Source organism: Herminiimonas sp. KBW02, assembly GCF_003852535.1.
Classification (GTDB): domain Bacteria; phylum Pseudomonadota; class Gammaproteobacteria; order Burkholderiales; family Burkholderiaceae_D; genus Oxalicibacterium.
Window position 1 is genome coordinate 121,355 of record NZ_QAJP01000008.1, and the last position, 57,671, is coordinate 179,025.

45 protein-coding genes, 4 tRNA genes and 1 pseudogene (2 of these 50 running past the window's edge) are annotated in these 57,671 nt (G+C 54.4%); 21 read left to right on the forward strand and 29 right to left on the reverse strand.

All coding sequences use genetic code 11. From position 1 onward, the window contains the following. The 3 genes from rimO to DBR37_RS13865 form a co-directional block, all read right to left on the reverse strand. Nucleotides 1–699, reverse strand: the 5' portion of a protein-coding gene (rimO, locus tag DBR37_RS13855) for a 30S ribosomal protein S12 methylthiotransferase RimO (RefSeq protein WP_124575077.1). 663 nt of this gene lie to the left of the window's left edge; only the first 699 of its 1,362 coding nucleotides appear in the window; its start codon is at nt 697–699; the stop codon falls past the left edge of the window. Between the two features lie 101 nt (nt 700–800). Then, nucleotides 801–1,373, reverse strand: a complete 573-nt coding sequence (phaR, locus tag DBR37_RS13860; protein ID WP_124575078.1) for a polyhydroxyalkanoate synthesis repressor PhaR — start codon at nt 1,371–1,373, stop codon at nt 801–803. Between the two features lie 178 nt (nt 1,374–1,551). Continuing rightward, nucleotides 1,552–3,180 carry an alpha/beta hydrolase gene (locus DBR37_RS13865; RefSeq protein ID WP_199739124.1) on the reverse strand — a complete coding sequence of 543 codons (1,629 nt, stop codon included), beginning with the start codon at nt 3,178–3,180 and terminating at the stop codon, nt 1,552–1,554. Between the two features lie 70 nt (nt 3,181–3,250). On the opposite strand from DBR37_RS13865, the gene DBR37_RS13870 reads away from it, so the two are divergent. Beyond that, a complete protein-coding gene (locus DBR37_RS13870) occupies nt 3,251–3,493 on the forward strand; it encodes a hypothetical protein (RefSeq protein ID WP_124575079.1) in 243 nt (80 codons plus the stop codon). Nucleotides 3,494–3,504: 11 nt separating this feature from the next. Here the strand turns inward: DBR37_RS13870 and pgeF are convergent, their stop codons facing one another. Further along, nucleotides 3,505–4,257: a peptidoglycan editing factor PgeF gene (gene pgeF / locus DBR37_RS13875; protein ID WP_124575080.1), complete on the reverse strand. Its 753-nt coding sequence runs from the start codon at nt 4,255–4,257 to the stop codon at nt 3,505–3,507. 243 nt (nt 4,258–4,500) lie between these two features. Between pgeF and DBR37_RS13880 the strand changes: the two genes are divergently transcribed. From DBR37_RS13880 to DBR37_RS13895, 3 genes are all read left to right on the forward strand, one after another. Then, a complete protein-coding gene (locus DBR37_RS13880; RefSeq protein ID WP_158610252.1) occupies nt 4,501–6,096 on the forward strand; it encodes a WG repeat-containing protein in 1,596 nt (531 codons plus the stop codon). A 70-nt stretch (nt 6,097–6,166) separates the two neighbouring features. Further along, nucleotides 6,167–6,688 carry a hypothetical protein gene (locus DBR37_RS13885; RefSeq protein WP_124575082.1) on the forward strand — a complete coding sequence of 174 codons (522 nt, stop codon included), beginning with the start codon at nt 6,167–6,169 and terminating at the stop codon, nt 6,686–6,688. 380 nt (nt 6,689–7,068) lie between these two features. After that, on the forward strand, nt 7,069–8,664 hold the full coding sequence (locus tag DBR37_RS13895; protein ID WP_124575083.1) for a WG repeat-containing protein: 1,596 nt from the start codon (nt 7,069–7,071) through the stop codon (nt 8,662–8,664). Between the two features lie 231 nt (nt 8,665–8,895). Here DBR37_RS13895 and DBR37_RS13900 read toward each other — a convergent pair whose 3' ends face one another. Then, entirely contained in the window at nt 8,896–9,876 is a 981-nt protein-coding gene (locus DBR37_RS13900) for an RluA family pseudouridine synthase (protein ID WP_233588387.1), read from the reverse strand. A gap of 92 nt (nt 9,877–9,968) precedes the next feature. Between DBR37_RS13900 and DBR37_RS13905 the strand changes: the two genes are divergently transcribed. After that, nucleotides 9,969–10,766: an outer membrane protein assembly factor BamD gene (locus tag DBR37_RS13905; protein WP_124575085.1), complete on the forward strand. Its 798-nt coding sequence runs from the start codon at nt 9,969–9,971 to the stop codon at nt 10,764–10,766. A gap of 70 nt (nt 10,767–10,836) precedes the next feature. Here the strand turns inward: DBR37_RS13905 and DBR37_RS13910 are convergent, their stop codons facing one another. The 8 genes and pseudogenes from DBR37_RS13910 to yaaA all read right to left on the reverse strand — a co-directional run bounded on the left by DBR37_RS13910 (nt 10,837) and on the right by yaaA (nt 28,652). Beyond that, on the reverse strand, nt 10,837–20,022 hold the full coding sequence (locus tag DBR37_RS13910) for an S-layer family protein (RefSeq protein ID WP_124575086.1): 9,186 nt from the start codon (nt 20,020–20,022) through the stop codon (nt 10,837–10,839). A 54-nt stretch (nt 20,023–20,076) separates the two neighbouring features. Then, the gene (locus DBR37_RS17420) at nt 20,077–20,700 is read right to left on the reverse strand and encodes an ATP-binding cassette domain-containing protein (protein ID WP_370454265.1); all 624 of its coding nucleotides are present in this window, start codon (nt 20,698–20,700) and stop codon (nt 20,077–20,079) included. A gap of 213 nt (nt 20,701–20,913) precedes the next feature. Further along, nucleotides 20,914–21,831, reverse strand: a pseudogene (locus tag DBR37_RS17425) (ABC transporter transmembrane domain-containing protein); the annotation flags it as partial. 17 nt (nt 21,832–21,848) lie between these two features. Beyond that, on the reverse strand, nt 21,849–23,510 hold the full coding sequence (locus DBR37_RS13920; protein WP_124575088.1) for a biopolymer transporter ExbB: 1,662 nt from the start codon (nt 23,508–23,510) through the stop codon (nt 21,849–21,851). 52 nt (nt 23,511–23,562) lie between these two features. Next, complete coding sequence (locus DBR37_RS13925) at nt 23,563–24,930, reverse strand: HlyD family type I secretion periplasmic adaptor subunit (RefSeq protein ID WP_124575089.1); 1,368 nt, start codon at nt 24,928–24,930, stop codon at nt 23,563–23,565. After that, nucleotides 24,927–25,706, reverse strand: a complete 780-nt coding sequence (locus DBR37_RS13930) for a hypothetical protein (RefSeq protein WP_124575090.1) — start codon at nt 25,704–25,706, stop codon at nt 24,927–24,929. Before DBR37_RS13930 ends, DBR37_RS13925 begins: the two co-directional genes overlap by 4 nt. 21 nt (nt 25,707–25,727) lie before the next feature. Further along, the gene (locus DBR37_RS13935) at nt 25,728–27,197 is read right to left on the reverse strand and encodes a TolC family protein (RefSeq protein ID WP_370454262.1); all 1,470 of its coding nucleotides are present in this window, start codon (nt 27,195–27,197) and stop codon (nt 25,728–25,730) included. Nucleotides 27,198–27,875: 678 nt separating this feature from the next. Further along, nucleotides 27,876–28,652, reverse strand: coding sequence for a peroxide stress protein YaaA (gene yaaA, locus DBR37_RS13940; protein WP_124575092.1), 777 nt, complete (start codon nt 28,650–28,652; stop codon nt 27,876–27,878). Between the two features lie 30 nt (nt 28,653–28,682). On the opposite strand from yaaA, the gene DBR37_RS13945 reads away from it, so the two are divergent. The 5 genes from DBR37_RS13945 to DBR37_RS13965 all read left to right on the forward strand — a co-directional run bounded on the left by DBR37_RS13945 (nt 28,683) and on the right by DBR37_RS13965 (nt 32,776). Continuing rightward, on the forward strand, nt 28,683–29,156 hold the full coding sequence (locus DBR37_RS13945) for a putative toxin-antitoxin system toxin component, PIN family (RefSeq protein WP_199739136.1): 474 nt from the start codon (nt 28,683–28,685) through the stop codon (nt 29,154–29,156). Between the two features lie 36 nt (nt 29,157–29,192). Further along, nucleotides 29,193–30,374, forward strand: a complete 1,182-nt coding sequence (locus DBR37_RS13950; RefSeq protein WP_124575094.1) for a pyridoxal phosphate-dependent aminotransferase — start codon at nt 29,193–29,195, stop codon at nt 30,372–30,374. Nucleotides 30,375–30,481: 107 nt separating this feature from the next. Further along, the gene (locus DBR37_RS13955) at nt 30,482–31,261 is read left to right on the forward strand and encodes an oxepin-CoA hydrolase, alternative type (RefSeq protein WP_124575095.1); all 780 of its coding nucleotides are present in this window, start codon (nt 30,482–30,484) and stop codon (nt 31,259–31,261) included. Then, nucleotides 31,258–31,962, forward strand: coding sequence for a histidine phosphatase family protein (locus DBR37_RS13960; protein ID WP_124575096.1), 705 nt, complete (start codon nt 31,258–31,260; stop codon nt 31,960–31,962). Before DBR37_RS13955 ends, DBR37_RS13960 begins: the two co-directional genes overlap by 4 nt. 121 nt (nt 31,963–32,083) lie before the next feature. Further along, entirely contained in the window at nt 32,084–32,776 is a 693-nt protein-coding gene (locus DBR37_RS13965; RefSeq protein WP_124575097.1) for a glutathione binding-like protein, read from the forward strand. A gap of 71 nt (nt 32,777–32,847) precedes the next feature. Here the strand turns inward: DBR37_RS13965 and DBR37_RS13970 are convergent, their stop codons facing one another. The 4 genes from DBR37_RS13970 to DBR37_RS13985 form a co-directional block, all read right to left on the reverse strand. Continuing rightward, nucleotides 32,848–33,303 (reverse strand): MaoC family dehydratase, encoded by a 456-nt coding sequence (locus DBR37_RS13970; protein WP_124575098.1) that lies wholly within the window; start codon nt 33,301–33,303, stop codon nt 32,848–32,850. 15 nt (nt 33,304–33,318) lie between these two features. Beyond that, a complete protein-coding gene (locus DBR37_RS13975) occupies nt 33,319–33,747 on the reverse strand; it encodes a DUF1178 family protein (protein ID WP_124575099.1) in 429 nt (142 codons plus the stop codon). Nucleotides 33,748–33,752: 5 nt separating this feature from the next. Beyond that, nucleotides 33,753–33,839, reverse strand: a tRNA-Leu gene (locus tag DBR37_RS13980). Between the two features lie 60 nt (nt 33,840–33,899). Then, nucleotides 33,900–33,973, reverse strand: a tRNA-Cys gene (locus DBR37_RS13985). Nucleotides 33,974–34,326: 353 nt separating this feature from the next. On the opposite strand from DBR37_RS13985, the gene DBR37_RS13990 reads away from it, so the two are divergent. The 11 genes from DBR37_RS13990 to DBR37_RS14040 all read left to right on the forward strand — a co-directional run bounded on the left by DBR37_RS13990 (nt 34,327) and on the right by DBR37_RS14040 (nt 44,130). Next, entirely contained in the window at nt 34,327–35,049 is a 723-nt protein-coding gene (locus tag DBR37_RS13990; RefSeq protein WP_124575100.1) for a response regulator, read from the forward strand. Continuing rightward, on the forward strand, nt 35,034–36,185 hold the full coding sequence (locus DBR37_RS13995; protein WP_124575101.1) for an ATP-binding protein: 1,152 nt from the start codon (nt 35,034–35,036) through the stop codon (nt 36,183–36,185). The genes DBR37_RS13990 and DBR37_RS13995 overlap by 16 nt, the downstream gene beginning before the upstream one ends. A gap of 142 nt (nt 36,186–36,327) precedes the next feature. Beyond that, nucleotides 36,328–37,731: an efflux transporter outer membrane subunit gene (locus DBR37_RS14000; protein ID WP_158610253.1), complete on the forward strand. Its 1,404-nt coding sequence runs from the start codon at nt 36,328–36,330 to the stop codon at nt 37,729–37,731. Further along, nucleotides 37,728–38,852: an ABC transporter permease gene (locus DBR37_RS14005; RefSeq protein ID WP_124575103.1), complete on the forward strand. Its 1,125-nt coding sequence runs from the start codon at nt 37,728–37,730 to the stop codon at nt 38,850–38,852. The genes DBR37_RS14000 and DBR37_RS14005 overlap by 4 nt, the downstream gene beginning before the upstream one ends. Before the next feature lie 3 nt (nt 38,853–38,855). Continuing rightward, entirely contained in the window at nt 38,856–39,617 is a 762-nt protein-coding gene (locus DBR37_RS14010; RefSeq protein WP_124575104.1) for an ABC transporter ATP-binding protein, read from the forward strand. Beyond that, nucleotides 39,614–40,534 carry an HlyD family secretion protein gene (locus DBR37_RS14015; RefSeq protein WP_124575105.1) on the forward strand — a complete coding sequence of 307 codons (921 nt, stop codon included), beginning with the start codon at nt 39,614–39,616 and terminating at the stop codon, nt 40,532–40,534. The genes DBR37_RS14010 and DBR37_RS14015 overlap by 4 nt, the downstream gene beginning before the upstream one ends. Next, nucleotides 40,527–41,267: an MtnX-like HAD-IB family phosphatase gene (locus DBR37_RS14020; RefSeq protein WP_124575106.1), complete on the forward strand. Its 741-nt coding sequence runs from the start codon at nt 40,527–40,529 to the stop codon at nt 41,265–41,267. Before DBR37_RS14015 ends, DBR37_RS14020 begins: the two co-directional genes overlap by 8 nt. Continuing rightward, nucleotides 41,264–42,118: a carboxylesterase gene (locus DBR37_RS14025; protein WP_124575107.1), complete on the forward strand. Its 855-nt coding sequence runs from the start codon at nt 41,264–41,266 to the stop codon at nt 42,116–42,118. The genes DBR37_RS14020 and DBR37_RS14025 overlap by 4 nt, the downstream gene beginning before the upstream one ends. After that, nucleotides 42,115–42,489, forward strand: coding sequence for an EamA family transporter (locus tag DBR37_RS14030; RefSeq protein ID WP_124575108.1), 375 nt, complete (start codon nt 42,115–42,117; stop codon nt 42,487–42,489). Before DBR37_RS14025 ends, DBR37_RS14030 begins: the two co-directional genes overlap by 4 nt. Further along, the gene (locus tag DBR37_RS14035; protein WP_124575109.1) at nt 42,486–42,899 is read left to right on the forward strand and encodes a multidrug efflux SMR transporter; all 414 of its coding nucleotides are present in this window, start codon (nt 42,486–42,488) and stop codon (nt 42,897–42,899) included. The genes DBR37_RS14030 and DBR37_RS14035 overlap by 4 nt, the downstream gene beginning before the upstream one ends. Beyond that, nucleotides 42,886–44,130, forward strand: a complete 1,245-nt coding sequence (locus tag DBR37_RS14040) for a DegT/DnrJ/EryC1/StrS family aminotransferase (protein ID WP_124575110.1) — start codon at nt 42,886–42,888, stop codon at nt 44,128–44,130. The genes DBR37_RS14035 and DBR37_RS14040 overlap by 14 nt, the downstream gene beginning before the upstream one ends. Nucleotides 44,131–44,144: 14 nt before the next feature. On the opposite strand, the gene DBR37_RS14045 is transcribed toward DBR37_RS14040, so the two are convergent. From DBR37_RS14045 to nagZ, 12 genes are all read right to left on the reverse strand, one after another. Then, entirely contained in the window at nt 44,145–45,038 is an 894-nt protein-coding gene (locus DBR37_RS14045) for an arginase family protein (RefSeq protein WP_124575111.1), read from the reverse strand. Continuing rightward, nucleotides 45,031–46,107 carry a GNAT family N-acetyltransferase gene (locus DBR37_RS14050; protein WP_233588405.1) on the reverse strand — a complete coding sequence of 359 codons (1,077 nt, stop codon included), beginning with the start codon at nt 46,105–46,107 and terminating at the stop codon, nt 45,031–45,033. Before DBR37_RS14050 ends, DBR37_RS14045 begins: the two co-directional genes overlap by 8 nt. 1 nt (nt 46,108) lies before the next feature. After that, entirely contained in the window at nt 46,109–47,476 is a 1,368-nt protein-coding gene (locus tag DBR37_RS14055) for an aspartate aminotransferase family protein (protein ID WP_124575112.1), read from the reverse strand. Between the two features lie 149 nt (nt 47,477–47,625). Continuing rightward, nucleotides 47,626–48,666, reverse strand: a complete 1,041-nt coding sequence (locus DBR37_RS14060; RefSeq protein WP_158610254.1) for a fimbrial protein — start codon at nt 48,664–48,666, stop codon at nt 47,626–47,628. 47 nt (nt 48,667–48,713) lie between these two features. Beyond that, complete coding sequence (locus DBR37_RS14065) at nt 48,714–51,248, reverse strand: fimbria/pilus outer membrane usher protein (RefSeq protein ID WP_233588388.1); 2,535 nt, start codon at nt 51,246–51,248, stop codon at nt 48,714–48,716. A 220-nt stretch (nt 51,249–51,468) separates the two neighbouring features. Next, nucleotides 51,469–52,209, reverse strand: a complete 741-nt coding sequence (locus DBR37_RS14070) for a molecular chaperone (RefSeq protein ID WP_124575115.1) — start codon at nt 52,207–52,209, stop codon at nt 51,469–51,471. A gap of 88 nt (nt 52,210–52,297) precedes the next feature. Further along, entirely contained in the window at nt 52,298–52,840 is a 543-nt protein-coding gene (locus DBR37_RS14075) for a fimbrial protein (protein WP_233588389.1), read from the reverse strand. 1,107 nt (nt 52,841–53,947) lie between these two features. Continuing rightward, nucleotides 53,948–54,023 (reverse strand) — tRNA-Gly (locus tag DBR37_RS14080). 87 nt (nt 54,024–54,110) lie between these two features. Beyond that, nucleotides 54,111–54,186 (reverse strand) — tRNA-Gly (locus DBR37_RS14085). 63 nt (nt 54,187–54,249) lie between these two features. Then, nucleotides 54,250–54,837, reverse strand: coding sequence for a CDP-diacylglycerol--glycerol-3-phosphate 3-phosphatidyltransferase (pgsA, locus tag DBR37_RS14090; protein ID WP_124575117.1), 588 nt, complete (start codon nt 54,835–54,837; stop codon nt 54,250–54,252). A gap of 55 nt (nt 54,838–54,892) precedes the next feature. Beyond that, nucleotides 54,893–56,749, reverse strand: a complete 1,857-nt coding sequence (gene uvrC, locus DBR37_RS14095) for an excinuclease ABC subunit UvrC (RefSeq protein ID WP_124575118.1) — start codon at nt 56,747–56,749, stop codon at nt 54,893–54,895. A 41-nt stretch (nt 56,750–56,790) separates the two neighbouring features. Continuing rightward, nucleotides 56,791–57,671: the 3' portion of a beta-N-acetylhexosaminidase gene (gene nagZ / locus DBR37_RS14100; RefSeq protein WP_124575119.1), read on the reverse strand. It continues 193 nt past the right edge of the window; 881 of the gene's 1,074 nt are visible here — the last part of the coding sequence; its start codon lies off the right edge, out of view; it ends in the stop codon at nt 56,791–56,793.

The following is a 57,671-nucleotide window of genomic DNA, read 5'->3' on the forward strand; positions in this document are numbered from 1 at the left end:
TTCGCCCAGCGCTTCGACCAATTGCGTCATATGGGTTTTGACCGGCTTGCCGTTCCAGAAACCCATGCGAAATTTCACATCCACGCCATAGGCGCTGGTGTCTTGTGAAATCACCAGCAATTCCTTGACGCCAGCCTTGAACAGGTTTTCCGATTCCAGCATGACATCGGCGATAGGACGCGATACCAGATCGCCACGCATAGACGGGATGATGCAAAAACTGCAACGATGGTTACAGCCTTCGGAAATTTTCAGATAAGCAAAATGCTTGGGTGTCAGCTTGATACCCTGTGCCGGCACCAGATCGATGAACGGCGCGTGCGGCTTGGGCATGTGTTTATGCACCGCATCCATGACTTCACCCAGTGCATGCGGGCCGGTAACGGCCAATACTTTAGGATGGACTTTCTGGATGATGTCGTCGCCGTCGGCGTCTTTTTTTGCACCAAGGCAACCTGTGACGATAACTTTACCGTTTTCATTCAGCGCTTCGCCGATGGCGTCCAGCGATTCCTGCACGGCGGCATCGATAAAACCGCAAGTATTGACGATGACCAGATCTGCACCGTCGTAAGACTTGGCAGTGTCATAACCTTCAGCGCGCAGCTGGGTAAGGATTTGTTCTGAGTCGACCAGGGCTTTCGGACATCCGAGGGAAACGAAGCCGATTTTTGGGGTTACTTGTGTAGCATTGGTCATGGCTGAGGCGGGCAAAAAGCTGGCGTTAGAAGCGAAGCCGCTATTGTACCCTTTTGCCTGCCACGCCCGCCACTCGGCATGGTGCGAGCGGCAGTAAGGTCTTACTTGTTGTTTTTATCGCCAGGCGGTGGCGCTGGCGGTGCAAACGGGAAAGCGCCGAACATGTTTTTCGACTGAGTCTGCATTTGTTCCTGCATTTGTACGAACAGGCTTTTGCTTTGCTCAATGTAGTTGCTCATCATGCCTTGCATGATAGGACCCTGCACGTTCATGAACTGGGTCCACATCTCCGGACTGAAAGGCTTGCCTTCGTACAGGTCCTTGGAGTTTTCAGTGAGCTTGTTCTGGATATCGATGAAAGCCTGGATGTTTTTTTCCAGGTAGGAGCCCATCATGCCCTGCATTGCGTGACCGTAGTAACGAATGATTTGCGACAAGGCTGCGCTGGAGAACATAGGCGAGCCATTGGCTTCCTCTTCCAGGATGATCTGCAACAGGATGCTACGCGTCAAATCTTCATCAGTCTTAGCATCGAGCACGGAGAACTGCTCGCTATCCAGCACCAACTGTTTGACATCGGCGAGCGTGATGTAAGAACTCGTTTGCGTGTCATACAGACGACGGTTTGGATATTTCTTAATCAAGCGATCGGAGATTTTTTTTGTACTCGTCATCAGTCATCCCAACTTATTGCGTCACGACGCGTTTATATCAATCGGCCCAAAAAGCCAACGGAGTCTACCTCGACAATTCATTATAGTGCGAAAAAACAAAGGTTTACGCAACATTACGCGACACCTTGACCTACCTCAAGAAGTACGATTTTCAGGGCCACCTTCCCGCCCCGGCTATTTATGCCGCTTTTGCCTTTACATAACGGCCTGGTGCGGCCTCTATCGGTTTGTATTTGGCATTTCCCAGTTTGCTCCTGGCTTTGACCCGTTCACCGGAATGGCTGACCAGAAATTCGGTCCACGCCGGCCACCAACTGCCCGCCACTTCTTGCGCCCCGGCCAGCCACGACAGCGCATCCAGCCCGTCCTGCCCATCATTGACCCAGTATTGGCGGCGGCTTTTGTCCGGCGGATTGATGACGCCCGCGATATGACCGGCCGCACCGAGTACGAAACGATTCTGTTGCGGCTTTTTGCGATTCAGGATGTTGACTGATTCATATGCACTGGTCCACGGCACGATGTGGTCTTCACGCGAACCATAAATAAAACTCGGCGCATCGATTTGCCGCAAATCGATGGGCTTGCCACCCAACATGAATTTGCCGAATTGCTTGAGGTTGTTTTCCAGATAGGTGTTGCGTACGTACCAGCAATACATGGGGCCCGGCAAATTGGTGCTGTCGGCATTCCAGTACAGCATGTCGAATGGCGCAGGATTCTCGCCTTTCAGGTAATTCGATGCGACGTAGTTCCAGATCAGTTCGTTTGAACGCAGGCTGGCAAAAGCCGCATTGAAGTCCAGCCCTTTCATCAGGCCACCACTGCCTATCTCTTGCTCGATTTCCTTGATCTTGCCCTCATCGATGTACACATCGAGGATGCCGGTATCCGAAAAATCCAGGAAGGTGGTCAGCAAAGTCAGGCTGGCTGCCGGTTCTTCACCGCGTGCGCAAGCCAGCGCCAAAGCATTGGTCAGCATGGTGCCGCCGACGCAAAAACCGAGCACATTGACTTTTTTCTGGCGCGTGATGGCTTGCGCAACATGCATGGCCTGCAATACGCCTTCCTCTATGTAGTCGTTCCAGGTCGCATGCGCAATCGACGCGTCGGCATTGCGCCAGGAAATCAGAAATACGGTATGGCCTTGCCCGACCGCATAACGGACGAAGGAGTTATGCGCCTGCAGATCAAGGATGTAGAACTTGTTAATGCACGGCGGCACCAGCAGCAAAGGTCGCTCGTACACGGTATCGGTCAGCGGCTTGTACTGCAGCAACTGGAACAAGTCATTTTCAAAGACCACCGCACCTTCAGTGATCGCCACATTGCGCCCGACTTCGAAGGCCGTTTCATCACTCTGCGAAATGCGGCCTTTTTGCATATCCTCAAACAAGTGCTTGAGGCCATTGGTCAGACTTGCGCCTTTGGTTTCGATCAGCTTTTGCTGTGCTTCCGGATTGGAAAAGAGGAAATTGGCAGGCGACATCGCGTTCACCATTTGCTCCACGGCGAAGCGTATCTTTTGTTTGGCTTTAGGTGGCAGTTGCACGGCATCAGCCATTGCAGCCAGGAATTTCGCATTCAGCAGGTAGGCTGCGGCATTAAAGGCATGCATGCTGCTTGCCTGCCAGGCCGGAGCGGCAAAGCGCTTATCCGTCAGCGGCGGCAGCTGTGAGTTCAGCATCTGCTGCCACAAGGTCATGAACTGCTGTGCATAGTCACTCTGCAGTTGCGACGCAACCGCCGGATCTATCCCCATGCCAGAGCCAAACATTGGATGCGGGGAAGATTGCTGCTGATTCATGCTCGCTCCTCACTTTTTCGCCATGTTTTCAAGTATCTTTGCGGTTTGCATACAAAGGCCGCAGATATCTATGTACATCGTCGCCATCGCCTGGATCTATGTCGTCTTTATGATGGCGATTACAGAAACCTCAGTCATTGCTGGAATTATGACTTTTTTACTGTACGGTGTCTTGCCCGTTGCAATTATTTTATACGTGATGGGCAGCGGAAGGCGCAAGCGCAAACGTTATGCGCAGGAAATGCAGCGACGCGAGGAACTCCTGAGACGACAGGAAGAAGCGGCGAGCGCGGAACGCCCGCCGGAAGGTTAAGGAAGACAGGCCTAGCGTAGCCAGATCAGGGCCGCCATCCGCCCCGTCACACCATCGCGCCGATAAGAATAAAAACGCTGCGCATCGCTCACGGTGCAGGCATTGCCGCCACTCACCTTGTTTACACCCAGCCGCGCCAGCCGCATGCGCGCCAATTGATAGATATCGGCCAGGTATTTACCGGGCTTATCCGCAATAGCCTTGAACGCCTGCTCCGCTGCGGCATCTTGCGCCACAAAGGCCTGCAATACATCGGCACCGACTTCAAACTGCTGCGGCCCGATTGCCGGCCCCAGCCAGGCATATAAAGTCTCCGCGCCGGCGGCACGCATCTGCGCCACCGTGTTATCCAGCACGCCTGCTGCCAGACCGCGCCAGCCTGCATGCGCAGCCCCGACTGCGCGACCACCGGCATCGGCAAACAGCACCGGCAGGCAGTCCGCCGTCATGATCGCGCACACTACACCGGCTTGCGTGGTGTAACTGGCGTCGGCCTCCGGTGCACCGCTTACCTGCGCCGCATCCACCACCGTGGTGCCATGAACCTGCGTCAGCCACGCCGGCTCAGCCGGTAACTGGCGCCGGATCTGTGCACGGTTATGTTCTACATTGGTCAGTGCATCACCGACATGCACGCCGAGGTTCAGGCCGCCGCCGCCCTGTCCGTCGTCATAAGGTGCAGTGCTGATACCGCAAGGCCGCGTGGTCGCCAGCGCGCCTGTGTGCGGCAGCGAGGTGCCCCATTGCGGGAGTATCAATTCCATAGTCTGCTTGCTTTCCTGTGGGTGTGTAGTCGCGAGGCCTGTATTTTATTACTCATTCCATCTTGCGCCCATCACGAGCGGTGTCTTGCATGACAACAAGCGTATACAAACAAGATTCAAGAGCTTTCCGCTAGGTTTAGCGCCGCCCGAATCAGACAATCCTCAATCAGTTTTCTGCAAGCGGCGACATCGTTCAGATGAACACGCTTAACACTCGCACCATGAATGACGGATACCTATTTTATGTTTAAACATCCAAACAAACACTACCGCCACATATTGCTGAGCAGCCTGTTCACGCTAGCCGGCAACGTACATGCTTTGGACGCTCAAAAAGATGCGCTGGCGCTGCCTGTATGCGCCAATGACCGTTGCGCGGTCGTCAACCAGGAGGGCGTGTTGCTCATGCCTTTCGACAACCATTACGGCAACATCATCGCTGCCGATTATAGGGGCACGGTGTTTGTCGGCGACCAGGACATGTGGCATTTGGTCAGCGCAGACGGGAAAAAGGTCATCAAAGCCAATATCAGCGACCAGCTTGCTCCCCTGACACCCAACTATTTTCGCTTCGGGGCCGATGGCAAAGTGGGCATCATACGCGGTGATGGGAAACGCATTGCAGGACCCGGGTTCGAGTACGTGTATGTCAATAGCAACAACCCCTACATGGTGTATGGGCATAAGGGAAAACAGGGCCTGCTGAATGCGCAGGGAGTAAAAATTACTGACGCGCGTTTCGACAATATTACGTCGCACAATCCGGCCGCCACACGCGCCTCACTGGTCACCGCCAGCAACGACGATGGACAGCTGTGGTTAATCGATCTCAAAACCAATAAGGTATTGCCGACCAAAGCCGCCTCACTGGACCAGGTGCAGGATGGACACCTGGTCGCCCGCTCACAAAACAGAACACAGACAGGACTGGTCAATGAAAAAGGTCAGTTAGTGATAGATCTCAAGTACTACAGCCTGGGCACCCCAGGCGGCGGCCTGGTTTCGTTTCAGGAGCAGAACAACGGTCCTTGCGGTTACCTCAATTATCAGGGCAAGGTCGTCATCACTGCGCAATTCAGCACATGCCTGCCCTTTGGTCAAAAAGAAGCACTGGTACGTGAGAGACTTGCAAACGGAAACGCTGGCAAATTCGGCCCTATCAATCATGAAGGCGCCTGGGTACACCCGCCTTCCTATGACAGGGCGGATCTCGCCGGCCTGAGCGCGCTCGGCTTGCCGACCCAGGTAAAAGGCCTGCTATCCATCGTCGAAATGGAAAGATTTACAGCAAAGTTTGGACTCTACGATACAGACACAGGCAAGGAAATCATGCCGATGCAGTATCAATCGATAGCCGCCATCAGCCCGGACTGGTTTTCCTTCAGCAGCAAGGACTCTCCGCAAGTAAAAGTGCGCTTCATGGGAAGTGAAACCATGATGCCTGCATTAGGCATCATGGATCGCAAGGGCAAACAGCTGGTCGCACCATCCGGCTTCATACACATCAGCCTGGATACCTCTGGTCGCTTTTTCCAGGCACTGACTGGCATAGACAAATACAGCAAAACCGGTCTGTACGACCTCAACGGAAATCTGATCGTGCCGCCCAATTGGGAAATGCTGGATATCGATCAAGGCCACGGCGTGATCAAGGCTTATAACCGCATAGATGACGGCTCTGAAAGCGGGCTGCTGGTACTGCACGCCTTATACAGCCTCCATGGCAAACCCTTGCTAACCGTCAACACGCTGGCCTGCGGTGCGCAGCAGGCACTCAACAGCGCTGGTGCAGTGATATGGCCAGAAGATCCGGAACCATACTGCAGGCAAAAACCATAACGCTGGCCCGCCATGAGGATGCCTCGCATCCTCCCGTTAAACCGCTTTTAAGCCTATACGATTACAGATAATGGAAACACTTGAAGAACTGCGTCTACGCATACAAGCTTGCCGCCGCGACTCCAGAAGGAAACGTACCGAGCTCTCTGACATCGCCTTCTCCCTGGACAACCTGACTTTATCTATCCCCGTCATTCCAAACGAAGTATTTCTTATCTATACCGACATACTGAGTGATGCCGTGCTGTGCGAAAAACCGCATACAGCCAGCTTCATCCCCGCGCTGTTCAGTGACTTTGACAAACTGTCTGCCGCCCAGCAACAGAGCTTGCTGGATATTTTCATACAGCATGCACCGCTGTATCGCAGCCGGATCCTGCAGTTTTCCGTAGGCGATATCATCGCCAGGAAATACTCATGCGATACCGCTATCCGGACATTCAAAAAGATGTGGGAAACGAAAAATCTGCACGCGAGGGATATCGCAATTTTTGGAGCTAATGTACTCTCGCTGACCCTGCCCAGGGAAGGCCGCGAACGCAACGCGTTGCGCCGTTTCGATCAAATAATGAAAATGGGCTCGCCATCGTAAATAGTGAGCCCATCTGCAACCACAAAAAATCAGTCCATCAATAGGTTTTAATACCAGCCCTAGCCACCAGCTCAGCGAAGTCTTCCGGCAATTCAGTTGGCCACGCCGCTGACCGGATGCATCAGGCCCAGACGCCGCGCATGCAAGGCGTTAGTAATGCGTGTGATGGCGTGAGGCTCATATTTCATTACTCATACCCTCTGGCACCAGCCAAGAACAGCCCCCTATACAGCGCCCCCTTGCACAAGCACATTCAAGAGCATTCCTCTAGGTTTAGCGCCACTCGAACCAGACAATCCTCAATCACTTATCTGCTCGTGACAATCTCGTTCAAATAAGCTTGCTCACCACTATCACCGTCGCTACCGGACAACTATTTTATGTTTAAACCTCCAAGCAAGCACTATGTGCTGCTATTACTGGCAAGTCTGTTTACGTTAAGCAGCAACGTGCTTGCCGAGAGCCCGGAAGAAAATGCGCTGGCGCTACCCGTATGCGTCAATGGCCGCTGTACGGCAGTCGATCAGAATGGCAATTTGCTCATGCCTTTCGACAATCGCTACAGCAATGTGATTGCGGCAAATTATAAAAACACGATTTTTGCCGGCAAGCAGGGGATGTGGCATCTGGTCAGTGCCGATGGAAAAACAGTACTCAAAGCCAATATAAGCAAGCAGCTTACACCTCTCACCCCAAACTACTTCCGCATCGACGAAGACGGCAAAGCGGGCATCATACGCAGTGATGGAAAACGCATCGCAGCGCCCAGGTATGACTACATACATGTCGAACACAACAATCCATACATGGTTTACGGACTCAAGGGAAAACAGGGCCTGCTGAATGCGCATGGAGAAAAAATTACCGAGGCGCGCTTCGACAGTATCCTGTCACGCAATTCAGCTACAGAACACGCTTCACTGGCCATCGCCAGAAACGACGACGGGCGACTATGGCTGATTAATCTCAAGACCAGGCAGGTAATACCGACCACAGCCACCTCTCTGGAAGATATGGAGGATGGACATCTAGTAGCCAAATCGCGGAATGGACTGCGCACGGGACTGGTCAATCAACAAGGCCAGGTGGTTATAGATATCGAGTACGTCAAGCTGGGCCTACCGAGCGGCGGTCTTGTTTCATTTCAGAGGGAGTACAACGAACCTTGTGGCTATCTTGATTATCAGGGCAAGGTAGTGATCGCCGCACAATTCAGCGAGTGCCTGCCCTTCGGTCAAAAAGAAGCGCTGGTGCGTGAGCGACACGCAAATCCACTCGCCGGAAAATTCGGCCCTATCAATCGTCAAGGCGCATGGGTACGACCGCCCTCCTATGACAAGGCGGATCTATCTGGCCAGTCCATCTTCGGCATCCCAACACCGGTACCGGGTCTGCTGTCTATTGCCAAGGTAGATGAATTCGCAACAAAGTTTGGACTCTACGATACAAACGAGGGTAAGGAAATCATACCCATGCAATATCAATGGGTAGCTGCTATCAGCCCCGACTGGTTTGCTTACAGCGACGACGATTCACCGCAAGTAAAAGTGCACTTCTTAAGGAGCGAAGCCCTGGCACCAGCACAAGGCATCATGGACCGCATGGGCAAAGCGCTGGTTGCCCCTTCGGGCTTCGTCTATATTAGCCTTGATCCCTCGGGGCATTTTTTCCGGGCATGGACCGGCATAGACAAAAAAAGGAAAATTGGACTGTATGACCTCAACGGAAATCTGATCATCCCACCCAATTGGGAAATGCTAAATATCGATCATCGCCACGGCGTCATCCAGGCTTATGCCCGTATAGATGACACTGCGGAGAACAACTTGCAAGCGCTTTACGCCTTGCACAACATGCAGGGCAAGCTCTTGCTAAGCATCCGTACGCTGGTATGTGGTGCGCAGCAGGCCATCGACAGCGCTGGTGCCGTGATATGGCCCGAGGATCCGGAACAATACTGCACGCAGCGACCTTAGCACTTGCCACCCGTCGCGAGCATGCCCCGCTTTACCGTAACCAGATTTTGTAATTCTCCGCAGGCGACATCGTCGCCAGAAATATTGCACACTATGGCGCTAATGTACTCTCACTGACCTTACCCAAGGCCGGCAAGGAACGCAATGCACTGCGGAATTTGATCCTGTAAATGAAAACGGGCTCACCATCGTAAATAGTGAACCCATCTGCAACCACAAAAAATCAGTCCATCAATAGGTTTTAATACCAGCCCTAGCCACCAGCTCAGCGAAGTCTTCCGGCAACTCGGTTGACCATTCCAGCGGCTCACCGCTGACTGGATGCATCAGGCCGAGGCGCCGTGCATGCAAGGCCTGACGCGGGAATGCCGTAGTCAGATGCTGCTTGCCATACAAACCGTCGCCCACCAGCGCAAAACCTATCGATTGCATGTGTACGCGGATCTGATGCGTCCGGCCGGTTTCCAGCCGGCATTGCATCAGGCTGACCGGACGGCCATCCAGCATGCCGGTTGCCAGGCGCTGGTAATGCGTGATCGCTGGCTTGGCAGTCAGATTTTCCGATACCGCCATCTTGATGCGGTCACGTGCATGGCGACCGATGGAAGCATCGATCTTGCCGGTAATGTTGGGCGTGCCCCATACCAGCGCCAGGTATTCACGCTTGACAGTACGTGCCTGCAACTGGCGTACCAGGTCGGTATGTGCGATCAGGGTCTTGGCCACCACCATCAGACCACTGGTGTCTTTATCCAGACGATGCACGATGCCGGCACGTGGCACACCGGAAATTGATGGCCAATAATGCAACAAACCATTCAGCAAGGTGCCCGACCAGTTCCCTGCGGCCGGATGCACCACCAGACCGGAAGGTTTGTTAATCACCAGCACTTCGCTGTCTTCGTGCACGATGACCAGATCCATGGCTTCCGGCTTGAAAGCCTGCTCTTCAGGCGCAGGCTGCGGGTGAATGACGACCTTTTCATCGCCATATACCGTCATTTTCGCGCGGGCAACTTCGCCATCCACGCTGACGTGACCACCATCTATCCATTGCTGCATGCGGCTGCGCGAATATTGCGGAACCAGGGTGGAAAGTACTTTGTCCAAACGGACGCCGCAGACTTCCGGGCCTAACTCAAGAGCGATCGGCGGCAGTTCCAGCGCCAGATCGTCGCCATCATCCACGCCGTCCAGATCACTTTCGGGCATGGTTTTATTCAAAATCGGTGTTTCGGTTGGTATCACTACAAGTCCCATCGGCTATAATCATTCATTGTCTAGCGGCATTCTCGCGAAATCTCATGCAAAAACCAATGCTAAAAATTACCATCGTCGCTCTCGCCTTCCTACTGTCCGCATGTAGCCTCACACCTGACAAATTCGACGAGACCAAAAACTGGTCTCCGTCCAAATTATACTCGGAGGCTCGTGAAGAGATGAATGTAGGTGATTACACCAAGGCCATCTCTCACTTCGAAAAGCTGGAATCCCGTTATCCGTTTGGCACCTACGCCCAGCAAGCGCAGATGGAAATCGCCTACGCCTACTATCGCCAGGGTGACCAGCCACAGGCTCTGGCTGCGGTCGAGCGCTTCATCAAGCTGCACCCGGATCATCCTAACGTCGACTATATGTACTACCTGCGTGGTCTGATCAATTTCAACGATAAAGTCAGTATTTTCGACTTCGTATCACGCCAGGATCCGACCGAACGTGATCCGAAAGCGGCCCGCGAAGCGTTTGACTCTTTCAAATTGCTGACTGAACGCTTCCCTGACAGCAAGTACACACCGGATGCAACGGCACGCCTGGCCTACCTGATCAATACCATGGCGCAATACGATGTCCACGTGGCGAACTACTACTATCGCCGTGGCGCCTACCTGGCGGCGGCTAATCGTGCACAAGCCGCGGTGAAGAACTATCCGGGCGCACCAGCCGTGGAAGGCGCGCTGTACGTGATGATCCAGTCTTACGACGCACTCAACCTGCCGCAATTGCGCGATGATGCCGAGCGCGTGATGAAGACCAACTTCCCTGATAGTGTTTACTTCAAGGGCGGCCCGAAAAAAGAAACTCCTTGGTGGAAAGTCTGGTAATTGTCTTAAGTTAAGCACCTGTAAAAAAGCCTCGCATTGCGAGGCTTTTTTGTTGCACAAAGAAATAATCTTACGCGTACAGGAAATTAATACGCGCCACTTCCGAGGTATTGCTCGCGTCGTAAAAAGCAAAATAACCATTCCCTGCTACGGCATTACCGGACACTCTCAGCGTATCGCCTCCATCCATGCGAACGGTAAGCTGGTTATTCACTCCCATATTAATGACATCCTGCGCAGTAAACGTCAGGGTCGTAGATACACTATCCCTCACGTCCAGCGTGGTAATGCCACTTGCCTTGTAGGTATTTTGTGTGGGGCCTGCCAGGAAAGTCGTCATATTCAGACTTGCCTGCAAGCCATCTATCCTCAACGTATCCGCGCCATCGCCGCCGGTAATATGATCCACATTGGCAATCGAGGAACCGTCTGCACCAACCTTGACCCAGAAAATATCATCACCGGCACCACCGATCAGCGTATTGTGCCCACCCAAACGTCCATCCAGGATGTCGTTGCCGGCACCACCATTCAGAATATTAGTAGTGTTGATACCAAGCGCCGTCAAAATATTGGCCAGGCCATCACCGGTCAAAGTGCTGTCAACATTTGCACTACCAGTTAAATTCTCGATGGATGTATATCGATCGCCATTCGCATCGCCGCCGGTACCCTGGCCGGTTGCCAGGCTCGCCACGATAGGTTGACCGGTCGAATACTGATAACTGACCGTATCGTTACCGCCAGTACCGCCATTAAAATTATTGGCAGCCGCACTTGCATAAAACAGATCGTTGCCAGCGCTGCCGATGACGTTTTCTATACTCACATAGCTATCACCCTGAGCATAGCCACCGGTACCAGTGCCATTAAACAAATTGACCGTCACCGCCGTTCCGGAGGCAGAATAATCGACGGTATCACTGCCAGCACTGCCGCCGTCAAAAACACTGGCAATATTGTTGGCGACGAAGGTGTCGTTAAACGCACTGCCCACCACATTCTGGATACCGATATAAGTATCACCAGCAGCGAAACCCAATGTGCCTGCGCCCGTATTCAGATTGACCGTCACGCCCAGATCTGAATATTGATAATTAACGGTATCAACACCACCATTGCCGGTAAATTTATTCGCTTCACTACTTGCGTAAAATATATCGTTGGAAGTGCTGCCGATGACATTCTGGACACCAGAGAATGTATCGCCATAGGCTTCGCTACCGACCGCCGAACCAATCGCATTACCGTTGAATAAATCGATAGTCACGCCGAGACTGGAACCAGCATAGTTAATCGTGTTCGCCGTCGCGGCTGTACCGTTGTAGCCCAGGCCGATCAGTTGATCAGCACCTGCACCACCGGTCAGGATGGAGCCACCAGCAGCCAAACCAGTCAGTTTGTCGGCAAAAGCTGTACCGGTCAGATTTTGAATAAGAGTAAAGGTATCGCCGGTAGCATCGCCAGTCGAACCAGTCGTCGTATTCAGATTGGCGACCACTGCAGCCGTTGAACCCGCATAGCTGACCGTGTTATTGCCCGTGCCGCCATTGAAAGCATTGACATCCGCGCTCGCGATAAACAAATCATTACCCGTACCGCCGATCGCGTTCTGAATGTTGGTGTAAGTATCGCCTTCCGCATCGCCGCCTTTACCACTACGCGCCGCGACACCTCCGACAACCGCATTCGACAGATTGATGGTCAGTGCCGCAGTATTGCCTGCGTAGTTGGTCGTATTGTTGGTGCCATAACCGATCAAGACGTCCGCGCCTGCGCCACCCGTCAGCGTCGAATTACCACCTGCGGCACCACCCAGCGTATCGTTGCTAGCAGTACCGATCAGATTCTGGATATTCCAGAAAAGGTAACCAGTCTGGAACGCGCTGGTACCAGTCATGTTTTTGATATCAATATTGACCGGGCCGGCCAGTGATTGATAGCTGACCGTATTCACGCCGCTACCGCCGTCAAATCTGTTGCTCACCGCAGCGGCGTTGAAGGTATCGTTACCGGAACCGCCTGCCACGTCCTGAATATTGACGTAGGTATCACCTGCGGCACCACCCGCACCGCTGAGGGTCGCGACACTCGTGCCGTTCAGCGTTGCTGCAACACCGGCCAGATTGATCAATACGTCTGCAGTCGCCGCTTCGTAGCTGACCCGGTTATGCGAGTTCGCATCGCTGACGCCGCCGTCAAATTTATTGGCCGCAGCACCTGTTGCCGCGCTGGCGTAGAAAATATCATCGAAGCTGCTGCCGACGACGTTCTGTATATTGATGTAGGTATCACCAATCGCGTAGCTGCCGGCCGCACCGCCGCCTGTCATCGTCGTCAGCCCGCCGCGTGTATCTGTCGCCAGATTGACGATCACACCGACATCCGATGCGGCGTAATTCACAGTATTACTACCTGTGCCGCCATTGAAGGCATTCGCAGCGCTACCCGCAATGAAGACGTCGTTGCCACTGCCACCAGTCGCATCATGGATACCGATGTAAGTATCCTGACCGGCAACCTTACCGACATTGCCTTTGCCCGCAGCCACGCCAGCCACTGCCTTATCGGACAAGTTGATGGTCAGTGCAGCTGAGAACCCGCTGTAATTGACACGGTCATGCAAACCGCCATTACCGTCGAAGGTGCCAGCCAGCGTGTTGTGCGCAAAGAATTCATCACCACCCAAAGTACTGCCGGTCACATTGCTGATGCCGGAATAGGTATCACCTTCAGCATCGCCACCGCGTCCGGCACCTGCGACCAACGCAGCACCACCCGCCGTCGGATTAACCGATCCGGTTGAAAGATTGACTGTGACCGCCGTCGCTGACGAGGTATAGCTGACCGTATCGCTACCACCATTACCGGTGAATACGTTAGCTGCAATACCGCCGATGAAAATATCGTTGGATGCACTACCCGTGACATTCTGGATCGCGTTGTAAGTATCACCAGCGGCGTGGCTGGCGCTTACAGTCGCATTTGCGCCCGTCATGCTGGCCACCGTAGTGCCGCCTATCGTGACGCTGGCACCCGACAAGTTGACGATCACACCTGCAGCGGAGCCGCCGTAATGCACCGTGTTATTCGTACCGCCACCACCATTGATATTATTTGCCGCCGCATTGGCAACGATGATATCCGCGCCGCTGCCACCAGTGATGTCCTGGATATTCACATAGGTATCACCCAGCGCGCCGCCAGCGCCGCTGTTGGCAGCGATGGAAGTGCCGTTGACTGTTACTGCAGCACCTGCGAGGTTGACGACAATCCCGGTACTCGTCGCTTCATAGCTGACCCGGTTATGCGAATTGGCATCGCTGACGCCACCGTCAAATTTATTGGCGGCTGCCCCGGTTGCAGCACTCGCATAGAACAAATCATCGAAGCTGCTGCCGACCACGTTTTGTATATTGGTATAGGTATCGCCAATGGCATAACTGCCAGCCGCACCACCACCTGTCATGCTGTTAAGGCCGCCACGCGTATCTGCTGCGAAATTGACGATCACGCCTGCATCCGATGCTGCGTAATTCACAGTATTGCTGCCAGTGCCGCCGTCAAAGGCATTCGCAGCACTACCTGCGATAAAGGTATCGTTGCCCGCGCCACCAGTCGCATCATGGATGCCGATGTACGTATCCTGACCAGTCTTGCCGACGTCACCTTTACCGGCAGTTACGCCTGCCACCGTCTTGTCGGACAGATTAATAGTCAGATTCGATGTGAAGCCGGTGTAATTGACGCGATCATGCAAACCACCATTACCATCGAAAGTCCCTACCAGGGTTCCGTTTGCAAAGAATTCATCACCGCCTAATGCGCTACCGATCACATTGCTGATGCCGCTATATGTATCATTCAGTGCGTCACCACCACGACCTGTGCCTGCGGCCAGCGAACCGCCACCCGCAGTCGGCGTCACTGCGGTACCCGAAAGGTTAACGGTGACGGCTGCGGTGGACGACGTGTAGCTCACCGTATCGCTGCCACCACCGCCGACAAAGGCATTCGCGGCAGCGCCACCGATGAAAGTATCGTTGTATATGCTGCCGATGACATTCTGGATGGAGGTATAGGTATCGCCTTCAGCATAGCTGCCGACACCACCACCGGTATTACTGGCCAGACCATTGACACTCAGTGCTGACAAATTGACGATCACGCCGCTGTTCGAGGACGCATAGCTGACGGTATTCGTACCACCGCCACCATTGAAATTATTGACTCCCAGGCTGGCGATGAAAATATCGTTGCCATTACCGCCGGTCGCATCCTGGATATTGGTATAGGTATCACCTTGCGCATTACCGCCGGCACCAGTCCCCGCCGCGACACCGGAAGCTGCCTTGTCAGACAGATTGACGATCAGGTTGGCCGTATCGCTCGCATAGCTGACACGGTTATGCAAACCACCGCCGCCATCGAAATTATTCGCAGCAGCACTGGCGATGAAAGTGTCATTACCTGCACCGCCGCTAATATCCTGAATATTGGTATAGGTATCTCCCTGAGCGTTACCACCCAGGCCGATCGCACCAACTGTCAGCAAATCAATCGTCAGGTCCGCAGTATCGCTCGCATAGCTGACGCGATTATGCGAAGTTGCCGTACTGGTGCCACCATCGAAACGATTGGCCTGACCGTTGGCGATGAACAGATCGTCGCCGGAACCACCTGTAATGTCCTGGATGTTGGTGTAGGTATCGCCTTGCGCATTGCCGCCCAGCCCCGTACCGGCGATCAAATCGATCGTCAGGTTGGCTGTATCGCTCGCATAGCTGACACGGTTATGCAAACCACCGCCGCCATCGAAATTATTCGCTGCCGCACTGGCGACAAAGGTGTCGTTACCGCTACCGCCGGTCACATCCTGGATGTTAACGTAGGTATCGCCTTGCGCATTGCCGCCCAGCCCGGTACCGGCGATCAAATCAATCGTCAGGTCTGCTGTATCGCTCGCATAGCTGACACGATTATGCGAAGTTGCCGTACTGGTGCCGCCATCAAAACGATTGGCCTGGCCGTTGGCGATGAAGAGATCGTCGCCCGAGCCGCCGGTAATGTCTTGAATATTGGTATAAGTGTCGCCCTGCGCATTACCACCCAGACCGATTGCACCAACTGTCAGCAAATCGATAGTCAGGTTGGCGGTATCACTGGCGTAACTGACACGGTTATGCAAACCACCACCACCGTCAAACGCATTCGCTGCAGCACTGGCAACGAAGGTGTCGTTACCGCTACCGCCGGTCACATCCTGGATGTTGACGTAGGTATCGCCTTCCGCATTGCCGCCCAGCCCGGTACCTGCGATCAAATCAATCGTCAGGTCTGCTGTATCGCTCGCATAGCTGACGCGGTTATGTGAAGTCGCCGTGCTGGCGCCGCCATCAAAACGATTGGCCTGGCCATTGGCGATGAAGAGATCGTCGCCCGAGCCGCCGGTAATGTCTTGAATATTGGTATAAGTGTCGCCCTGCGCATTGCCGCCCAGACCTGTACCGGCGATCAAATCGATCGTCAGGTTAGCGGTATCACTCGCATAGCTGACGCGGTTATGCGTGCCGCCGCCACCGTCGAAGTTATTCGCTGCCGCGCTGGCGATGAAAGTATCGTTGCCGCTACCACCGGTAAGGTCCTGGATATTGACGTAGGTATCGCCCTCGGCATTGCCGCCTATCCCTGCTGCACCTGGCGTCAGCAAATCGATAGTCAGATCCGCAGTATCGCTGGCATAGCTGACACGGTTATGTGAAGCAGCGGTGCTTACACCACCGTCAAACCGATTAACCGAACCATTCGCAATGAACAGATCATCGCTGGCACTACCGATGACATTCTGTATCGAGGTGTAGCGATCATCTTGCGCGTACCCCCCCGTCCCGATACCGGTTATAAGGTTAACCGTTACGCCGGCATTGGACGCAGCATAACTGACCGTGTTCGAACCCAGCCCGCCATCAAAGCTATTGACCAGGTTGCTGGCGACAAAGGTATCGTCGTAGCTGGTACCGATTGCATTGCGTATGCCATCGTAGCGATCACCGTCGGCGTAACCACCGGTACCAACGCCAGCGTTCAAGTCTACCGTGACGCCGTTGCCATCAGTTGCCTTGATATAGCTGACCGTATCGTTACCGCCATTACCGACGAAAGAGTTGGCAGCACTATTCGCGATAAACAAATCATCGCTGGTGCTGCCTTTGACGTTCTGGATGCTGATGTAGCTGTCACCATCCGCAAAACCGCCGCTACCGGTACCCGCTACCAGATCTATGGTTACCCCTGTGGTGGAATGTTCATAGCTCACCGTATTCGAACCGGCGCCACCATTGAATGCGTTGGCGACATTACTCGCGATGAAAGTATCGTTGCCGCTGCCGCCGGTTGCATCCTGGATATTGATCAGCGTGTCGCCGGCGGCCAGGCTACCAGCGCCCGAACCTGTACCGTTGAACAGATCAACCGTTACGCCTACCGTATCGTTGGCATAGCTGACGCGGTTATGGTTGCCGCCGCCGCCATCAAAGGTGTTGGCAGCAGCACTGGCGACAAAGGTATCGTCAAAGGCACTACCGATGACGTTCTGTATATTGATAAATTTATCGCCCTGCGCGAAACCGCCACTGGTACCGACGCCGTTGGCGTGGAACAGATCGACCGTCACAGCACCGGTAGTGGACCCACTATAATCCACCGTATTGGAACCTGCACCGCCATCGAATACATTCGCAGAGTCATTGGCGACAAAGGTATCGTTACCGCTGCCACCGGTCACGTTTTCGATATTCGCCAGGCGATCACCTTCGGCCAGGCCACCAGTACCCAGACCGGTGACCAGGTTGACGGTGACGCCCGCGGTATCAGCTGCATAGCTGACGGTATCTACACCACCGAGACCGTCGAAATTGTCAGCGTGGTTGCTGGCAATGAAAGTATCCGCATAAGCAGTACCGACGAATTTATCGATATTCGTGTAGCTGTTCGAATACGTGGCAGGCGTCCCGCCTGCAGCAGGGGTCAGTTCAATACCACCTACGTTACGCGATGCATCAACGACGACGCCGGACAGATAGCGTTCATAGCTCACTGTATCAATACCGCCCGCACCGCCATTGAAATTCAGGCTATCCGTATCCGCAACAAACTTGTCGTCAAACGAACTACCGATCACGTTCTGGATATTTTTATAACTGTCACCCTGGGCATTACCACCCGTACCCTGGGCTTTGTAGAAATCGACTTCAACACCAGAAGCAGAACCGGCATAGCTAACCGTATTAACACCACCCATACCATCGAAATGGTTAGCGTCCAGACTGGCAACAAAGGTATCGTTATATGCGCTGCCGATAACATTCTGGATATTGACGTATTGGTCACCGGTGGCATCATTGCCACTACCCACACCGTTCAACAAATCAACCGTCACACCGGCAGTCGAGCTCGATGGCGAGTTCGCATAAGAGACCGTGTTCGAGCCACCCGCACCACCATCAAATTTGTTCGCGACGCTGCTGGCAATGAAGGTATCGCTATAGCTGCTGCCGACGACATTCTCAATATTTGTGAAGGTCAGATTCCCCGCATAACCGCCAGTGCCAGTGCCAGTCGTCATGTTCACAGTCACAGCAGCATTCGAGGCAGAAAAATCGATCGTATCGCTGCCGCCAGTACCGCCATCCACGCCTTTGGTATTGGCACCGACGATAAAGGTATCGTCATGCGCACTACCGATTACCTTCTGAATATTTTGCAACGTATCGTGACCACCAAAGCCGTCTAGTGCATTACCGGTGCTCAGATCTACCGTCACACCTGAGGTCGATGCCTTGTAACCGACCGTATTAATATTCGTGCCGCCGCTGTTCACTCCACCGACGATAGTATCGTTACCGGCACCACCTTCGAAATAAGTATTACCCTTGCCGCCGTAGAGGATATCAGCACCGGTACCGCCGTACAAAAAGTCGTTTGCATTGCTACCGTATATCGTCGTACCGGCGTTATCGCCGGCATGCACGGTGTGCGAAATACCTTGTGCTGGCAACACAAGCGCACTTTCACCTGTTACCGGATTGGCATAGTTCAGGTCATCTGCAGTCGTCGCGTCCTTGAGCACGACCTGACGCACGCTGTTAAGTACCTGTACGCCGTCAGTCGTGATAACCGACAATTCAAAATTCAGTTTGAAATCCTGATGTATAGGCGCATTTGCATTCGCCTCCACCGTGTTGTAGCGCAGCTCAAGTCCGTACTGCTTGGTATCCGGTAAGACCGCGATCTGGTAAACACCATTACCCAGGAAAGTGGCCCCGACTATCGTCATGTTCGAAGGGACACCCGATACCGTCAGACTCTGTACCTTGCCGTCGCCGGTAATCTGCACATCGAGTACTTTGCTAAAAGTCCCATTCGGCGTATTTCCGCTTGGTGCCAGACCATTTGCCCATATCTCAGTGACATCATTAGCCGCATTGATAATCTGCGGTGCAATCTGCGCGATATTCGAAGTGTTGGTATCCGACTGGAACGCGCTGCTACCACCGCTACCCTTCAGGGTCGTGCCATCTTGCGTCGTACCTATCGTATTCACCAGATGCACCGACAGTGCTGGCGCGTTCGGCCCGATGACGAATTCCTGCGGCGTCACGCCCGGACGTTCCGGCAAAACCTGTGGTATCTGTTTGACCAGCGGCTGCTGCACAGAAGCCTGGCCTTCATAATTCGATTTGAAGTTATTGACCGGCGTTGCATTGCTTTGTACCACGTTTGCCAGTTGCACCATCGCCTTGCTCAAGGCAGCGATCGCCGCATTTGCAGCCTGTGCCTGTGCCGCCAGATCTTGCGCACCTTCGGTCTGGCGGTAGGATGCTTCTTCCTGCATAAAGCCGCGTCCCTCGGCGCCTTGCGGCTCCGTACTCAGGACACGCGGCTGATCGAGTTTTTGCAGCGGAATGATGCCGACCTGATCCATCATATGGGCGGCACTGTCACGCCCATTGCTGAAGTCGACCATCACGCTGTCATCCATCGCACCTATCGCACCACCGGCCAGCACCAGTTTGGTACCGTCGTTCAGGTAGAGCACCATGTCGACGTCGACGATGTGCACCTTGGCGATATCGCCTTTGCTTATTTTCAGTTGGAAGTTGCCCTGCTGATCCGGCGTCACAACGCGGATAGGCGCACCATTTTTTTCCAGCGCAGGCTGGTTATTAGCGGTTTTGGAAACAGGAGCGGTAGCCATCTGAGTATCCCTTCATAGTGAGAACCGGATTTTTTCCCGGCCCGTCAAACATACTTACTGCAATATTTGCGCCCGCGGGCCGTCTGCAACTATCTTGCCGTCATGAATGACGATGATGCGATCCATCTGCTTCAACAGCACCGGACTATGCGTTGCCACCACCAGCGTACGCGTGGCGGCAAACGCGACCAGTCTTTCGATAATCTTGTTTTCGGTTCCCTGGTCGATGCCAGTCGTCGGCTCATCCAGCAACAGCACATTCGGCGTGCTGGCAATTGCCCGCGCCAATGCCACCATCTGACGCTGCCCACCTGACAGATTTCCCGGCGCCACCAGCAACTGATCCAGGCGCAACTGGCCGCCGGCCAATAGCTCATCCATGCACGACACATGCAATGCAGTCTGGTAAATCGATGTACTGATGGTGTTATCCACAAAAATATTAGATGCCAGCGTGCCATCGAACAGGAAAGGATCTTGCGGTTTGTAGGCAATCGAACGCATGCGTACGTCTTGCGGATAAGCCGCAACCGAGATGCCATCCATCAAGACTTGCCCGACATCCGGCGCATGCACACCGGCGAGGCAACGCAGCAAAGTCGATTTGCCTGAACCGGAACGTCCAACCAACCCTACTTTTTCACCCGGATTAATTACAAAGGAAATTTGTTTCAACATTGCCGGCTCACCCGGTTTGATACTGAAACCGAGGTTGGCAACCTGGATCTTTCCTTCTATCTGCTGCCGATCCACTTCGTTCGTCGGATTTGCATTCGGCGCGTCTACAAATAATTCTTCAAACGACGTACGAGCCTGTTTAAAAGCATCGATACGTCCCAACACCATTGCGACCGAAGACAACATGGAAGCAGCACGACCAACCAGCATGGAACAGGCAATCAATGCGCCCACGGTGAGCGCATTGGCTTCTACCATATACACACCTACCACCAGGGTAGCCACCGTCATCAACGTATAACCCGTGGATGAAATCGTAAAACCGACGGACGCCCAGAAACGGCTTTTTGCCTGCGTCACACCCGAATCTTCAGCATCCTTTGCGAAGAGGTCCAATACGCGCTTTTGCAAGGCCGAGGTCTTCAGCGTTTCTATGCCATATACCAATCCTGCCAGTTTGTCCGTCTTCGTCGCGCCGACCATCATGGCGGTACTTGCATAATCATTCGCCGGTATCTTGCACAGCAATTGCGCGCCGACCAGCAACACACCACCAACCAGGACGACCCAGACGATAGGGCCGCCTATCAGTCCGATCGCCAGCAGATATAGCAGCAGGAACGGGAAGTCGATAATGACCAGCATGTAGTTGGAAGACAGCAAATCACGCGCGCTGGTGATATCGCGATACTTGGCCAGCACCACACCGACCGGCCAGCTGACCCGGTTAGCCAGCAGTTTCTTGACCACCGCCTGATCAAAGTCGATATCGAACTTGCCTGCCAGTTGCTCGATATAGAAAGTACGTATCACGCGCAAGACAAATTCCAGCGCGAGGAACAGCAACATGCCCAGCGTCAGCGCCCACAGGGTATCCGGTATGTGATTGCCGATAACCTTGTCGTATACCAGGCGCGAATATATCGGCAGCAACAGGCCGAACATATTGATCAGGAAACCGGCGACCACTATTTCCACCAGACGCTTGCCGTATGCACGCAGCATCGTGATGTACATAGGGTCACGCGTGATCTCACTTAACGCCTCGCGCAACACGCCTACATCACCCTGCGGGGTGATGTTATTGGCGGCCGCTACCGCTGCGTCAGGAAGATCGGGCAACTTGCTCATAAACCTGCTGGTCCTTGTTACTTGCTATCGCGATTCGACAACTCACGCATCGCTTCACGCAATTCCAGGCGCAAATCCTTGATCATGGTCTGACGACCATTGCGCATTTCTTCGATGATGGTTTGCGACATGACGTTTTGACGTACCAATGCTTCATTAATGTTAGCCAGCGCCTGCGGAATCGCATCCAGTCCCTTGATGCGTTCATTTTGCATAGCCATATGCTTGGCGAGGTCGATCTGCAACTGACGTGCTGCCAATGCATCGCGTGTGATGTTGCCGGAGTTCTCGCCGATCACCGTACCCAGCTGGCCCAGACGGGTTGCCACGTTCGAATGGATTTCGGCCTGATGCTGAATCGCATTCAATTCGTCGCCCAGACGTATCGACACCTGCGACAACAAGCCCGGCAATTGCGCAATATGTTGCGCAGTTTTTTCATGTACGCCAGCCAGATCAGCCTGCTGCGCATGCAAGGAACTCAAGGCCGACGACACTGAACTCTGGCCGCTTTGCATCGCACCGACGATTTGCGGCAGCACATCGAAGCTGCGCAAGGCGATATCGCCGTTCACACTGAGGCGCTCATTCAACAGCGACAAGCTTTGTGTAATGTCCTGCGTCGATTCCAGCTTTTGATTGATCATCTGGCCCAGACCGCGAATTTCTTCCAGCGTCTGCTGCCCTACTTCATGCATACGTGGTCCGAAGCTGACCAGCTGACGCACGTTTTTCGATTCATCTATGCTTTCCTGGAACAGGCGCGCGACAGTTGCGAGTCGCTCGTTCATCGCTTCCAGCTTCATACCGGCCTGCAACGACGCGTCCGAACTATTGCGCGAAGTCAGCACCGATTCACGTTGCAAGACCATCAGGTCATGCAGGAATTCAGTCAGGAAGGATTCGGAAATACCCTGACGCTGCGAAGCACCAGGCCCCGACATTTCATGCACCACGTGCTCTACCATCACGCTGATGCATTCGCGCGCTGCAACGACCAGACGTTTGCCGGCACCACGCAGGCAGACCAGTGTCAGACCCAGTGTGAGCGAACCAATCAGGCCGAACATCGACGCGCTGAATGCGGTACCCATACTCGCCAGCGGCTTGTTCAGGTCAGTGACCAGCGTCGCAAACGATGCATCCATATCACTGCCCTGGGTCGCCTGGCCGAAACCGTTAATCAGGTCAGCGGTACTGACCAGCGTTTCCAGCAAACCGATGAAGGTACCGAGCAAACCCAGCGCAATCATGAAACCGGTCAGGTACTGCGGGAACTCCATGCGTGCTTCCAGATGTGCATGCAATTCGGCCAGCGAACGCTCGATGGTTTCCTGCTCGATACGAGTGGTCAGGCGACCTTTGGTACTCGCCACGCTGACCAGCACCTTGGCAATCTCGGTGCCCTCGAAAGTCGGGTCCTTGACCAGATCCTCCAGCGCCTCACCTGCCTGCGAACGTGCGTAAAATACTTTCAGCTTGTTGTATTCCCAGCTGACCTTGTAAATGTCGTACATGATCAGGGCGACACCAAATACGGCAACACCGATGATGAACAAGTTCAGCACCGGATTGATATGTATCGCGTGGAGTACGAACTCCCTGAACATTATTCCGCCCGTCAACAAGACCAGGGAGGGAATCAGCGCAAGAAGGTAGTATTTGCGGAGCGTTTTCATGGTGCTGGATATTCCGATCGGGTAATTTAAATTAAATTTTTTGTTATCAGGATCAACGCGGTTCACGCAAAGCACTTTGCGTAAAACGATTAATCGGGGACATCAGGTACTGCCATACGGTGCGGCGACCAACCACGATATCTGCAGTGGCGGTCATGCCCGGCATCAAAGGCAAGCCATCGCTGGCGCTCTTGATTTGTTCAGGATCACGACTGACTTCTATCTTCACGCGATAGTGCCGTTCACCGCGCTCTTCCGGCACGGTATCGGCACTGATCTCCGTCACCTTGCCTTGCATCGAACCAAACACGCCATAGTCATACGCAGTCACCTTGACGCGCGCCGGTTTACCGATAGCGAGTTCGGCGCGGTCAGTCGGATTGATGTTGGCTTCGACCACCACCTTGTCATCGATAGGCGTCATCTCCAGGATAGGATCACCCGGCTTGACCACGCCGCCGACGGTATTGACGAAGATACGGTTAACCACGCCATCCATCGGCGCCTTGACTTCGGAACGCAGCACACGGTCGTTGCGCGATTTCATTTCTTCCGACAAGCGTGCCAGTTCGGTTTCAGCCGTCGTCAGATCGGCACGCGCTTCAGCGCGGAAGCGCGACACGCCATCCGTCACCTTGGCCTGCGCTTCAGAGATCGCTGCGCGCAAACGCGGAATCATTGCACTCGCCGCATTCAGCCGACTGCGTACGTCCTGCGCACGTGCCTGCGACTGGATATCTTCCAGCTGCGAAGCGGCGCTTTTCAAAAACATCGCATGCACCAACTGGTATTGCTGCTGTGCCAGATTGAATTCATCGGTCAGGCTCTTTTGCCGGCTGATGGTTTCATTCAGCTCGGCCTGGCGCTGCGTGGTCTGTTCACGCAGGATGCTCAATTCACCGTTCAGCTTGGCCTGGCGCGCGATAAACGCCGCCTGTTCATTCTGTGCCGAAGGATCCGCCGCCACATCGGCGGGCAAGGTCAGCTGTGCGCCATTTGCTTCCGCAGTCAGGCGTGCCACGCGCGCGCGCAAACCAGCCAGTTTGACCTGCCCTTCCCCCTGATCCGAAGCAGCGCGCACATCGCGTATCGTGATCAACACCTGATCCTTGCGCACAGCAACACCTTCACGCACAGCCAGAGTCGAGACGATGCCGCCTTCCAGATGCTGGATGATCTGGTTATGGTCGGATGGCACAATACGCCCCTGTCCGCGCACCACCATATCGATAGGTGCGAAGTAAGCCCAGATCACCAGTAGCAACAAACCAAACGACAAGGCCAGAACAAATACCTTAGGCCCCGGCATCTCGCGATACGACTCTATCCCGCGATCCAGCGCAGGCACGGCCTTGCGCGTCGCACTTTCGACACGTTTCAGGCGCTGCGCTATAAAGCTGGATAGACGGGGGAATTTCATTTGGCCGAAGCTGAATATTGGATCACGACGCTGGAATCGGTTTCGACGTTTTCATTGCCCGGCACCACGCGGCTGATGACACTGCTAGGCGCTACGCCCTGATCGATCAGGTAGTTACGCACGGCGATCGTGCGGTAGTAAGCGCGACGACGACCTTCGGTGTAAGCCAGCGTGCCGACCACACCGGTTACGACCAGCTTGCCCTGGTTGCTTTTGATTTTCTGGGTCCAGCCTTTGAGATTGGCTTCCAGCGCTGCAACCGCTTTCTTGTCGAGCTCCACGCCATCGGTATCAAAATGCAAAGTGACCGCATCGCTGCGGCCATCGAGCTTGATACCGGCCAGCGTATCGCTGGCGGTCGAAGTACGCGATTTCTCTATCTGGATTGCTTTGGTCGGCGCGCCTTCATCGCTGCGCAAGCTGCCCGGCAAGGAAGTGCTGCTGTTGTTCAGCTTGGCTTGCAGCAGCGCGACCTGTCCTTTCAATGCGGCGATTTCCCGGATCTGTTCCTGGCTCTCGGCTTTCAGGCGCGCCGCATCCGGATTTTGTCCATCATCCAGGCGGCTGATTTTCGGCTGATCCCTGGACGGCGTTACCACCTGTTCCTGCAATTCTTTTTTCTCGATGAACTTCACCGCCTTGAATGCCGCCAGTTTTTGCGAATAGTAGAACAGCGTCACGACAAAAACGACGACGACGAAGATCATCACCAACACCACGTTGGATAGCGCGTCTACGAAGCCCGGCCAGAAATTCTGTTGCTTACCACCTTCCATCTTTCCCCCTGGATTACTGCATTAAGGCTGCTGCATGCCTTCCACGAAGGAAGAAGCGCGCCCGGTGTTACGCAAAATTTGATAGCTGATATCGGCCTGCAGGAACAGTAACTGCGACAACTCAACGCGCGACAGATAAGCCTGTTGGTAAGCATCAAGTACGTCCAGCAATTGCTTGTTGCCGGTTGCCAGTTGTTCAAGAAAGACGTCTGCTACATCGGCATTGGTCTGATAAGCCTGGCGCGCGATGGTGATGCGTTTTTTGACGGCATCCAGCGTGCGGTAGTTGATCTCGATTTGTTCTTTGAGTTTGCGTTCGATATCAGATGCAGTATTCGCTTTTTCTACGTACTTGCTGCCGATTTGCTTTTGGTAGTAATAATCTGAACCGCCATTGAGCAAATTCATATTCATCACCAGCATGTAGCGGCGATCCGTTGTCAGCCGGCCGTCACCGCCAGCGTTATCAGTCCTTGCTTGTGATACTTCTATCGAAAAGTTAGGCGAGAAACGCGACCGTGCCGATTTCAATTCTTCGCTGGCGGCCGCGGTGTCCTGGCGCGCTGCACGCACTGCCGGATTGTTTTCGTAGATCTGCTCCAGCGCGAGGCGCGAAGTGTTCGGCACCAGCGGCATCATTTTGGTCGGTATGCCGAGTTGTTGCGTGCGTACACCTGTCAATTGCGCCAGCGTGACCATTGCACTTTCGAGCACGCCTTCAGCTTCAATCATGGTCGAGCGCGCATTCAATGCACGACCGCGCACGCGTTCAAAATCAACCTTGCTCGCGCCACCGCCCTGCAAGCGCTTGTTCATGTAATCCTGCAACGTATCCATACGCTCGGTATAGCTGCGTGCAAACGTCAGTGCAACATAGCTGCGCAACAGATCGTAATACGCCTTGATGGTGGTGTAGTACAGCGCTTCGCGCGCATCTTCCTTGCGCAGATCAGCTGCATTTGCCAGCGAAGCCTGTTTGCGATATTCAAAATAGGAGGCAGGTGCAAACAAAGGCTGACGCCGAATCACGCTGTTATCCCAGCGAATATGGGTATCGCTGGAAAAAGCCCGTCCCGTATTCGGATTAATGATGGAAGCAGGTGCCGAGTACTCGCGACCGCGCTGTGCGCGCACATCAAGAGTCGGCCCCAATTGCCCCAACGCCGCTTTCTTGCCATACAGTGCGCCTTCTGCCTGCGCACTCGCTGCTGCGTAGCTATAACTGTTTTGCAAAGTACGTGCGAGCGCCTCTTCCAGCGACAACATGTTTTGTATAGGGCCATCGCTCAATGCGGAGATCCCATCCGGTAAAGGCACCGCAGGGTTGGTGAATGCCTTATCTGACTGGCGCAGCAATTGCAGGATCTCATCGTCACGCGAACCGTCCGCCTGCATGGTTTCTGAAGCCTTGGCGGCATTACTGCTCTCGCTCTTGCTCCGTTTCGGCACATCAGAAGGCAAACGCAGAACCGGTGGCGTAACAGGTGTCACGGCCGGAGCCACTACAGGCGCAACCGGCGCTGCAGCATCCTCACCTGAAGTGGGCTTTTGACGCTGTATATCCTGAGTGAAAGGTTGCTCACCTGAACCGGGACGGGAACGAAACAGATTCGATTGGGCAATTGTGTCTGGAGTCGACGGAGCCGCAAATGCTAATTGCGATGCAATCAGAAAGGGAAGACTGGAGATTAAGCTATATTTCAATGTACTAGTCATCTAACAACTGGCCGATCAATATCCCAAACCGGCAACTGTGTGTGCCGCAAACACGCATGCAATGCATCACTGCACCTTGCCCCCAAACACCAAAAATCACTATTTTTCTTATTGTTTGTATGCAGAAAGCATTATATGGGAACTTGCACGCGCTCCGAGCAGCCAGCTTGCAATAAGTTGTAGCTGAACAACTGCAAATTTGTACGATAAGCCTTTGATTTAACAATTGTTTTCATTAGAGAAAATGTTTCTTTTAAGAAACTTTCTCGAAGGAATGCAGTTGTCAGCATGGAATTCATTGCATTGCAGCAATATTGACGAGAGGAATGAGGGAAAATATAGTCAAATATTTAACAAATAATTGCTGCAGAAAAATTATCTGAGCAAGTCTGAGAAAATTTCCATACGGCAAGTATATGATTTCTATATGGAAGTATTATTTCCGCAGGGAAACTATATTCCCGCCTTGCGCCGGAACATCCAGGTCTTTTCATTTGACGCACCTGCATCAAATGCATAACCGTCAACATCGAAAAATTTGAGGTCATTTGGACGCGTTATACCCTCGGTTGCGGCATACCTCGCCATCAACCCGCGCGCCCTTTTTGCATAGAAGGAAATAATCTTGTACTGCCCGTTTTTCCAGTCCTGGAATACCGGCGTAATCACAGGAGCCTTGAGCAAGGTCGGCTTGACCACCTTGAAATACTCTTCCGATGCCAGATTGACCAGGGCCTCCGATTGCTGCTCTGCGATGCGCTGATTCAGCGTCTCTGTCACCCTGCTCCCCCAGAATGCATACAGATCCTTGCCGGCCGGGTTCGCGAGCCGGGTACCCATTTCCAGTCGATACGGTTGCATCAGGTCGAGCGGACGCAAGACGCCGTACAAGCCGGATAAAATACGGATGTGCGACTGCGCATACGCCAGTTGCTGTTCGTTCAGGCTGGCGGCATCCAGTCCTTCATAGACATCGCCATTGAATGCCAGCATCGCCTGCTTGGAATTTTTCTGCGTAAATTTGGGCGACCAGGCCGCAAAACGATTAGCATTCAGGCTCGCCAGCGGATCGGAGATACGCATCAGACTCGCGATCTGCGCCGGGGATGACAAACGCAGGATATCGATCAACTCAGCGGATTGTTTGATGAAGTCAGGTTTGCTGCTGAACTCAATATGGGCGGGCGTGTCGTAATCCAGGGTTTTGGCTGGCGATAAAACAATAAGCATTTCTACATCCGGACAAGAATAATTTTGCCTATGATACCGAAGCTGATTCCTCAGCGCATCGTACTCGATACAAATGTCTGTCTCGACCTGTTTGTCTTTCGCGATCCGCGCTGGGCGCTGCTGCTCAACGCCATGAAAAACGGCGAGGTGGAAGCATTAACGCGCGACGACTGCCGCAAGGAGTGGAGCATCGTGCTCGGCTACCCGCATTTGAAACTGGACGAAGCCGCACGCGTGCACGTAACGACAGAGTTCGATGCATTGATACGTTGCCTGCCCATTCCCGAGCCGGAAGAAGCACCACTCAAGCTGCCCGTCTGCAAGGACAAGGATGATCAAAAATTCCTCGAACTGTCGCGCGACATCAAGGCTGATGTACTGATCACCAAAGATAAAGCGCTGCTAAAGCTGGCGCGCAAGACGCGCCGGGACGGCCTGTTTTCCATCATGACGCCCGAGGCCTGGACCCTGGAAGCCAGCCAGGCAGCGCAAGCGCTAGAATAGGCGGCTTCAGTCCTTCAGCCCTATAGGCGACCAACCATGTCCAACACATCAGCTCCTGAGTATTTGACGCCGACCATAGCAAGCAAGCTGCCGCAGGTCGGCACCACCATCTTTACGCTGATGTCGGCGCTCGCCGCCGAAAAAAAAGCCGTCAACCTGGGTCAGGGCTTCCCTGATTTTTCCTGCGACCCGGCCTTGATCACTGCCGTTAGCGAAGCAATGCACAGCGGGTTAAATCAATATCCGCTGATGACAGGCGCACCTGCTCTGCGTGTAGCGATCGCACGAAAAATAGGCATGTTGTATGGCCATCAATACGATGTGCAAAATGAAATTACGGTGACTGCAGGTGCAACGCAGGCACTGCTGACAGCCATCCACTGCTGCGTACAGCCTGGTGACGAAGTGATCGTAATCGAACCTGCTTTCGATAGCTATCTGCCGGCGATTGCGCTGGCTGGCGGCAAGGCTGTCTGCGTACAGATGGAACTCGGCGATGACGGCTACCTGGTGCCATGGGCAAAAGTTTCGGCAGCAGTCAGCAGCAGAACGCGCCTCATCATGCTCAACTCACCGCATAACCCGACAGGTTCAGTGCTGCATCCGCGCGACCTGCAGGCACTGGCAGACATTGTGCGCGACACCGACATCCTGCTGCTATCGGATGAAGTATATGAGCACATGGTGTATGACGGTATCCAGCATGAATCCGTCTGTCGTCACCCGGAACTGGCAGCCCGTGCCTTCGTGGTCTCGAGCTTCGGCAAAACCTATCACGTGACAGGCTGGAAGATAGGCTACGTCGCCGCCCCCGCCGCCCTCAGTGCAGAGTTTCGCAAAGTACATCAATACAATGTGTTCTCGGTTAACACGCCGATGCAACATGCCATCGCCCACTACATGAACGATCCGCAGCCTTATCTGGACTTGCCACGGTTTTACCAGCGCAAGCGTGACCTGTTCCGCGCCGGTTTGCAAAACACGCGTTTCAAACTGCTGCCGGCAGACGGCACTTATTTTCAGTGTGTCGACTATCGCGCCATTTCCGATTTACCGGAAAACGAATTCGCACAATGGCTGACCGCAGAAATAGGCGTAGCGGCGATTCCGGTCTCGGCATTTTATGAGGACGGCAAAGATGCAGGCGTAATCCGTTTTTGCTTTGCCAAACAAGACCAGACCCTGCAAACCGCGCTGGAACGGCTCAACAAGATTTAAGACCTGTTACAGGCAGCCGTATGCATGGCAGGTTTGCAGCTGAAATACTCGCCGCGCTTGTGCTTCCTGTATATTCTTAATCCATCTATTCACTTCATACGGCCATCATGTCTGCAGAAATCCAAGCATCCCGCCACGAAGCTACGCTGATCCTCACGATCTCCAATCCCGGTGCCAAGAACGCCTTGCATCCGGATATGTTTGCAGCGGCCGTCGAAGTACTGTCCACCGCAGAGCGTGATGACACGATACGCGCCGTGATCCTGACCGGTGCCGACAATTTCTTTTGTGCGGGCGGCAATCTAAATAAGCTGCTGGAACATCGCGCCATCGACAAGAACGAGCAAGGTAATGCAGTAGACAGCCTGCGCAGCTGGATAGAAGCCATACGTGACTGTCCGAAACCCGTCATCGCCGCCATCGAAGGCGCAGCAGCCGGTGCCGGCTTTTCGCTGGCGCTGGCGTGCGACCTGATCGTCGCGGGCAGCAACAGCAAATTCGCGATGTCTTATTCCAAGGTCGGCCTGACGCCGGATGGCGGTGCGTCCTGGTTCCTGACCCAGACCTTGCCGCGCCAACTGGCGACTGAAATCCTGCTCGAAGGCAAACCCGTCGAAGCGATACGCCTGCATCAGTTAGGTCTGATCAATCGCCTGGTGCCCGACGGCACGACCCTCGCAGTAGCGCAGCAATGGGCCGATGAACTCGCACAGTTGTCAGGCCATGCGGTGGAACGCATTAAATCACTGGTGCGCGAAGGCGGCAGCAATACGCTGGCACAGCATTTCGAATCAGAAAAATTTCATTTCGTTGAAAGCCTCAATCATCGCGATGCGCTGGAAGGTATCAACGCATTCCTCGAAAAAAGAAAACCGCATTACAAATGACGATTGAAAAAAGACGACGCATATATCTGATGCGTCACGGCAACGTCACCTACTTCGACGCCGACGGTACAGCCTATCCACCGGACGAAGTTCCGTTGAATGAAAAAGGTCGTGCACAGACTACCGCTGCAGGCAAAGTCTTCGCCGAACTCGGCATACAGTTCGACCGCGTCATCACCTCCAATCTGCCGCGCACGATAGAGTCGGCACGACGTGTACTGGCAGAAACCAGACAGCTAATCGAGCCGGAACAATGGCCGGAGTTTCAGGAAGTGCGCGGAGGCGTACTCGAGGTCATCCATGACGACGACCTGGAAGCCGCCTTCACGCATGCATTCGCGAGCATGGCGGCTGAGCACAAGAAATTTCTCGATGGCGAAAGTGTAGGCGAATTACTCGATCGCATCCATCCGGCGATAGACAAGCTGCGCGCCGACCCGAGCTGGGATACGGTACTGCTGGTACTACACGGCGGCGTCAATCGTGCCGTCCTGTCTTACGCGATTACCAGCCAGCGTATATTTCTCGGCAATATCGAGCAGGCACCGGGTTGCATCAATGTGCTGGACGTCGGAGTACGCGACAATGACTGGGTAATACAAAGCATCAATTACTCGCCGCTGCTGCCGCTGCAAACCGAATCACGCCTCAGCACGATGGAAGAAATGCTGCATCAATACCGCAAGTCGCGCGTACGTTAAATCCCTGTACGCGCGCGGCGCAAAGCAAGGAATACCGAATTTCTGCATAATCTTGTCCGGCATATGCATTTGTGCGCACGATCCTGTTCTGATCCGCTGCGCTTATTCCCAGGAGAGAAAATTGATAGACGTTTATTCCACCGCCACGCCGAATGGCCACAAAGTCCACATCATGCTGGAAGAATGCGGTCTGGCTTACCGTACCCACCACATCGATATCGGCAACGGCGACCAGTTCACCCCCGATTTTCTGAAAATTTCACCGAACAACAAAATCCCGGCCATCATCGATAGCGACGGTCCGGACGGCAAGGAAATATCGTTGTTTGAGTCCGGCGCGATCCTGGTTTATCTCGCCAGCAAAGTCGGCAAATTTCTCGGCGATACTGACCGCGAAAAATTCACCACCCTGCAATGGCTGATGTTTCAAATGGGTGGTGTCGGCCCTATGTTGGGACAGGCGCATCACTTCCGTATCTATGCGCCGGAAAAAGTTGAATACGCAGTCAATCGGTATACGAATGAAGCGAAGCGTTTGTATGGCGTGATTGAACGCCGCCTGGCGGAAAGCAAATACCTGGCTGGCGACAGCTACACCATCGCTGATATCGCAACCTTCCCTTGGCTGCGCTCGTGGAAAAACCAGGGCATAGAATTGAGCGATTTCCCGCACCTGAAAAAATGGTTCGATGAAATCAGCGAACGCCCTGCCGTCAAAAAAGGCACGACCCTGTTTGTCGACGTACGCAAACCTATCGCTGACGACAAATCCAAGGAAATTTTGTTTGGCGCAACACAATACGCGAAACGCTAAATAAAAAAGGCGATTATCACTGCCTGGTTCAAGCAGAGATAATCGCCTTCAATACGAGCTGGCGTATTGAATTAACCGTAATGTCGCAGTATCAGCTCCGCCACACACACCGGCTTAGTGCCATCCTCAGCTTCTACCGTCACTTCCCACACCATCTGCACACCACCCTCTATCTCTTCCAGCGCCTGTAATAACATGCGCCCGCGTATCTTCTGGCCTACCAGTACCGGCGCAGGAAAGCGTACCCGGTTCAGGCCATAGTTCACGGCCAGTTTACAAGGCGGGAAGGCAATGGAGGTCGCCAGCAACATCGGCAACAACGATAAAGTCAGGAAGCCATGTGCAACCGGCATACCATACGGCGACTCTTGCCGACAGCGTGCCGCGTCTACATGTATCCATTGATGATCGCCACTGGCTTGTGCGAATTGATTGATGCGTTCCTGCGTAATCTGCAGCCAGTCTGATACGGCTACTTCTTGCCCAGGCAGAGCTAGCAACTCGGCCAGTGATGCAATTTGACGCATATCATTTCCGATCGATTATTGAAGTGTTTGTTTGACAGGAACCGGAAGTGGCAAAGCCATCACATCTATGCCCTCTTCCGCCAGCGCAGTACATTCCTCTGCCGTTGCCACGCCGCGTATCGCCTGCTCGGGTACTTCCTTGTAATGGATACGACGCGCTTCTTCGGCAAACTGGTTGCCTACATCGACAGTATTAGCCACCACTTTGCGTGCGTATTCCAGCAACTGTTCCTGCAAGCGCGCAGCAGCACCATTGTCGCTCACGCGCGCGGTCGCACCGGATAAATTTAAACGAGGGGAAGATGGCAGGCGTTTGATCTGGTGATTGCCGCACAAGGGGCACGCGATCAAATCTTGCGAGGATTGCGTGAGAAAGTCATCTTCGGAAGCAAACCATCCTTCGAAGCGATGTTCCAGCTCACAGCAGAGGTCATAGACTTTCATGAGTATGGTGCCCGGGACCGGAATCGAACCGGTACACCGTTACCGGCGAGAGATTTTAAGTCTCTTGTGTCTACCTATTTCACCACCCGGGCATGTCACGATTCTAAAACAAGATCAAAAAATAAAAGCGCCTGCGGCGCTTTAGGAAAAACTGGAGGCGGGGGTCGGGATCGAACCGGCGTAAACGGCTTTGCAGGCCGCTGCATAACCACTTTGCTACCCCGCCATGGGGCCGTATTGTACCTTGCAAGCAGCATTTCCGCCTACCAGGAACAAAACGAATACAAAATATGAAACTATCAGCGAATAAAAAAGGAAGCTGGATTGCGAGCTTCCTTTTGGAAATCCGGTGTCGGAAAGATTTTCCGACAGCGCGTATTATGCCCTAGTATGGCGCGTCTTTGCAAGACGTACCGCTACGCAACACCTGCATCAAGCATAATCACCTGCCCAGCCAGGCCCGTCGGGGCTGCCACGGCAAAGATCAGCAGCAAAATACCGGCCGCTGGTCATGTACAAACACTTTGCATAAAATGCAGCTTTCTTACCCTATCGCGACGGAATCGGAACAGTTTATTCATGAATAGAACACTTGCGACAGCATCTCCGCTGGTACTGGTAGTGGAAGATGAGCCCGAACTGTCCGACATCCTGATCGCCTACCTGCAACGCGATAACCTCCGCACCATGCTGGCCGCCAGCGGCCCGGATGCCTTGCGCCTGTTCCGCGAGCACAACCCCGCCATCATCCTGCTTGATATCCGCCTGCCCGGCAAAGACGGCGTCGATGTCCTGAAGGAAGTCCGTCAGGAAAGTGATACCCCTGTCATCATGACAACGGCACTGGCTGACGACCTCGACAAAATGCTCAGCTTGCGACTGGGTGCCGACGACTATGTAGTCAAACCATACAATCCGGCCGAAGTCGTCGAACGGGTACGCGCGGTTTTGCGTCGCACCCTGCGTACGCAACAAGCACCGCAAGAAGCACCATTGCGCATCGGTCAGATAGAAATTGATGCGCAGGGCTACACCGCACGCGCTTTTGATGCGCAGGAAAATCCGGTTGCATTGCCGTTGACCCTGACCGAATTCCGCATCCTCGCCTGTCTCGCCAAACGGCCGCGCCGCTGCTTCTCCCGTGCCGAGCTGATCGAAGCATGTCTGCCGGAAAGCGATGCGCTGGATCGCGTGATCGACTCCCACCTCAGCAAATTGCGCCGCAAACTGCAGGACGCAGGTTGCGATGACCTGATTGAAACCGTACGCGGGATAGGCTATCGACTATGGCGCGATTCCTAGACCGCATCTGGATCCGTTTTGGTCTCGGCATTGCCGCCACGGTGCTGGTTACCATGGGCGTCATGGCGCTGACCAGCGTCGTATACGGACAAATTGAATACGAGCGCTTCCACGAAAGCCTGCCGGAATCGGTGCGCGCCGAATTTGACTTGCTGAACGCACGCGACCTCGACGATAGTCCGCGCGCATTGGAAATCTATCGACAGTACTGGCAAGGCAATGACTGGGACACCGATATTTACGCCATCATCATCGATTTGCTGGTGTGCCTGGCGTTCGGACTGGTGGCAGGCTTATGGACCTCGCGCATGGTCACACAGCCGGTGCAATCCATAGCTGAAGCCGCGCATCGGGTAGCGCTCGGCGACTTCAGCGTGCGCGCTCATGCACGCAGCAAGGGCGGTGAAATGACCGACCTCGTCAACGATTTCAACCACATGACGGATGCACTGGAGACGCTGGAGCGCGAACGTAAATCCACCATGGCAGCCATTTCACATGAGTTACGTACGCCACTGGCCGTGCTACAAGCGCGCTTGCACGCGATTTGCGACGGCGTCATCCCATCCGACCCGAAAGAATTTTCTCGTTTGCTGGAACAAGTACACCACCTGACACGGCTGGTCGAAGACTTGCACACGCTATCTGTCGCCGACGCAGGTCGCCTGTCGTTGCACCGCAGAGAACTGGACCTTACCGCCCTGGTACATGACGTACTGGAAAAATATGCCACCCGACTGGCCACGCATAACATGCAGGCAGAAGTAGGCTTGCAGGGCGATATTCCGCTGATACAGGCAGATCCGGATCGCTTGCATCAGATGCTGAACAATTTGATCGAGAACGGCTTGCAGTATGCGCAAAGCGGCGGCTGGCTGGGCATAGAACTGCGTCATGAGGGCGAGTATGTCGTACTGGCAGTCAGCGATGCGGGTGAAGGACTACCGGAAGAAAGCTACACGCAAATCTTTGAACGCTTCCAGCGCCTCGACCCTTCACGCAATCGCGCCACCGGCGGCAGCGGCCTGGGCCTGTCGATAGTCAGTACCGTCGTTGAACTGCACGGCGGGCAGATAGCCGTCGATAGAGCAGAACGCGGCGGCGTACGTTTCACCATCAAATTGCCGCTGCACTAGTGCATCCGCCCGCTTAGTAGCGGCTTCTCCATCATTTCTCCACAATTCCTGCATGGCAGCGCAATCTTGCGCCGCCAGAATCGGGTTTTGGCAATAAATGGGCGATTTCGCCTCTTGCCTCCCTTTTCAAGCGGATATCCATTTGTTGCGCTTCCCTCTTCCCAGATTTGCTGTCTCATCCGTCGCGCTGGTATTGGTAGCGGGCTGCGCGCAAGTAGATATGCCTGCCTTGCCGCAACTCCTGCCAGCGCAATGGGCGCATAAGCCAGTTGCGCCTGCAACGCAGCAAGACCTTCCTGCCGTTGACTTGACCATTTGGTGGAAAGGATTCGGCGATAGCGAACTGGATGCCCTGGTCGAACGCGCCCTGACTTCGAATATGAGCTTGCAGCAAGCGCACTCGAGACTGCTGGCTGCACGTGCACTGGCCGGCAATGTCGGCAAAAGTTACTTGCCGCAACTGGGCTTCAACGCAGCCGGTACCGAAGATGCTGCCGCTATCGACGCCTACTACCAGCTCAGCCTGAACGCGACGTGGAAACTCGGTTTGTTTGGCGACCTGGAAGGGGCGCAACGGCAAGCTGCCGCCAGCGTGGAACGCGCTGTTGCCTCCGAACAGGAAGCCCGCGTGACGCTGATCGCAGAAATCGTCCGCAACTATCTGGAACTGCGCGCCGCGCAACAACAAATTGCGAACGCCGAAGAGTTACGCACGCTGGATCAGCGCACCCAGGAATTGACCGAAGTCCGCATACAAACCCGTCTGGCAGGTCCCGAGCAACGCCTGCAATTGCAGGCACGTCTGGCGCGCACACAAGCCGCCATGATCCTGCCCAGACAGGCTGAAGCACGTGCCTTGCACGCCCTCGCCGCACTGACCGGCCAGACCCAGCCGGATCCGGCATGGCTGCAAGCGCGCGCCATGCCAGCGCTGCAAACTGGCGCAATTACCCAGGTACCGAGCGACTTGCTACGCAGTCGTCCCGATATGCGCATCGCTGAAGCTGAAGTATTGCAGGCAGTCGGTGAACTCGGTATCGCCAAGTCGGCACTGTACCCGCGCCTCGCTATCGGGGCCACCTACTTGTACTCCTACAATCTGACACAGAACCGCAGATGGACGCACAACGGCGTACCTTCGATAGGCCCGCTGATCGACCTGCCGCTGTTTGACTGGGGCCAACGCAAAGCGATCGCCAATGCGCGCCAGCATGAAGTAGATGCCTCGCTGGCAGCTTATCGCCAGGTTTTGCTCGATAGCGTGGCACAGGTTGAAACCGGCATGAGCTTGCTGACCCTCGCGCAGCAACGTGTACAACATTTGCGTACCGCACTCGCCGCCAGCGAGGCCAGCGTCGAAAAAGATCGCTCTCTGCTGCGCCTCGGTCTGTCCAGCGAATGGAACAGCCTGGAATACAAACACGACGTACTGCAGGCAAGGCAATCCCTGACCGCCGCTGAAGCTGACTATGGCATCGCCTACGCCACGCTGTTCCGCGCCCTGGGCGGAGCACCGCTACCAACTGCAAACGAGCCGAAGTCATGATTCCGTTGGCACGCAAGACCATGTTGCACGAATGGCGACGCTTCATCCCCGCCGTGATGGCCGTCGGCTTTTGCGGCGTGCTGCTGGCGGTACAGGCAGCACTGGTACTCGGCATCTTTGGCAGCGCAGCCGTCTATGTCACCGCATCTTCGGCTGATCTGTGGGCTGGCTATCCAGGTACGCAAAGCGTCAATTTCGGCCGCAGCATAGGTGCCGACGTCGAAATGCGTTTGCGCATGGAACCAGAAGTCACTGCAGTGGAACCCTATATCTGGGTCGACGGTGACTGGCGCGGCACCACCGATAGCAGCGGCATCGCTGTCTATATCTCCGGCATAGATACACAAGGCTCCATGATGTTCTCGCATTTGCTGTCACCTGCCTTGCGCAGGTTGTTGCAAGAACCGGGAGCCGTCATCGTCGACAAGAGTGAACGCGAACAGTTGAATGTCGGCCGTGATGGCAAAGGCTGGATCAACGGACAACCAGTGCACATCGTCGCTACCCTGGCCGGCCTGCGTGGCCTGGGCGGCGTTAATGTCGTTACCTCACTGGATACTGCACGCACGCTGCAAACGGAAGGCGGTGCAGGCGCCACCTACTACGTCGCCAAGCTGCAGCGTCCGGCACAAGCGCCTGCCGTCGCCGCGAAGCTGTTGCCTGATGCACGCTTCGGCCCTTATGCAGTATGGACTGCGGATGCCTTTGCCAAGCGTTCACAACTCTACTGGCTGTTCGATACAGGCGCTGGTGTTGCCGTCCTGTTCATGGCTGTGATCGTGCTGCTGGTCGGTGCGGTCATTACCAGCCAATCCCTGCTCGGCGTCATTGCTTCCTCAGCACGTGAATACGCAATGCTGAACGCACTCGGCGTCAGCCATCGTTCGCTTAGCCGTATCGTCATCGAACAATCCGGCTGGATCGGTGGCGCCGGACTGATCGTGGCGACACTGGCATCTGCCCTGCTGCTGGCATGCGCAGCCGCGTACGGCGTACCCACCCACATGAATATGCCAGTGGCAACAATCTGCATGGCCCTCGTCATCATACTGGCGCTGGTGTCCGGTTTGTTTGCCTTGCGCGGCCTGATGCGCGCCGATCCCACATTGCTGCTGAGGTAAATCATGACGCCAGAATTTCTCAACTCGCAACCCAGCCTGTCGGCGCAACGCGTCAGTAAATCATTCCTGTCCGGCATGGTGCGTCTGAATGTTCTGCAACGGCTATCGATATCGATTTATCCGGCCGAGCTGACCCTGATTGCGGGTCCCTCCGGCTGCGGCAAAAGCACACTGTTGTCCTTGCTCAGCGGTCTGCAGAACCCGGATGAAGGACGCGTCACCGCATTGGGCGAAGAACTCGGCAATATCAGCCGTCATCAGCTGGAGCGCTTCCGCCTGAAACATACCGGCTTTGTGTTCCAGGGCTTCAATCTGTTCCCGGCGCTGACTGCCTGCGAACAAGTACAACTGCCGCTCGGCTACATGGGCATGAGCGATGCCGAGGCCTACAAGAACGCCATGACGGCGCTGGAAGAAGTCGACATGTCGCATCGTGCCGATGAACGTCCGGCCAAGCTGTCCGGCGGCGAACGGCAACGGGTTGCGATTGCACGTGCGATTGCCAAACAGCCGCAACTCCTATTTGCAGATGAACCAACCAGTGCACTGGATGCGGACAACGGTCAGAACGTGATCGACATCCTGCACAAAATCGCCCACAGCCATCAGGCGACTGTACTGTGCGTCAGCCATGATCCGCGCCTGATACGACACGCAGACCGGGTGCTGGAAATGGAAGACGGCCTGATCCGCAATGACTGGCGTCACGACCGTAATCACGACCGGATGCGGCCTGCGTCACTTTACCAAGAAGGACAAAAATGATGAATGCCTCCCGGCATATATACGGCTTGCTGGCCATCTGCAGCTGCGTCCTGCTGAGTGCCTGCAACGATGACCATGCAAACGCCAAACCGGCTGCGGCAACAAATGCGGCGGTGGGTGAACGCGGCTATGTTGCCATCGCACGTGGCAAAATCGAAGCACAAGGCGGTCTGGTCACCATTCAGCCGGCGCAGGATGGCCACGTCGTGCGCCTGCCTGTCAGCGAAGGGCAACAAGTCGCAGCAGGGGCAGTGCTGGCCGAACTCGACAGCCGCAATGCCCAGATCGAATTGAACGAAGCAGAAGCACGCCTGCAACAGGCGCAGGCACAAGCGCAAGCCGCCACTATGCCGCTGACCTCTGCACGCGACCTGGCACAACGCCTGCGGCAGGCCGCAGAAGCAGGTGCCAGCGACGTACAGCGGGCAGACGAAGCACATCAGCGCGCACAGCAATTGCAGGCAATCGCAACCGTCGCCAAGAGCGATGTCGCCATTGCACGCGAACGACTGGAAGGCGCCAGACAACGCCTGGCTGCGCGCACGCTGCGTGCGCCGCAGGCAGGTACCGTGATTCAGCTCGACGCGACCATAGGCACACAGGTATTGGCCCAGGGCGGCAAACCATTAATGACCTTATTACCGGCCAAGCCGGCACAAATTCGTGCCGAGCTCAATGAAAGCTTTGTCGCTCAGGTCAAGCCCGGCATGCGGGCAGAAGTCAGCTTTGAAGCTGATCCGCAACGCAAGCCGCTCAAGGCGCGCGTACTGCGCGTCGGCCAGGTATTCGTCAACAGCCGTTTAGGTGACGATGGCAATCCACGCAGCAATCTGCGCGTGGTTGATTGTGTACTGACATTCGACGAAGTACAAAATGTACGTATAGGACAAAATGTGAGGGTGAGCTTCCATGAATGAAATCATCAGTTCCCGCGTTGCTGCATCAGCACGACAGATCAGCAATGACTATGTTTCCGACTGGGCCATCCAGTGCGATTTCGACGGCACCATCAGCACGGTAGACGTCACCGATTCACTGCTCACCCGTTTTGCGCGCGACGGTTACGAAAAACTGGAAGACGCCTGGGTCCGTGGTGAAATCGGCTCGCGTGTCTGCATGCAAAAACAAATTACCTTGCTTGATATGAGCATGGATGAACTGCATGCCCATCTCGATACCATACAGATCGATCCCGCCTTCCCCGCTTTCGTCAAAAAGGCGCAGGCACAAGGTTTGCCACTACAAATCGTCAGCGATGGTATGGACTACGTCATCAACTATGTCTTGCAACGCCACGGCCTCGGGCATCTGCCGGTACTCGCCAATCACCTGGTGCAAACCGGCCCGCGCAGCTGGCGTCTTGAATCGCCACATGCCATTGCTGCTTGCAGCCGTAACAGCGGCACCTGCAAATGCGCATTGCTGGCAACACAACAACGCAAGCATCCGTACGTACTCTTTATCGGCGACGGCACCTCCGACTTCTGCGTCTCCGGCAAGGCTGATTTCGTGCTGGCTACCAGCCGCCTGCTCGACCATTGCTGCAAGCATGATTACCCGCATGCTGCTTTCGCGAATTTCAAACAAGCACAGGCCTTATTGCAGCAAGTCATCAGTAACGAGGAAATGCAAGAGGAACTACAGGCATGACAGAACATGAATTCCTGTTCGAGGGTGGCAACACCGGCGTCTTGCTGATCCACGGCCTGACCGGCACCCCAAATGAAATGCGTTTGCTCGGTAAGGGCTTGCATCGTGCCGGCTATACCGTTTATGGCATGCAACTGGCAGGTCACTGCGGCAGTGCAGATGATTTAATCGCCACCACCTGGCAGGATTGGTATGACAGTGTGCAAAAGGCTGCCGACTTCCTCAGTACCCGCGTTGATCACATGTTCGTCATGGGACTGTCGATGGGCGCCCTGCTCTCGCTCAGGCTGGCTGCAGAACAGCCGGAAAAAGTAAGCGGGGTCGCGGCACTCGCCACCATGTTCCGGCACGACGGCTGGAGCATGCCGCTCTACACCCGCTTTTGCTTCCTGTTGCGTATTTTTAAAACGCTGCGTATCGGACGCAAGGGCTACTTCACCGAACAAGCGCCGTACGGCATCAAGGACGCCGCGCTGCGCCGTCACATCGTCGAACAAATGCAGGCAGGTGATAGTTCAGTAGCAGGACTGCCCGGCAATCCTTGGTGGTCGGTCGCTGAACTCTATTCGCTGGCAGCCGATGTGCGGCGCCGCTTGCCGGCCGTCACTTCACCATGCCTGCTGGTACACGCAACTGAAGATGATGTTGCAAGCCTGGAAAAAAATGCCTTGCTGGTACAAAACAGCGTCAGCGGTCCGGTGCAAACCTTGTGGCTGCAGGACAGCTACCACATGGTCACGATAGACCGTGAACGTCGCCTCGTCATACAACGCGCCTGCGAATTTATTGCACAGACCGTGGGCATACACACGACGCACGATGACCAGACTGCAGGCCTGGCTACTACATGAGCAGTACCAGCTTGCCATGGCTGGCCATACTCTTATGGGCCGCCAACGTCATCGTCGACAGTGCCGGACAACTGGCATTCAAGGCCGCTGCCATCAATGATGCAGATGCTTCCGGTCTTGCACGCTGGACGCGCATGGCGCAACACCCGTGGCTATGGCTGGGTATCAGTTGCTATGTGTTTGAATTCGTCCTGTGGCTCGCTTTCCTGTCGCTGGTACCGCTGTCGCAGGGCGTACTAATGGGCTCCATCAACATCGTCGCCATCATGCTGGCCGGACGCTGGATCTTCAACGAGCGCCTGACCCGCATGCGCGTCATCGGCATCCTGCTGGTTTCGCTGGGCGTCGCCATCGTGGGCTTGCCGTCATGAAGAAGCGCTTCTACATCATCGGTTTCCTCGCTCTGCTCTCTTTCGATACGCTGGCACAGCTGAGCTTCAAGTACGCCGCCATCCATGCGCTGCCCTTGCAGGCTGACCTGGCCTGGCTGATGCGCGTCTTCAGCATGCCATGGATTTATGGTGCATTCATCGGTTATATCGGCGCCTTCTTCAGCTGGATGACCCTGTTGAAGCATGCGCCTATAGGTCCGGCTTTCGCCGCTTCGCATCTGGAAATTCTGTCCGTTATGCTGCTGTCTGCCTGGCTCTTCAACGAAAAAATAGGCTGGCTACAAATCGTCGCTGCCATCCTCATCGTAGCCGGCGTCATATGCCTTGCTTTCAGTGAAAGCGAAATCCATCCAGCCACTGAGGATAGCGAGGGCCATGCAGTTCGCTGATAATCCGCAAGCATGGCATGAGGTCCCACCCACTGCGGGCCTGCCGCTACACCTGAGTGATTTGCTGCCGGGACGTGCCGACCTGGCACCCGCTATTGCAGACTTTCTGCAAGTAGAACACGCGCAACTGGAAAGTTCAGGCACCGCCGCTCTGATCGTTGCCCTGCACGCACTACATGGCCTCGCGCCGCACCGGCATATCGTCGTCATTCCTGCCTACACTTGCCCGCTGGTGGCCCTCGCTGTTGTACAAGCCGGACTCACTCTGCGCATCTGCGATTTGCAGCCTGATAGCCTGGCGCTGGATACGCAGATGCTAAGCGACATGTGCGATAGCCGTACCCTCGCTATCCTCCCTACCCACCTGTGTGGCAGGGTCAGTGCAATTCACGACATCCAGGCAGTGGCACAAGCATGCGGTGCCTGGGTCATAGAAGATGCGGCGCAAGCGTTAGGCGCCAAAGTCGGTAACGACAGTGTCGGCAGTCAGAGTGACATCGCCATTTTTAGTCTGGCCGTCGGTAAAGGTTTGAGCATTTACGAAGGTGGCGTTCTGATCGCACGCGATCCGGCCATCCGCGCCGCCTGCGCTGCTGTGAGTCAGCGCCTCGCTCCGGCGCGCCCCTTGATCGAAGCACAACGTGCAATCGAACTGGCCGCGTACGCACTGCTATACCGCCCTGCTTTGCTGCCACTCTCCTACGGTCGTCCCTTGCGTCACGCCTTGTACCTGGACGACTGGCTGGCTGCCGCAGGTGATTGCTTCCCGGCTCGTACGGTATTGCACAAGCCCGGCAAATGGCGTCAGGCAGTAGGCGTACGCGCATTGAAACGTCTGCCAGCTTTCCAGGCGGATTTGCATCAACAGGCGGTGCGTCGCCTGCCACAGCTGCGCGCCATCAACAGCATTACAGTATTGGAAGATGAAGAGGGAAAAGGAACCTGGCCGGTATTTATCCTGCTGCTACCGGATCGTGCTGACCGTGATGCAGCATTGCAGGCATTGTGGGGCAGCGGCTGTGGCGTCAGCCTGCCCTTCGTCCATGCCTTGCCTGATTATCCTTATCTGCAGGAACTGATACCGGCCGCAGCACTGGAAAAACGAGCGTTGCCGAATGCACGTCGCCTCGCTGCCCGCATACTCTCCATCAGCAATAGTCCGTGGCTGGATGATGCAAGCTTTTCCTACATCTGCGCCACACTCGCCAACATCTGCAAACGCAGTTACTGAACAGTCAGCTCAAACTAAACCCTGGAATTTTCCATCGCGCCATGCAGGCGCGCCACCAGGCGCCGGTTCATCGCTTGCTGCTGCGCTTGCCATTCCTGCAGCGTCGCCGGATCTATCGCCAGCGTCTGCTCATCACCCGCACTCAACCAGCGCTTCCAGGCACTCGGATGATGGTATTCCGAGACATCACCGGTGATGTCGCTGGCGATCAACTGACCATTCAGCGCATCTATCATCTGCATGACTTGCGCTTCCCTTAACTGTCCCTGATCCCAGTTAGTGCGCACTACTTCCGGACTGAATGCATCCTTGTCGATGGACAGATATGTATCTTCCGGATGTGCAGCCAGCATCTTGCAGAAAGCCTCAGTCAACAAAGCCGCATTGTCGTATTGACGGAACGCATGCTGCAAACCGAGCAAGCGTGACCAGCTGGTATCCACCCCTATGCTCCAGTAACTCAGCTTGCCCGCCAGCAGCGGTCGCAGATAATTTTCCCACGCATGACCGCGCCCGATATCGGATGAAGTGATGCCAACTACATGCACATGGCTCACCTGCGGCAACATCGCAACCCGACGCACCCAGGAGCCGCAATGCACGCCAAACAGATAACGCATATTGTCAGGATGGTTGTCGATCACCACCAGGCGTAACGGTCGTTGCCGCCTTGCTGTCAATCGCTTCACGAGCGGCAGGCTGAGATGATGAAAATCGCCACTGCCCATTAATACGGTGCCGTACTCAGGCGGCAGTACAGCATCGAGATGACGTTCAAAGGCATCCAGCACCTGGCGCCCGCAACCAAAGCGCAAACGCGGCTGCCAATCCTGCAAAGCCAGATGCAGCGCGCCCTCCGGTACGCCGGTGGAACCGTCGAGATCCAGCACTATAGCCGGCCTAGCCATGGTGGTGCTCACTCCACTGTCTGTCACTTTCGAAGTGTGCGCTGAAGCGCCGTGCCAGTGCACGCAGAAAAGGATTGCGGATATACACTGCGTGCCGCGTGTAGGTGAACGAGGCACCCAGTTCAGCTTTTACCTGCGGATCGGTCCAGCCTGCCACATAATGCGTCAAACCACGCTCCAGTGCGTATTCCAGATTAACGAACCAGCTGATGAAATAGAGATTGTTTTCGCGTGCTTGCGGATAACGCAAGCCGATGTATTTATCGATCAGGCGTCCGCCGTGTTCGAAACAAAGGTTGTAGCCTATCAGTTCACCATCGCGGCGATATTCAAAACTGATGCCGCGGTTACTGGCGTCGCGCAGCATCGCGGCAAAGAACTCGCGCGTCAAAAGATCGAAATGGATTTCACTCTGCTGATACACATCCAGATACAAGGCGTAATAGGTATTCACGATGCTGTCGTCAGCAAAGAGTGCATCGCCGGTATGTACCCGATCTATCTGCAAACCTTCACGTTTGCGTAGCTTGCGACGCAAATTTTTGCGACGACTAGTCGAAAGCCGATCCAGATAAACGTCTATGCTGGCAAAATCAATCGCTACATATGCCAGAGCCTGCCCTTCGAGCAACAGGAAATCCTGCTCGCGACACACCGCAACAAACTGCTCTGCACGCGTATTGGTATACGCATCGAGCAAAGGCGAACACTGCGGAATGTCTTTCACGACAACCAGCTTGTGCTCGGTTCCAGCCTTGGTACACAGATCATGTATAAAGAAGCTGGCATCGCAATCGGGCAGCAAGGCGTACTCGGTAATCGTGCTACCAATGAATGCGGTACGGATACGCAGCCACGGCAACCAGCGACGTGACCACGGTAAGGCATGCACACGCCGCCTGAGTGCATCGTCGGCAGTCGTCAATAAATCAAAGTTAGCGACGAAAGCCGGGATACCCGGGGCGGCGGCAAAAGCGGTAAAACCCTGCGGCGGATGTGCTTCAAACAGGTTGAGCAGCGCATCCGGCTCCAGCTGGTTCAGCCGTGTGCGGGACACACCGTCACGCATATCAGGCACGTTTGGCGCGAGTCAGGAGTTGATCAAGCAAGACCATCGCTTCATCTATCTCGTCACGGCTGATCATCAGCGATGGCGCAAAGGTGATCACGTTTTTGTAGTAACCACCGACGTCGAGTACCAGGCCACGTTTCTGGCCTTTGTATTCGAGCGTACCTTCCAGCCCCATGTCCACCATCTTGTCGAGCAAGGCGCGATTCGGAGTGAAGCCGTCATCGGTACAGATTTCTGCGCGCAAGGCCAGACCCAGACCATCCACATCACCGATTTCCTTGTGCCGTTTTTGCAGGTCTTTCAAACCTTCGAGGAAGTAGGCGCCGCTGTCGCAGACTTGTTTGCCGAAGTCCACTTCGTGCGTCATCTTCAACACTTCCAGGCCGATCGCAGTACCGAGTGGATTCGATGCAAAGGTCGAATGTGTCGAGCCTGGCGGGAAGATAGTCGGATTGATCAGTTCTTCACGTGCCCACAGCCCGCTCAGTGCGTTCAGGCCATTGGTCAGCGCTTTGGCAAATACCAATACGTCAGGTTGCACACCAAAATTCTCTATCGACCACAATTTTCCGGTACGCCAGAAACCCATCTGGATTTCATCAACGACCAGCAACACCCCGTGATCGTCCAGCACCTTCTTCATACCTTTGAAGTAGTTCGGTGGAGGAATCACATAACCACCTGTACCTTGAATCGGCTCTATGTAGAAAGCGGCATACTCGCATTGGCTGGTCTTCGGATCCCAGATCGCGTGATATTCGTTTTCAAACTTGCGTTCGAAATCCTTGACCAGCGATTCACCGTATTCTTCTGCGGTCATGCCTTTAGGACGGCGGAACGGATAAGGGAAAGGCAGGAACTGCGCGCGGTCGCTGAAATGGCCGAAACGACGGCGATAACGGTAACTGGATGTAATGCTGGAAGCCCCCAGGGTACGACCGTGATAGCCACCTTCGAAAGCGAACATCAGGCTCTTGCCATTGCTGGCATTACGCACGACTTTCAGCGAATCTTCAATCGCCTGTGCACCGCCGACGTTGAAATGTACGCGGCCCTCACGGCCCCACTTCTGCTCTGCATCCTGCGCAATCCACTTGGCCAGCTCGATCTTGGTCGGGTGCAAATACTGGCTGGCGATCTGCGGCAGCGTATCGAGCTGCCTCTTCATCGCGTCTTCCAGACGCTTGTTCTTGTAGCCGAAATTAACGGCTGAATACCACATCTGCAAGTCCAGATAGCGCGTATCCTGCGCATCGATCATGTAGCTTCCCTCGCAGCCCGCGAAGATCTTCGGTGGATTAACGTAATGGACGGTATCACCAAAGGAACAGTATTTTGCTTCGTCCGCCAGCAGGTTTGTGCTCATGCATACTCCAGATTGTGCGTTGAAAAGTCGCTGCAAATAGAAGGCGCAACGACAACTGCCAGCATTCTGGAATGACAATCTTTCGCAACTGTCGAGGAATTGTGTGGAATATGTGGAGACGGCCGCGTCAGTCTGCCAACCTGACCTGATCAGTTATAAGTAACATTAAACGTCGCTTTCGCATCTGCCGGTCCTGCGCGTATCCCAGCCGCAGTAGCGGCAGTTTGCACATAGCTGGCTGTCAGTGGAATCCTGAGCAACCGCCCGCCTTCCGCATAGGAGATCGTGCCGGCAAACCATTGATTGGTATTGGGTATCTGGCTGGAATCCGGGCCATAGCCCAGGATCGTGTCCCCATGCTTGATCTGCACTCCGACGCCACTCGCTTTCTGCGTTCCGCTCAGGCTTAATACCTTGCTCTGGTTATTGGGATTAGTACTGTCTGTAAAAGTAACGTACGCATTGACAATGCTACCCACCCCGCCTCCGGAACACGCTAAATCGATAGAAAAAGGATGTGCCGGTGAGGTGGAACCCTGCCCCGTAAACGTTTTGACAAGAACTTGCTTCAAAAATACCGATTGATTGGCGACCTGCACCGCACAAGTCGGAATCGCCTCAATCTGCAAGCTACCGTTAATGCCGATATTCCAATGTCCGCATGAAGCACCACAGTTGTATCTAAATCGCAAAAGATTCTCCGTTGGTAAAATGAGTGTGCCGTTACCCACTCTGCCGATGCTCCTGACAACTTCTACATATACCTCTTGCCGATAAACGGTGGTAGCGTTCGTTATTCCGGTTGCCGGGGAGTTATAGACGCCAGTGCCCAGATTCACGTTCAAGCCGGCTGCAAAATTCACTGCAACCAATTTCACTCTCCATATCAGGCCAATTCCAGGTATATTGCTTGGATAATAGCTACCCTGAGGGACATTGTTCAAAGTGCTCACCTCAATTTGTGATCCCGCGGTTCCGAAGTTCCCTTTGGTCATGTTTGAGTACACAGTGGGCGATCGCCAAAGTACCTGACCCGCGCTTGCATTGCCCGGAACGATCAACTTCTCTCCTGAGAGCGTAATAGTCGACTGCGCAGGCGTAAAACGCCCATACGTCTGCGCAAAGGCCAGACCAGACACTAGCCACATCAGGCACAGACCAGCCACAAAAAATGCCATATGTTTTTTCATATTTATTCCACACATTAAACTTCATTAACCTCACGTATCCAACAGATTCACGACCTTGGTAAATCGCTGGCCCGGTCTGTAGCGATGGGTTCCGCCACCGGGTCATCGCTCGCTATACAAGGTAGTTCTGTGACTTGCAGGAACAGTGGATCTCCTGCCGGCGCTTTTTCCGGCAACTTATACGACAGACTGCATACAGTCTCGACGCCACCCTTTTCCCAGCGTGCCCACAACTTCCCTTCGTCGTCCAGGCCACGTGCCAACACTTTGCCCGCCTGTCCTACCTGCCCCACTTCCTTGCCTGTGCTGTCGATAACGACGGCACCAAACGGAACCGGTTTCTGGTCCTCCTGCAGCGCACGCATCACCATCGAGCGACCAGACTCCGTTTCAAACACCAGCAAGGGCACGGCTCCGGCACGCGGCGCAATACGCTGACTGGTTTGCTTTAACTCGACATCGGTCGTCAATCCTTTCGGATCAATCGACACTTCATTCATCGAATACGGCGTCAGGTAAGGCACAACCGCATAGCCACGACTATCGATGCGTACGCCGGGTGCATTGTTAATCTTCGCACCCTCAGCATCCTTCGCATGCACAATTGCAAACGTCTCAGACAAGGGCCGTGACAATGTCACTCCACCCGGATGTGCAACCACTGCACCGCGTGCACCGACCGAGAACTGCTGGTAGTCATCACCCGCGCTGACGCTGGCACTCAAATCAGCATAAGCTGCACGATAGCTGGCATTCACACCACCGTTAGTCTGCGCTGCACCTCCGCTGCTATCCCGGTTATAGTCAACATTCAAGCCATAGAAGATATTCCTGTCTTCACCGAGCGAGCCAGACAAATTGCTTTGCATACGTGCGCGCCCACTCGAATCGCGACTCATATTTGCCGACAACATCGAAGAGCTCTTTTCACCCAGCGGAATCGAAATACTGGCGTAAAACAAAGTATCCGAATGACCAAAAGCATCGCGCTGCCGACTTGCCGACAGGCTGTAAGACAAGTTGCGGTAAGTATTGCTGTAACCAACCGTGAAGTTCAGATCGGAGCTGGGCCTGTCCCAATAATTAACTGTCGAGCCGGTAAGATAGAGATTTCCGCCGTTGTCTCCGGTCCGCTGTCCCAGCGTTATCGACGCCCGACTCCGCTGACGGTACAGCGGATCCATCGCCCAGTTGCCTGGCTGTTGCGTGCGATCGCGCGCAGCCATCGCATCGTTCAGTCCGAAATAGCCATTGGTCGAATAACGATACGTCGCAATCGACAGATTGGTACCGGTCTGATCGAACAGCTTGGCGTAACTGGCGCGATAACTCTGCCCGGTATAAGTCTGGTCATTCGGAATCTGCGTCACCGCCTGGGTCGCATCCAGACCAAACGCTCCCCACGATGTATTCAGCACGGCGCCCAGGATGCCCGAGCGATACCCTTCCGCGACCGTCAGACCTGCATATCCCGTCACCATACTATTTACGCCGTACTGCCACGTCGCCTGACTAAAGAACGGCTTTGTATTCAGCAAATTACGCACGGTACCGGCAGTCACGCTGTAACGACTCTGCCCCTCGCGCAAAGCCATAGGCACCGCCGAGTAAGGAACGGAAAATGTACGCACCGCACCATCTGCCTCGGTAATCGTTACTTGCAGGTCGCCGCCATAACCAGTCGGATACAAATCGTTAATCTCAAACGCACCGGGCGCTACACTGAGTTCACGCAACTTGACGCCATTCTGCGTAATCGACACACGCGCATTGGAATTCGCCACACCACGTATCACCGGCGCATAGCCACGCAATGAGTTAGGCAGCATGCGATCATCGCTGTATAGTCGTACGCCACGGAACGAAGTCGAATCAAAAAGATCCCCGCTGGTGTATGTTTCACCCAGTACCAACTGTGCCGACCATGTCGGAATATCGCGCTGTACATAGGTCGCAATATTCTGATACTGGCTTTGCCCGTTTTGGCTAAGCGCAAGCGAGCCCTGATGCCGGAAGCGCCAGCCCTGCAGATTAAAACCACCTTCCAGTCCGCCATACAGCTGCGTACCGCCAGTGCGCGAGTTACTGTAAGCATCGAAGTAATAATCCAGCATGGCCATCGGCACACCCTGACTCCAGAGTTCCGGGTTCACATAGTCACGCGCATGGCGCAACAAGGATGCCTGCGGAATACTAAGGTCCAGTCGCAACGCTGCAAAATCAAACGTCGCTTTCGCATCGGGAATCAACTGATCCAGACGCAGGCACATCGTACTCGCCCCATCCTTCTCCAGCCCCAGCAAGGCCACGTCCACACCGACCTGAACCAGCAAGGCACGATCAAAACAAGCCTGTGCATCCGGCGTATCGGCTTCCGCTGTAAAGCGAACGTCAGCGCTTCCTACCGACATCCCATTGACAAAGATATCCGGGACATAATTGCCTGCAGCAATCAAGTTTCTGGTGGCATAACGTGACAAGTCAACGGATGCCGAATTACGCATAAAGCTCAGGTCAAAGTCCACTCCCGCAGCGGCGGACTGAACAGACTTCGCGACTGGAGCAGCTTGCGCCTGCGTCATCTGCATCATCGCCAAAACAGGAATGAGCAAAACATACGAAACACGCAATCCAAACGCCAACCTATCAACTTGAACTCCTGCCAGCAATCTCATCATCGTCCATCACCTCCCCATCAGAGCACGGGTACACCCTAAAAAACCTCATGCATCATCTGAGTACGGGCACCTCTCCTAAACAAACGCGCTATATATTCATAAAAAAATCAGGCAAACACCTCGCTTACTCAGCGATAGTCGCCTCGTGAAAAGCGTTCCCGCCCCAGTCATTCACACTGCTGTAAGCCAGTCTGGCGCCTTTCAACTTCACATCGACAGCACCATCGATAACAAAAGCAGCCATGTCGCCCGGCAGTACATGACCTGGGCCAGCTTGCAGCTTTTTGTTGCCGGCTCTGATCTCTATACCGGCCAGATTGACCACATAGGCGCTTGGGTTTCGCGCTTGCAGCACTGTCTGCTTGTGTTCATTCAAGCCAACCGTCCAAATCAATTTGCCCGGCGCCTCTTCAGCCTTGCCTGGCAAACCTTCAGGCCGGTACATCATCTTGATACGAGTGCGTATCGCTAATTGCAAACTACCCTGCCCCGCTCCCGCTACCGGCTTCGGAGGTACATCAAGCACATTCAGCCAATACAAAGATTCCTTATTCAATGGCAGTTGCTCACCGGTATGAATAATTCGCAAGACCTGCGTACCATTCGCCTCCATCCGGAAAATCGCCGGCGTGAGTACAAAGGGCAAGTCAATTGCGCTGATATCTTCTTGCGTATTACCCCGATCCAGCCACACCTGCACCAGCGCAGGCTGGGCTCCAACATTACTTAAGCGAACCGTCGCCTCTTTTTCCTTTGCAGAAAAAATCACCCGCGTTTCCATCGCCACGCTCGCTCGTGCCTGAACGTGGAACAGCGTGGAAAGCAGGATCAACATGCATCCATAAAAACGAGATTTCGTCAGCATCAATACTTCCTCTCGCAACAAAAATTTAAAAAGACACTTCACTCGCCGGACCTGTCGGCCCGGCGAACCAACGGTGAAGCGCAGAACCTTATGGGTAAATAAGCGAATAGACGACCGAAGACGTCAGCGCACCCGGCGCAGGATTCGCTGCAGCAGCGTAGTACTCAACCCAGTACTGCAAATTGGCGGTACCTGCTGTCGTGTTGATGTCGAAGTAATGAATGTTTTGCGACGCGACATCCGCACCAAGCATGACTGGCGTAGTGTCGCCATAGTTAAGAATCTGCAGCTCCACGCCTGTCAGCGTGGTCTTCAAACGGCCGTTCGAAGTAACATTACCGCCGCCTTCAAAGTGCGTACCGACCTTCTTCACTGGAGCCGGCGCACCTCCCGGATCATCCATAAGGCAACCGGTCAACTGAAAGCCAAACGGCATACGTCCAGCCACTGCACCTACCGCCTTCAACTCATCCTTGGCCACTGACGGCAAGGTTACGGTCGGATTGGCCCCCGCTCCACCTGCGCTTACGACGCAAGTGGAAGCGCTGATCGAACCGGTGAAATTGACTGTCCCGGTAGCGGCCTGCGCCGCATTAATGGACATGCAAGCCAGGCCCGCAACAGAAGCCATAAGCAATACTTTTTTCATTATTAAACTCACTTTTCCTTGAAATAAATTTCGGGAGCATGCGTCCCATTTTTAAAAACATGCACATACAGCAGATAAACAAAGCAATCTTTTTTACATCGCAACTCCTTAACTCAAGAATTTCAACAAAAATTTCCAAGACACAACAAATGTGTCCATGCAGAAATATTAGAGATCGTTTAAAAAATTAGTTCCAGAAAATTAGACGAAGATAGGCATTAAATTGCGCAAAATCACGCACATATAAGCGCTTTTAGGAACGATAGTACAAAGCTGTAAAATTTACACGCTAGATCGTTGAGGCAAAATTAGGAAAATGCCTACAGACCAGAAAGAAGATTAGTGGCGAAATATTGCCCTTTTTGCATTCTGACGAAATACCTCACCCATCGCCCAAAGACATCTTGCGGGATGAAATTCAGGCACACATCAAGATCAACAAAGGATGGGAATCGGAAGCGAGCCCAAACAAGACTGATTGGGAGCATTTCAAAAGGACTTGAGCACAAGAAAATTCAAATACGCCATTCACAGACCATGAGTCCGATCCTAAATCGAATTCGCTGCGCTGAATTAGGGACAAATCTCAAACTAGATGTGTAAGAAGGTTCTTCTATGTGAAAAAACACATCTTTATTAGGTGCGCACCAGGCATTGCGCCCGGCAGCAGCAGACAAGAGGCCTCACTACAAACAAAAAAACAGACCGGTCGACGCACTCACAGAATCGTGACGGAAATGGGCAAGCTGACGCCAGCCTTGCAGCATCAATACCCCGCGATCAGGCCGCAAACTGCTGAACAAAGCTTACGGGCATATCGCATCACGCCGCATATGGCAGCGGCGATTTTCTCTACGAATTTGCGCGCGTTAACGAGTGACAAAAAGGTATAGGAACAAGAACGGATTTTGAAACAGATGCGCATTAACTAATGCACAGGGGGACGCGAACTAAAGCGTGACTTCGTATCAGCTTCAGCATGCCTGGGGAATGCAAATACTCAGTAGCGACTACAAAAAGTACAGACGTAAAAAAAGGGCATAAGCCCTTTTTATATTTGCTACAGCTTGCCATCTCTGGCTTAAAAACTGGAGCGGGAGAAGAGTCTCGAACTCTCGACCTCAACCTTGGCAAGGTTGCGCTCTACCAACTGAGCTACTCCCGCATATTTCTGCTACCACTACTAAAACCATTTGAATGACGTTGTCACTCAATAAAAAAAGAAGCCTGTGCGGCTCCTTTTAAAAACCTCTGGAGCGGGAGAAGAGTCTCGAACTCTCGACCTCAACCTTGGCAAGGTTGCGCTCTACCAACTGAGCTACTCCCGCATCAACAACAGGTGCACATTATAGAGGAATGCCTTTGCATGTCAAGCGTTCCGCGCAGCAAAATTACAATAAATGCCCTGCGCTTTCTTTAATCAGTGGCCAGGCCTTACGCAGATAATAAAACATGGACCATACCGTCAACACGGCAGCCACCCATAACAGGATGTCGCCCCAAAATTGAAGATTGATACCCAGAATGGTTTCGTAGTAAAGCAGCATAGGTATCGCCACCATCTGGGCCATCGTTTTTATCTTGCCCAGGGAACTGACGGCTACCGATTTGGAGGCGCCGATTTGCGCCATCCACTCACGTAACGCAGAAATCGTAATCTCGCGTCCGATGATGATGAATGCGATGACGGCATTCACGCGATTGAGTTCGATCAATACCAGCAATGCGCCGGCGACCATGAGTTTATCCGCGACAGGGTCGAGGAAGGCGCCAAAAGCTGAAGTCTGATTCCAGCGTCGCGCGAGAAAACCATCTATCCAGTCTGTCAGCGCTGCAACAATAAAAATCAAAGTGGCAGCCAGACCCTGGGTCTTATTAAACGACCCCAACCAGGAATCCGGAATGTACAGCACGCCGACCATCAGCGGGATCAGCGCGACTCGCAACCAGGTAAGAAGAATAGGAATATTGAAAGGCATATCAAACTTTACATTTTCATGAATGTGCGCAGGCATTTGCATGCGCCCCCGTAATCTAATGCAATTGCTTGTAAATGTCTTCAGCCAATTGCCTTGAAATACCTTCGACCGAAGCTAAATCCTCAATACTGGCGTCCACCACGCCCCGCAAGCCGCCAAAGCGTGCCAGCAGCTTTTGTCGACGCTTGGCACCAATTCCCTCAATCTCTTCCAGCCGCGAGGTCTGGCGTGCCTTGGCGCGCTTGGCACGCATGCCTGTGATCGCAAAGCGATGCGCCTCATCACGTATCTGGGCAATCAGCATCAGTGCCCCCGACTCCTTGCCCAACTCCTGCTCGGCACGACCATCAACGAAAACCAGCGTCTCGAGCCCCACCTTGCGGCCCTCGCCTTTGGCGACACCAACGATCAGGCTGATATCCAGCCCCAGCTCGACAAATACCTGGCGCGCCATTTCGACCTGGCCTTTGCCGCCATCGATCAACACCACATCTGGCATCACGCCATCGCCATTCGCCACCTTTTCATAGCGGCGCATGAGTACCTGACGCATCGCGGCATAGTCGTCACCTGGCGTAATGTCGTTGATGTTGTAGCGCCGATACTCACCATTCTGCATCGCATGATGATGGAACACCACGCAGGACGCCTGCGTGGCCTCGCCCTGAGTATGACTGATATCGAAACACTCGACACGAAAGCTTTCCAGATCCGGTACGTCTATGCCCAGGGCGTCGACCAGCATGCGCGTGCGTGCCTGTTGCGAGCCCTGCTCCGACAACAGACGCGCCAATGATATCTCGGCGCCTTTGTGCGCCATCTCCAGCCACTGGCGACGCTGGCCTTGCGGCTGGAACACCAGGTTGATGCGATGGCCGCATTGCTCCATCAGCGCCAGCATCAGTTCCGGCTCATCCATCTCGGTATTCAGGATCAGCGTACCGGGTATGAACTTATCGATGTAATGCTGCGCGAGGAACGCCTTGATTACTTCGCTGGCGATCGACTCTTCCGGACTGGTCAGTGCGTTGTCAACATGTGTCGGAAAGTAAGCCCGGTCACCTAAATGACGACCGCCACGCACCATCGCCAGGTTGACACAGGCGCGACCGCCTTGCACCACCACCGCAATGATGTCGATGTCGGCGTCACTGCCGGTCTCCATGCTTTGCTGATGCAGCACACGCGACAAGGCATTGATCTGGTTACGCACGACGGCAGCCTGTTCGAACTTCAGCTCTTCCGCATACGCCAGCATCTTGCCTTGCAGGGTTTCCAGCACTTCGCTCTGGCGGCCGCGCAGGAATTTGGCGGCATTTTCCACATCCAGTGCGTAGTCTTCCTTGCTAATGTAGTTGACGCAAGGACCGCTGCAACGATGGATCTGATGTAGCAGGCACGGACGAGTACGATTGGCAAAGACCGAATCTTCACAGGTACGCAGCAAAAAAACTTTCTGCAATATCTGCATCGACTCCTTCACTGCCCAGCCGCTGGGGAACGGACCGAAGTATTGATTCTTCTTGTCCACCGCGCCACGGTAATAAGCCATGCGCGGATATTCCTGCCCGGTGATTTTCAGGTAAGGGTAAGACTTATCATCGCGAAACAAAATGTTGTAACGCGGCTGCAAAGTCTTGATGAGATTATTTTCCAGCAGCAAAGCCTCGGCCTCGCTGCGCGTCACCGTCGTCTCCAGCCGCGCAATGCGCTCCACCATCAGCGCAGTGCGCGGGCTCGCCAGGTTCTTCAGAAAATAACTGGAAACACGCTTCTTCAGATCGCGTGCTTTACCGACGTACAGCAAATTATCTTCGGCATCGAAATAGCGATACACGCCGGGTAAATTCGGCAGTTTCGCAACCGTTTCCAGCACGATTGCCCGCGGATCTGGTGCGTCGGTTTCAGACATGACTAATTACGTATGGCCTCAAGACTGGAACAAGTATGCACTCAAGAGGCAGCAAGTGCTTTTGCTGTCTTCTTCGCTGCAAGGTAACGCGCATCCTGCTGCAAGGCATCCCAGCTCAATGCCGGTGACTGCGGTGTCAGCGCAGCAATGCGCTGGGCCGACTCTTGGGTCGCTTGGTTGTCCTTGACCTGCAAGCCCGCCAGCAGTTGATCTGCCTTGTCCGGAGAATTACAGATCAGTACCATATCGCAACCCGCATTCAATGCCGCATGCGCACCATCGATCACGGTACCGGCGACACTCGCACCTTCCATGCTGAGGTCGTCGCTGAAGATCAAACCTTGGAAACCAAAATCCTTGCGTAACATGGTCAGCCATTTGCGCGAGAAACCGGCCGGATGTTTATCGACTTTCGGATAGATCACATGTGCCGGCATCACACCGGCCAGGCTCAGGCCGAGCCAGTCATATGGTGCGGCATCTTCCGCCAGGATTTGTTTCAGTTCACGTTCGTCAACCGGGATTTCCAGATGCGAATCCGCTTTGACGAAGCCGTGGCCTGGGAAATGTTTACCGCAGTTGAGCATGCCAGCCAGCATCAAACCATGATTCAGGCTTTTTGCCAGCATGGTCACCACACGTGCATCGCGATGGAAGGCGCGGTCACCGATCACACCCGACTCACCGTAGTCCAGATCCAGCACAGGTGTGAACGACAAATCGACGCCACAAGCACGCAACTCTGCTGCCAATACATAGCCGACATCGGTCGCGGCCTTGGTCGCGGCCAGTACATCCTTGTCCCACAGCGTACCCAGCTTGCGCATCGCCGGCAAATGGGTAAAGCCATCGGTTTTGAAACGTTGGACGCGTCCGCCTTCATGATCGACTGCAATCACGATACCCGGACGTGCTGCATGAA

Excerpts from the sequence above, each read along its gene's own strand:
- phaR (WP_124575078.1), bottom strand. The coding sequence starts at position 1,373 with ATGACGAGTACAAAAAAAATCTCCGATCGCTTGATTAAGAAATATCCA.
- DBR37_RS13865 (WP_199739124.1), bottom strand. The coding sequence starts at position 3,180 with ATGAATCAGCAGCAATCTTCCCCGCATCCAATGTTTGGCTCTGGCATG.
- DBR37_RS13870 (WP_124575079.1), top strand. The coding sequence starts at position 3,251 with ATGTACATCGTCGCCATCGCCTGGATCTATGTCGTCTTTATGATGGCG.
- pgeF (WP_124575080.1), bottom strand. The coding sequence starts at position 4,257 with ATGGAATTGATACTCCCGCAATGGGGCACCTCGCTGCCGCACACAGGC.
- DBR37_RS13880 (WP_158610252.1), top strand. The coding sequence starts at position 4,501 with ATGTTTAAACATCCAAACAAACACTACCGCCACATATTGCTGAGCAGC.
- DBR37_RS13885 (WP_124575082.1), top strand. The coding sequence starts at position 6,167 with ATGGAAACACTTGAAGAACTGCGTCTACGCATACAAGCTTGCCGCCGC.
- DBR37_RS13895 (WP_124575083.1), top strand. The coding sequence starts at position 7,069 with ATGTTTAAACCTCCAAGCAAGCACTATGTGCTGCTATTACTGGCAAGT.
- DBR37_RS13900 (WP_233588387.1), bottom strand. The coding sequence starts at position 9,876 with ATGCCCGAAAGTGATCTGGACGGCGTGGATGATGGCGACGATCTGGCG.
- DBR37_RS13905 (WP_124575085.1), top strand. The coding sequence starts at position 9,969 with ATGCAAAAACCAATGCTAAAAATTACCATCGTCGCTCTCGCCTTCCTA.
- DBR37_RS13910 (WP_124575086.1), bottom strand. The coding sequence starts at position 20,022 with ATGGCTACCGCTCCTGTTTCCAAAACCGCTAATAACCAGCCTGCGCTG.
- DBR37_RS17420 (WP_370454265.1), bottom strand. The coding sequence starts at position 20,700 with ATGTTGAAACAAATTTCCTTTGTAATTAATCCGGGTGAAAAAGTAGGG.
- DBR37_RS13920 (WP_124575088.1), bottom strand. The coding sequence starts at position 23,510 with ATGAAAACGCTCCGCAAATACTACCTTCTTGCGCTGATTCCCTCCCTG.
- DBR37_RS13925 (WP_124575089.1), bottom strand. The coding sequence starts at position 24,930 with ATGAAATTCCCCCGTCTATCCAGCTTTATAGCGCAGCGCCTGAAACGT.
- DBR37_RS13930 (WP_124575090.1), bottom strand. The coding sequence starts at position 25,706 with ATGGAAGGTGGTAAGCAACAGAATTTCTGGCCGGGCTTCGTAGACGCG.
- yaaA (WP_124575092.1), bottom strand. The coding sequence starts at position 28,652 with ATGCTTATTGTTTTATCGCCAGCCAAAACCCTGGATTACGACACGCCC.
- DBR37_RS13945 (WP_199739136.1), top strand. The coding sequence starts at position 28,683 with ATGATACCGAAGCTGATTCCTCAGCGCATCGTACTCGATACAAATGTC.
- DBR37_RS13950 (WP_124575094.1), top strand. The coding sequence starts at position 29,193 with ATGTCCAACACATCAGCTCCTGAGTATTTGACGCCGACCATAGCAAGC.
- DBR37_RS13955 (WP_124575095.1), top strand. The coding sequence starts at position 30,482 with ATGTCTGCAGAAATCCAAGCATCCCGCCACGAAGCTACGCTGATCCTC.
- DBR37_RS13960 (WP_124575096.1), top strand. The coding sequence starts at position 31,258 with ATGACGATTGAAAAAAGACGACGCATATATCTGATGCGTCACGGCAAC.
- DBR37_RS13970 (WP_124575098.1), bottom strand. The coding sequence starts at position 33,303 with ATGCGTCAAATTGCATCACTGGCCGAGTTGCTAGCTCTGCCTGGGCAA.
- DBR37_RS13975 (WP_124575099.1), bottom strand. The coding sequence starts at position 33,747 with ATGAAAGTCTATGACCTCTGCTGTGAGCTGGAACATCGCTTCGAAGGA.
- DBR37_RS13990 (WP_124575100.1), top strand. The coding sequence starts at position 34,327 with ATGAATAGAACACTTGCGACAGCATCTCCGCTGGTACTGGTAGTGGAA.
- DBR37_RS13995 (WP_124575101.1), top strand. The coding sequence starts at position 35,034 with ATGGCGCGATTCCTAGACCGCATCTGGATCCGTTTTGGTCTCGGCATT.
- DBR37_RS14005 (WP_124575103.1), top strand. The coding sequence starts at position 37,728 with ATGATTCCGTTGGCACGCAAGACCATGTTGCACGAATGGCGACGCTTC.
- DBR37_RS14010 (WP_124575104.1), top strand. The coding sequence starts at position 38,856 with ATGACGCCAGAATTTCTCAACTCGCAACCCAGCCTGTCGGCGCAACGC.
- DBR37_RS14015 (WP_124575105.1), top strand. The coding sequence starts at position 39,614 with ATGATGAATGCCTCCCGGCATATATACGGCTTGCTGGCCATCTGCAGC.
- DBR37_RS14020 (WP_124575106.1), top strand. The coding sequence starts at position 40,527 with ATGAATGAAATCATCAGTTCCCGCGTTGCTGCATCAGCACGACAGATC.
- DBR37_RS14025 (WP_124575107.1), top strand. The coding sequence starts at position 41,264 with ATGACAGAACATGAATTCCTGTTCGAGGGTGGCAACACCGGCGTCTTG.
- DBR37_RS14030 (WP_124575108.1), top strand. The coding sequence starts at position 42,115 with ATGAGCAGTACCAGCTTGCCATGGCTGGCCATACTCTTATGGGCCGCC.
- DBR37_RS14035 (WP_124575109.1), top strand. The coding sequence starts at position 42,486 with ATGAAGAAGCGCTTCTACATCATCGGTTTCCTCGCTCTGCTCTCTTTC.
- DBR37_RS14040 (WP_124575110.1), top strand. The coding sequence starts at position 42,886 with ATGCAGTTCGCTGATAATCCGCAAGCATGGCATGAGGTCCCACCCACT.
- DBR37_RS14045 (WP_124575111.1), bottom strand. The coding sequence starts at position 45,038 with ATGGCTAGGCCGGCTATAGTGCTGGATCTCGACGGTTCCACCGGCGTA.
- DBR37_RS14050 (WP_233588405.1), bottom strand. The coding sequence starts at position 46,107 with ATGCGTGACGGTGTGTCCCGCACACGGCTGAACCAGCTGGAGCCGGAT.
- DBR37_RS14055 (WP_124575112.1), bottom strand. The coding sequence starts at position 47,476 with ATGAGCACAAACCTGCTGGCGGACGAAGCAAAATACTGTTCCTTTGGT.
- DBR37_RS14060 (WP_158610254.1), bottom strand. The coding sequence starts at position 48,666 with ATGAAAAAACATATGGCATTTTTTGTGGCTGGTCTGTGCCTGATGTGG.
- DBR37_RS14065 (WP_233588388.1), bottom strand. The coding sequence starts at position 51,248 with ATGACGCAGGCGCAAGCTGCTCCAGTCGCGAAGTCTGTTCAGTCCGCC.
- DBR37_RS14070 (WP_124575115.1), bottom strand. The coding sequence starts at position 52,209 with ATGCTGACGAAATCTCGTTTTTATGGATGCATGTTGATCCTGCTTTCC.
- DBR37_RS14075 (WP_233588389.1), bottom strand. The coding sequence starts at position 52,840 with ATGGCTTCTGTTGCGGGCCTGGCTTGCATGTCCATTAATGCGGCGCAG.
- pgsA (WP_124575117.1), bottom strand. The coding sequence starts at position 54,837 with ATGCCTTTCAATATTCCTATTCTTCTTACCTGGTTGCGAGTCGCGCTG.
- uvrC (WP_124575118.1), bottom strand. The coding sequence starts at position 56,749 with ATGTCTGAAACCGACGCACCAGATCCGCGGGCAATCGTGCTGGAAACG.